The organism is Mesorhizobium sp. WSM4837 (assembly GCF_055811435.1).
This window is the reverse complement of the sequence record NZ_JBVVQE010000014.1, coordinates 1-54,598: the sequence shown is the minus strand read 5'-3', so window position 1 is coordinate 54,598 and position 54,598 is coordinate 1. Positions and strand designations below refer to the sequence as shown.

The following is a 54,598-nucleotide window of genomic DNA, read 5'->3' as shown; positions in this document are numbered from 1 at the left end:
TCGATATACCCGACGCGCTCGTCGGTCAGCGCCCAGGATCTGGCATGGGCATACATCGCCTTGGCGCGCTGCTCCTGCGCTTCGTTGGTTGCGACCAGCAGTTCGTCGGTGCGACGAATGTCGGCGTCGATGCCTTCAGCTTCCGCAACCGATATGACCTCGTTCACTGTGCCCGTCATTGCCGCCTGCATGGCGATGACTCCAGCGCGCGAGGTTGCCTCCTCATATTTTTCGCGCGACCATGAGAAGCCGCCGGACAGCCAGCCGCCATTGCGCCCCGAAGCACCGAAGCCGGCGAACTCCTTCTCGATGACGACAATATTGAGATGCGGGGCTGCCTGCTTCAGATAATAGGCGGTCCAAAGGCCGGTGTAGCCGGCCCCGACGATACAGACGTCGGCCACGATATCGCCCTGCAGCGGCGGCCGATAGCCGGGCACGCCGCCGATGTCGGCATACCAGAATGAAACGTCGCCGTTCTTCTTCACGTCCATTGTCGCGATTTTTCCCAGACAGGATTTTAGGTCAGCGTGAAATCGGCATTCTCGTCGTCGGCCAGCAGCTTCACGTCGTTGCCCGCGAATACGAGGTCGACCTCGTCGCCGATGGCGAAGGTTTCGGCCTCCAGCGTCGAGCGCACGATCGCCTTCGAGGTGTCGGCCAGCACGACCTCGTATTTGGAGCCAGATCCGAGATAGATGGCCTCGCCGATGCGCCCGGGCAGGGTGTTTCGATCTTGTCCGCCCTTTCCCCGCCTGGCGAGGCTCAGCTTCTCCGGCCGCAGCAGCATCACCGGCTTGGCGCCGTCGGCAAGGCGTGTGGCGGCGGCCACTTTCCGTCCGGCTACGTCGATGGCGGTCTCGTTGCCGGAGGTGGAGGCTGCACCACGCAGTATCGTCGAGTCGCCGACGAACTTTCCGACGAACAACGTCTCGGGCTCGTCGTAGAGTTGGCGACCGGTGCCGATCTGCTCGATGCGTCCCTGGTTGAACACGGCGATGCGGTCCGAGAGGACCAGGGCCTCCTCCTGATCGTGCGTGACGTAGACGAAGGTGGTGCCCAATTCCCTGTGGATCCGTTTGATCTCGAGCTGCAGCCATTCACGCAGCTTCTTGTCGAGTGCGCCGAGCGGCTCGTCCATCAAGAGCAGCGGCGGGTCGAATACGATGGCACGTGCCAGCGCGACGCGCTGCTGCTGTCCGCCGGAGAGCTCGCTGGGGAAGCGGTGGCCGAAATCGGCCATCCTCACCATGTCCAGCGCTTTGCGCACCCGGGCCGCGCGATCGGGATTGGCGATGCTGCGCAGGGTCAGCGGATATGCGACGTTCCTGCTCACCGTCATATGCGGGAACAGCGCGTAGTGCTGGAAGACGACGCCGATATTGCGTTTGTGCGCCGGTACGCCGATGACGCTTTTGCCGCCGACATCAAGCGAACCCGAGCTGACTTCGGTGAAGCCGGCGATGACGTTGAGCGTGGTCGTCTTGCCCGAACCGCTGGGTCCGAGCAGCGTCATGAACTCCCCCGGCTCGATGCGCAGCGAGACCTCGTCGAGGGCGATGAAGCTGCCATAGTGCTTGCTGACGGATTTGAGATCTATGGCTGCGCCGCGGGTCGATGGTGAGGCCATGTCAACGTTTTCCCTGTCTCGAACCGATCAACAGCCCCGCCCCGATCACTAGCGACGTCACGATGAAGAGCAGCGTGCCCACTGCCGCAACGGTGGGGTCGGCGTCCCGGGTAATGCTCGAGAATATCTGGACCGGCAGTGTCTTCAGATACGGGCTGGTGATGAACAGCGCGACGATGATCTCGTCGAATGAGGTCACGAACGCAAACAGCAGCCCCGACAGGATGCCCGGCGCGATCAGCGGCAAGGTCACCGTCCTGAACGTCGTCAGCCGGGTCGCGCCGAGGCTGGCCGCAGCAGTCTCCAGCCGTTTGTCGAAGACTTCCAGGCTGGCGGAGACGGCGATGATGACGAAAGGAACGGCGAGCATCGTGTGGGCCAGCACGAAGCCGGTCATGGTGCCGACCAACCGCGTATCGAGATAGACCGCGTAGATTCCGACGGCGAGCACCACCCCCGGCACGACCATTGGCGTGATCAGCAGCGCGCGCAGCACGCCGCTGACGCGACTTTTCATGCGATCGAGGCCGAATGCCGCCAGCGTGCCGATGACGGTGGCGAACAGCGCCGTGACGACGGCGACCTTGAGCGAGCCGACCAGGCTCGCCGACCATTCGGGGTTGGTGAAAAAGTTCTGGTACCACTGCCAGGAAAAGCCGGATGGCGGAAAGGCCAGCGACTTCTTGTCGTTGAACGACATCGGCACGACGACGATTGTCGGTGCGACCAGCCAGACCGCGACCAGCAGGCAGTACAGACCGAGCAGGATTCGACCGGGCTGTTTCATCAGCGTCTCGAGCCCATCTTGTGCGGTTGACGCGACAGCGGTGCTGCGAGCGCGAGCAGGACGAAGGTGGCGATCAACAGCACCACACCCATCGCACCGCCGCGGCCCCAGTTGAGCAGGCTGAGCACCTGGTTCTGGATCAGGGTCGAGAGCATGGTCGACCGCGGACCACCGAGCAGCGCCGGGGTGATGTAGAACCCGAGTGCAAGAATGAAGACAATGATGGCGCCCGCGTAGACGCCCGGAAGCGAGAGCGGCAGATAGACTTGGGCAAAGGCGCGCGCCGGGCTCGCGCCGAGGCTCCGTGCCGCCTGCATGAGCCGCAGGTCGATCGTCTTCATCACCGAATAGAGCGGCAGGATCATGAACGGCAACAGCACCTGAGCCATGCCGATCACCACGCCTGTCTGCGTGCGGATCAGCTTGACCGGGCTAAGGCCGACTGCCCTGATGACGGAGTTGATCACGCCGGAATCCTGCAGCAGGATGACCCATGCCAGAGTGCGCACGACGCCGCTCACCCAGAACGGCACCAGCACGCACAGAATGAGGACGAGCCGCATCCTGGGTCCGACCGCGGTCATCACATAGGCATAGGGATAGCCGGCGATGAGACATACCAGCGTCACCCAGGCGGAGATCGCGAAGGTCCGCTGAAGCACCGTCAGATTGACCGGTGTGCCGAAGAACCAGGCATAGTTCTGCCATCCCCATTGCGGCTCGGAAAAGCTGCGCAAGGTCACGATGGCGAGCGGCAGGCCCAGGCAGATGACGAGCAGCAGCAGCGCCGGCGCGACGAGCCAGAAAGCCTGTCCACGAAACCAGCGCCGCCGGCCGTCTGCCGTGACAGCCGGAACAGTGTCCCGGCTGTCGATTGCTCTCGTTGCCACGGCGGCGGACCTAATTGCCGGCCATCAACCCGTTCCACTTTTCGTTCGCCACCTCGAAGTTCTCCACCCAGAACTTGATGTTCTGCTGATAGCCAAGCTTCAGCTTGTCCGGCGTGTTGGTCATGAACGCCGCGGTGATCTCGTCCACTTCGGGCTTCGCGTCCTTGTGGATCGGGGTATACGAGGTGGTTTTTGCAAGCGTCTCCTGCGCGCTCTTGCCGAGATAGGCGTTGATCAGCGCATGCGCCGCGTCGGGGTCCTTGACGCCCATCGGAATGGTCATCTGATCCATCACCACCAGCCAGTCCTGCCACGCCGGCGTGTACTTCGCGCCGTTCTTCACCGCGGTCATGGCACGTCCGGTCCACATCGCGATCATGTCGGCTTCGCCGGATTCGGCGAGCTGCTGGGAATCGGCGCCGGTCTTCCAGAAGATCGTGTCCGGGCCGAGCGATTTCACCTTCTCGATAGCCTTGTCGATATCGGCAACGGTCATGTTTTCGACCGACCCGCCGGCGGCGAGCAGTGCCTGCTCGATCATGCCGCCGGACAGATCGCCGCTGCCCTCCAGGGCGCGCGAGCCCGGGAATTTCTCGATGTCGAAGAAATCCTTCCAGCTCTTGGGCGGGTTATCCTTGTACTTTTCGGTGTTGTACATCAGCACCACGCCATAGTTCATGGCCGGCACGCTGCATTCGCTGATCTGGCCCTCCGGAATGTTGGACGTATCGATCTTTGAGAAGTCCAGCTTCTGGAACAGCTTGCCGCAATAGACGTAGGGCGGGAAATCGCCGGTATCGACAACGTCCCAGGTGACATTGCCGGACTCGACCTGCGCCTGCAATTTCGAGATCTCGGTTGGCCCGTCGCTGAGCAGCGTCACGCCTGACTTGTCGACGAACTCTTTCAGCGCGGCGATCTGACCATCCTGATAAATGCCCCCATACGAGACGAAGGTGAGCGTCTTGCCCTTGAGCGAGCCCTCTGCTACCTCGCCCGCCACCGGCTTGCTCTGCGCAAGCGCTGCTGTGGTGATCATCAGCAGCCCGAGCGCGGCCACCTGTCCGATCTTGGTCTTCATGTTTTATCTCCCATTTATGTGCACCCGCATTAGTTCGGTCCGTCCAGCTGCGAGCCTTGTCCGGGCGTGTATCGATTGAGTTCCGCCGCGCCACTGGTCGGGGGCGCGATGATCCAGAGCACCTGCGCCGGCTTCTTGCCGACATTCTCTGTACGATGCGGCGTCGAGGTTGCGTATTCGATGCTGTCGCCTTCGTTCATGACGAAGCGCTCGTCTGCCAGCGTCAGCTCGACAGTGCCCTTCAGGACGACGAACATCTCGTGCTTGCCGCCATGCGTGTAAGCTTCGTCGCCGGTCGAGCCGCCGACGTCGAACTCCCCCGAATAAACCTCGAATTCATGGATCGGCCGACGCGACAGCAGCGTCTTTCGGCAACCGTGGCTGATCGGCAGCAGGGGGCGGTCGGCTCTGGTAAGCACCTTGTGGAACCCACCTTCAGTCTGCTCGAACAGCTCGTTGATGCCGAGATCCAGGGCTGCCGCGATCCGCATCAAGGTGCTGGCACTGGCGCCGCTCAGATTGCGCTCGAGCTGGCTGATGAAGCTCGCCGTCGTGCCGACCATGTCAGCCAGCTGGCGAAGCGAAATGCGTCGGGCCATGCGAATGGCCTTGATCCGGCCGCCGACATGCTTGGCCTTGCCGGCTTCCGTCGTCGCCAGCGCGGCTACCTCCGGGAATGTCGCAGGGTCGACTTTCACCGAGTGCCTCCTTCACTTAACACCCTATTAAGTGAAATGTCGGAACGCAAGCCGTTTGTCGAGGCACGGTCCTGGCCCGTCGGCGCGGCTGCGTACGCGGGCGCTGCTCATTTCGTGGGCGAGGCGAAAAAACGGCTGGCGGCGGTCGCGGCCATCGCATCGGCGAGGCCCATCTGCCATTGCGTGCGGCAATAGGCGCGGAAATCGAAGCAAGGCAGGCCCGGGCAGACCTCGAACTCGATGAGGTGGATGCTATCGTCGGCTTCGATCCGGAAATCGACGGAAAACACATCCCGCAGGCCAAGCCCGGCGATCAGGCTTTGCGCGATCCGTCGGATCCTTGCATCGGCTCGCGGCTGGCTGGCGGCAACCGGCAGCAGCACCGGCTCGGCATATGTTCCCGCCGCCCTGGCAGCCTCCCCAGTGTCGCCGTAGAGCGCCAGGCTGTCTTCCATTGTCTGGAAATCACTTCCCGACTCGACAAAGACGATGCCGAGCGCTTCGACGCCGGTGTCCGGCTTCAGACCGAGAAAACTGGCGCGCGCATTGCGCCCGGTGACGTAAGGCTGCACGACGACATCGTCGCGATAGGCAGCGAAGACGCGCCGGCTAAGCTCAAGCGCGTGGCCGAGATCTCTGCTGCGCGAATCCGGCCAGATGCCAATCTTGGCGCCGAGCCGGCTCGGCTTGACGAACCAGCCGGCTAGCGAAGCCGGTGGCTCGACCAGCCAGCGGCCGTCGCGTGCCAAACCGGATTGCGGCACCGGCAGGCCAAGTGCGCCGAGCACGGCGCCGGAGCGGAACTTGTCCTGGCAGAGCGCAAACAGCGCATCATCGGCGCCGAGCAGCTTCAGGCCGTTCAGCCTTGCCAGCGCCGGCGCCGCACCGCCACGGAAATAGGCGATGCCGTCGGTCAGCGTCCACACCAGCGTCGTCTTCGGATCCTCACCGGCAAGCAGATTTGCGGCATCGTCGAGCGCCACCGGGGCGAAGGACAGGCCGCGCGTCTGGCAGGCTGCGGCCAGCGCGTCGAACTCAGGGGCGATGTCGGTCGATTGCGCCAGATAGGAGGCGATTTCGGCGGCGCGCCCCGGCACGTGGCCATCGGCAACCAGCCGCTCGAAGCAGGCGTTTTCCGGCTCGTAGACTAGGATCAGCTTCGGCCTGCGGCTTGACATGGCATCAACGATTCCTGGCGATGAACGGGCCTGGCAGCGCGACTGCCTACCATCGCATCGCGGATGTATCAGGCTTTCGCGAAATCGACGTCAGCCTAGGCAAATCAGCACGCGCGGCTCGAAGCGGCCGTTGACCGGAATGTCGAGCAGAAACGTCATGCCGGCTTGCGGGTCCAGCAGGCGCTGTTTCTTATCCTTGCCCGACCAGGCGGAGGTGACCGCCAGCCGGTCGGCATTCCTGCCGACAAAGGCCGGGCAGGACGGCTGCGTCACCGGCATCGCGACCGAACGGATGAGCTTGCCGTCAGGTCCGTAGGCTTCAACGACGCTGCCGCCCCAGCACGCGTTCCACAGGACACCGTCGCGATCGAGCACCGAACCGTCGACATAGCCCTTGGCCTTGCGGTGATCGACGAAGATTTTTGGCTCGCCAGCCGGCAGGCCGGTCGCCGGATCGCAGCCGACGCGCATCAACAGGCCGGTGCTGGTATCGGTGTAATGGGCAACGGTTCCATCTTCGGAAAAACAGATCGAGTTCGACACCGTGATGTCTGAATAGAGCCGGCGCAATTCACCCCTGAAGAACCAGTAGATCGAGCCAGCGGCCTTTGCCTCGCCCTTGCCCATCGTGCCGACCCAAAAGGCGCCGCAGGGATGGACGCGCGAATCGTTCGAGCGCGTCGCCGGATTGTCGGCCTCGATGGCCGTATGCAGCGTCATTTTGCCGGTCGCCACGTCGCGGACATGCAGGCCGGTTTCGGTGGCGATCAACTGTCTTTTGTCGTCGACGACGGCGATCGCGCTGGCCATTTGGCCAAGCTCGTGGATTTTGACGGCACCGCCGGACAGGGGCTTTTCCAGAAGCTGGCCGTTGACGATGTCGAACCAGTAGAGCGTTTCGGTGGCGGGGTCATAGCTCGGGCCTTCGCCGAGCTGACAGACATGGTCGGAAAAAACCGAAACGATGGCTTCGCTCATGGCGCTGCTCCAAACGCTGCGTCCCAGGCCGCGACTGCGGCCTGGGCCCGCGTTGCCACCTCGTCGACGCTCATACCAGGCTTGAACAGGCTGGAGCCGAGGCCGAAGACGCTGACACCGGCCGCCTTGTAGCCGGCAAAGTCCTTCTCCGACACGCCGCCGACCGCGCCGACCAGCGTCTCAGCCGGCAAAACGGCGCGCATCGCCGCGATCCCGGCCGCGCCGAGCACGCTGGCCGGGAAGAATTTCAGCGCCGAGGCGCCGAGCCGGATGGCTTGGAAGGCTTCGGTCGGCGTGAATACGCCCGGCATCGTCACCATCCCGTAATTCATGGCGCGACCCATGACCTCCGTATCGATGTTGGGGCTGACCAGCAGCCGCCCGCCGGCCTTGTTCAGTCCGTCGACATCGGCTGCGGTCAACACAGTCCCCGCGCCGACCAATGCCGTCGCCGGCAGCGCCTCAACAATTCTCGCGATGGAGACAAACGGATCCGGCGAATTGAGCGGCACTTCGATCGCTTCGATGCCGGCCTCGAAGATCGCCCGGCCGACGGCCACCGCCTCGTCCGGCTTGAGGCCGCGCAGGATGGCGACAAGCCCGCGCTCGAGCTTCGGAAACGATGCGGTCTCGGTCATGCGGCAACTCCGCTTCCAGTAATCATGCCATTTTTGCGCGCCGCCTCGATGAGACCGGCACGCACCGCCTCGTCGGCATCGACGGCTCTCACCGCAAGCCCGGCAAGACCGAGCGCCTCAGTGTAGAGGGTGCCGAGCGCGCCGGATGCGACCAGCACGATCGACGCCGCGCCTTTTCGATAGCGGCGGCTGGCCGAGGCGATCTCGCCGCCGATCAGCAGGCCGGACAGGCAGGCAGCGGCATCGTCGGGTTTCAGGTTCTGCAAAAGGCCCGCAGCGCGGATCGAGAACAGCCTCGATGTGACATCGCCGCCCTCGGCCAGCGCGATCTCGCACCAGCGCTGGAAAAACGGGTTGCCTGGTGCAACCGGCTTGGGCTGCTCGCCCAGCGAATGGCGCAGGATCGAATGCGCCGCCAGCACCGAAAACAGCTCGCCGGTCGGCCAGGTGCCAAAACCGGCAACGGCGCCGTCCTCGACCAGCACCCATTTGGAGTGGGTGCCGGGCATGCAGACGAGATGGCGGCTTGTTGCCGGCAAACCGGCGCCGGCAAGCTGCGTTTCCTCGCCGCGCATGACGTCGGGCGCGTCGGCCTGGCGCTGGGCAAGGCCCGGCACAATGCGGATGTCGCGGCGCTGGCCGGGAACGCGCGCAGCACCGGCAAGGATGGCGCCGATCGGCGCCGGCACGCTGACATAGGGCGCCTCCAGCCAGCCCTGGCGCGAGCCGGCCATGCCGCAGATGATCACGGGCATCGTTTCCGGCGCGCCCATCGCCGCCAGATGTCCTTCGAGGATGGTCGAAAACCCGGCCGCCTGCGCGGTGATCAGCCCGTCGTCGCCGCGACGCTCGGCAAGGACGTTTCCGGCCTCATCGACCAGCCAGACCCTGAGACGGGTGGTGCCCCAGTCGACGGCGGCCACAGAAGGCACGTTGCTCGCTGAGTTCACAGGAAGCCCCCATCGACGATCAGCATCTGTGCGGTCAGCATGCGCGAAGCGTCCGACGCCAGGAACAGCACCGTGCCGACGATGTCTTCCGGCTGCATCACCTGCTTGATGCATTGCTTGGCCACGTGGGCGGCGAGCGCCTGTTCGGTGACCCAGAGCTGCTTCTGCCGCTCGGTGATCACCCAGCCGGGTGCGATCGCATTGACGCGAATGCCGTCGGCGCCGAGCTTGCCGGCAAGCCCCTTGGTCAGGCCGACGATCCCGGCCTTGGCGGCGGTATAGGCCGGCATGTCGGGGTGATTGATCAGGAACGACGTCGACGTGAAGTTGATGATCGAGCCGCCGCCGGCGCGCTTCATGCCCGGCGCCACCGCCTGTGCGGAGAAGAAATGCGGGCGCAGGTTGACCGCCTGGTTGTTGTCCCAGAACTCCACGGTGACGTCTTCCACCGCGTGGCGATCGTCAAGTGCTGCATTGTTGACCAGCACGGTGACGTCGCCATGCGCCTCTGCCGCCCTGGCGGCCGAAGCCCGCAGCGCCTCGACGTCGCGTATGTCGGTCTTGAGATAGAGGGGGCGGCGGCCGAGATCCTTTTCGATGCGGTCGGCCAGCGCCAGGCTCGGGCCGTCGGCGATGTCGATGAAGGCGACCTTTGCCCCCTGGCGGGCAAAACCCTCGGTCAGCGCCGCGCCAATTCCGGAGCCGCCGCCGGTAATCAGCACCGAAGCGCCCTCAAGGTCGGCAAAGCGCGCCGATGGCATCATTTTTTTCTCCCTGCGCATGACCCCGAAAATCGATTTCGATTTTCGGAAGGATCATGCGCAAATCAAAGTGCTACAGCGTCGTTTGCGCATCCAAAAGGACGCGCGGCGCCGTAGGCTCGGTCGGCGCGCATCCTAGCCAGACCGGTCGGGGGAGCAAGGGAGAAAACGCAAATTCGCGGGCTTGTGTCTGACAAGTCGCTCGTCAGATCGCCTTGAGCGCAAGGTGCCACGGAGCGAATTTCTGGGATAGCCGAGCGTGGCATCGAAACCAACCGGCCCGCCGAACAGGAATCGTTGCTGCCGGCGCAGCCGAACTGGGCAAGGCGCTCCGCCTGCGCCTCAGCTACGCCCAGCAGGCAATCCTCAAAATGTCGCGATTGGCAGATGACCGGGGAGGTTGTAAGGGCAAGCAGCCCATCCGATCCGCCGGAGATCCGCCATGCCTCTGAAAATCGCTGTCCAGATGGACCACATCTCCACCGTCTCGATTGCCGGCGACACGTCGTTTGCGCTGTCGCTGGAAGCGCAGCGGCGCGGCCACCAGCTGTTCCATTATACGCCCGACCGGCTGTCGCTGCGCGACGGCAAGGTGTTTGCCGGCGTCGAGGAAATGCAGGTCCGCGACGAGAAGGGCAGTCACTATTCGCTCGGCGAGAAAGTGCGCACCGACCTGTCGGAGATGGACGTCCTCCTGCTCAGGCAGGACCCGCCTTTCGACATGAACTACATCACCACGACGCATATGCTCGAGCGCATCCATCCCAGGACGCTGGTGGTCAACGACCCGGCCTGGGTGCGCAACAGCCCGGAAAAGATCTTCGTCACCGAGTTTCCCGACCTGATGCCGGAAACGCTGATCACCAAGGACAGCCAAGAGGTTGCCGCCTTCCGCAAGGAATTCGGCGACATCATCGTCAAGCCGCTCTACGGCAATGGCGGCGCCGGCATCTTCCACCTTCACGAGGCCGATCGCAACCTCGCCTCGCTGCTCGAAATGTTCGGCCAGATGTTCCGCGAGCCCTACATCGTTCAGCGTTATCTGAAGGAGGTGCGAGCCGGCGACAAGCGCATCATCCTGATCGACGGCGAGCCGGTCGGCGCCATCAACCGGGTGCCGGCCGAGACTGATTCACGCTCCAACATGCATGTCGGCGGCCGCGCCGAAAAAACGGAACTAACGGAGCGCGAACGCGAGATCTGCGCCCGCATCGGCCCGTCGCTGAAAGAGCGCGGTTTCATCCTCGTCGGCATCGACGTGATCGGCGACTACATGACCGAGATCAACGTGACGTCGCCGACCGGCGTGCGCGAGGTAAAACGCTTCGGCGGCGCCGATATCGCCAGCCTGTTCTGGGATGCGGTTGAGGACAAGCGCAAGTAGCACCCATGCTTGCCGGAACAGCGGTTTTCCGATCCGTAGCCGATGCGACGCCATCAAGGCACCACGTTCGATTGTTCCCGTAATGTTCTTGCCTTTGCCCAAAATCTGTGGTTGTCTCAGATGACGCCGTTCGCGGCATGATCGCATGGGCTTCGGGCGGGCCCATGTCCGGGGGCAGAAAAGATGGTTGCGCGGGTCCGTACGGTCGCTTTCCAGGGCATCGAGGCCGTGCCGGTCGACGTGCAGGTGATGATCGCGCCCGGCAAGGTCAACATGCACATCGTCGGCCTCGGCGACAAGGCGGTGGCCGAAAGCCGGGAGCGGGTGCAGGCGGCGCTGCACGCATCGGGCCTGTCGATGCCGTCGAAGAAGGTCACCGTCAATCTGGCGCCCGCCGATCTGCCCAAGGAAGGCAGCCATTACGATTTGCCGATCGCGCTTGGCCTGATGGCGGCGCTTGGCGCCATTCCAGGCGACATGCTGGCCGGCTATGTCGTGCTTGGCGAACTGTCGCTCGACGGCACCATCGCCGCGGTGGCCGGCGCGCTGCCGGCGGCGATCGGCGCCAATGCCGAAGGCAAGGGCCTGATCTGTCCTTTCGCCTGCGGTCCGGAAGCGGCGTGGGCCGGCAAGGATTTCGACATTCTGGCGCCGCGCAGCCTGATCGCCATCGCCAATCATTTTCGCGGCACGCAGGTGCTGTCGCGGCCGGAGGCCGGCATCCATGCCTCGGCGCGCGACCTGCCGGATCTTGCCGACATCAAGGGCCAGGAGACCGCCAAGCGGGCACTCGAAGTGGCGGCGGCCGGCGGCCATAACATGCTGATGATCGGTCCGCCAGGATCGGGAAAATCGATGCTGGCGCAGCGGCTGCCGTCGATCCTGCCGCCGCTGGCGCCGCGGGAATTGCTCGAAGTCTCGATGATCGCCTCGGTGGCAGGCGAGCTTGGCGAAGGCAAGCTGACCGACCGGCGGCCGTTCCGCGCGCCGCACCATTCGGCCTCGATGGCGGCGCTGGTCGGCGGCGGCCTGCGCGTGCGGCCGGGCGAGGCCTCGCTGGCCCATCACGGCGTGCTGTTCCTCGACGAGTTTCCCGAATTCTCGCCGCAGGCGCTAGATGCGCTGCGCCAGCCGCTGGAGACCGGCGACTGCATGATCGCCCGCGCCAATCATCGCGTCACCTATCCGGCGCGCATCCAACTGGTCGCGGCGATGAACCCGTGCCGCTGCGGCATGGCTGGCGAGCCGGGCTATCGCTGCCTGCGCGGCGATCGTTGCCGCACCGACTACCAAGCGCGCATTTCCGGCCCGCTGCTCGACCGCATCGATCTCCGGATCGAGGTGCCGGCGGTCTCGGCCAGCGATCTGATCCGACCGGACCGGGCGGAGAAGAGTGCCGATGTGGCGCTGCGCGTGGCCCGCGCCCGGACAACCCAGCGCGAACGTTTCGAGCGGCTCGGCGCGACCTCCGTCACCACTAACGCGCACTGCTCACCCTCTGTTATCGAGGAGATCGCGATGCCGGATGCATCAGGCCTGTCGCTGCTCAGGGATGCCAGCGAAAAGCTTGGCTTTTCAGCGCGGGCCTATCACCGGGTGCTGAAGGTGGCGCGGACGCTGGCCGATCTCGAGGCCAGCGAGACGGTCGGCCGCATCCATCTGGCCGAGGCGATTTCGTACCGCATGAGTTCGGAGCGAATGGCGCAGGCGGCGTGACGTTCCCCTCCCGCTTGAGGGAGGGTGACCGGCCCGGCCCGCAGGAGCTCGACAGTCTGACGCTACGCAGCCTGATCGCGATCGCCAGTCAATTCGGCGGCAGCTACTTAACCGGAATCATGAGATGTGCGTAGGGAGTGCCCGCCCACATCACATATGGCCTGGACGTGTCAGGCTTGGGGTCAGCCGGATAGCCCTGCATCATGTCCATTGCGTTGACGATCATCACGTGCGGTCCGGTCTCCACCCAATTGTTGCCTTCCTCGGGCTTCGTCGCATAAGGATCGGTGTTGCTGCCATCGGTGCCGCCTGCCAGCATATACATGAAGCCGACCTTGCCCTTGGGCGGTTCCTTTTTTCCAATCCACGCCATCGCCCATTCCATCGCGTTGGCATCTCCACACATTGGATCCGGGCCAGGTGTGGCCGGGTTGTCCGGCATGCACCAGAAGCCGTTTGTGCCCTCGCGCAGTGTGCGCATTGCACCCTTCTCATCCATAGCGTGGATCGCAGCGCCGCTTGCTACAGCGGGGGGTGCGGCGGATTCAGCGCTCTTGATCATCGCAGCGTCATCGGCGGCTGCGCCTTGCATCGCAACCAAACTGCCCGCCGCCACAAGGGCAGCGACCATCAGAAGCCGTTTCATGGCCGTTCTCCGGTTTTGAGTTGATCTTGTGCATGATGTCGGACGCACGGCCTCCCAGAGCCGTTTGTCGGTGATTAAATCGTAGCAGATCGCGTGCACCGGGACAACGACGTGTTCGTAATTGCTAATATCTGTCGGGTTATACTAAAACTCTGTACGCGCTATCGAGGGGCCTTCCTTCGCCTTCAGCTCGAGCCGCCGCGCGTGCAGCACCGGCTCGGTGTAGCCGTTGGGCTGGACCCGGCCCTTGAAGACGAGGTCGCAGGCGGCCAGGAAGGCAATCGACTTGTCGAAGTCAGGGGCCATCGGCCGGTAGAGCGGATCGCCTGCGTTCTGGCGGTCGACGACGCCGGCCATGCGCTTCATCGTCTCCATCACCTGGTCTGAGGTGCACACGCCGTGATGCAGCCAGTTGGCGATGTGCTGCGAGGAGATGCGCAGCGTCGCGCGGTCCTCCATCAGGCCTATGTCATTGATGTCAGGCACTTTCGAGCAGCCGACGCCCTGGTCGATCCAACGCACGACATAGCCCAGAATGCCTTGCGCGTTGTTGTCGAGCTCGTTCTGGACCTCCTCCGGCGACCAGTTCGGCCGCACCGCTACCGGCACCGACAAGATGTCGTCGAGCTTTGCCTTGGGGCGGCTCTTCAGCGCCGCCTGCACAGCGTCGACGTCGACCTTGTGGTAGTGGGTGGCGTGCAGCGTCGCCGCTGTCGGCGACGGCACCCAGGCGGTGTTGGCGCCGGCCCTGGGATGGGCGATCTTTTCCGCCAGCATCGCCGCCATCAGATCGGGCATCGCCCACATGCCCTTGCCGATCTGGGCGCGGCCGGCCAGCCCGCATTCCAGCCCGGTGTCGACGTTCCAGGCTTCGTAGGCGGCAATCCAGGCGGCCTGCTTCATGTCGCCCTTGCGGATCATCGGGCCGGCTTCCATCGAGGTGTGGATCTCGTCGCCGGTGCGGTCGAGGAAACCGGTGTTGATGAAGACGACGCGATCCTTGGCGGCGCGGATCGCCTCCTTGAGGTTGACGGTGGTGCGCCGCTCCTCGTCCATAATGCCCATCTTGATGGTGTTTTTCGCCATGCCGAGCAGCGCCTCGACACGGTCGAATATCTCGACGGCGAAGGCGACTTCCTCCGGCCCGTGCATCTTGGGCTTTACGACATACATCGAGCCCGCGCGGGAATTGGCGCGTCGTCCGTTCGGGCCGACATCGTGCAGCGCGATCAGCGCCGTCATCGCCGCATCCATTATGCCTTCCGGCACTTCGTTGCTGTCGCGAACTGTAATCGCCGGATTGGTCATGAGGTGGCCGACGTTGCGGATCAGCATCAGCGAGCGGCCAGGCAGGGACAGCGCGCCACCATCAGGCGCGGTGTACGACCGGTCGGGATTGAGTTTACGCGTAAACGTGCTGCCGGCCTTGGTGATCTCCTCGGCAAGGTCGCCCTTCATCAGGCCGAGCCAGTTGCGGTAGACCAAAACCTTGTCCTGCGCATCGACCGCCGCGACCGAATCCTCGCAGTCCTGGATGGTCGTCAGCGCCGATTCCAGCACGACATCGGCAATGCCGGCCGGATCGGTCTTGCCGATCTGGTTGCTGCGGTCGATCGATATTTCGACATGCAGGCCATTGCGGGTGAGCAGGACGGCTTCGGGATTATCGGCGTCGCCGCGATAGCCGGCAAACTGTTTGGGATCGGCGAGCGTGGTGGCGCCGGCGCCCTCGCCCAGCCGCAGCATGCCGTTGGCCACGGCAAGCCCGTTCACCCCTGCCCATTTGCCGGTCGTCAGCGGGACCGATTCGTCGAGAAAACCCTTCGCCCAGGCAATGACCTTGGCGCCGCGCACGGGATTGAATCTCCCGCCCTTCTCGGCGCCGTCGGTCTCGGGAATGGCATCGGTGCCGTAGAGCGCATCATAGAGCGAGCCCCAGCGCGCATTGGCGGCATTCAGCGCGTAACGCGCGTTCATCACCGGCACTACCAATTGCGGCCCTGCAACCACCGAGATCTCGGGGTCGACATTGTCCGTCGCGACGGAGAAGGCCGGCCCTTCCGGCGCGAGATAGCCGATTTCCCTCAGGAAACCCTTGTAGGCTTCCATGTCGCTGGGTGCGCCATTGTCGCGATACCAGTGGTCGATCTGGCCTTGCAGCGCGTCGCGCTTTGCGAGCAGAGCCCGGTTCTTCGGCGCCAAATCATCCACGATGGCGGAGAAACCGGTCCAGAAGGCGTCGGCTGCAATGCCGGTGCCCCGCAGCGCCTCGTTCACGACGAAATCATAAAGCTCGCGGGCAATCCGCAATCCGGCGATTTCGACGCGATCGGTCATCGGGGCTTCTCCAGACGAAAGGCTTTGGCCGGGCCTTTGACATGTCAAGGTGGCAGGGTCAATTCAGCTTAGGGTGAAGGTAGGCATTTTTCGCCGCCGGCCAAAGCTGCCAATCTCCCTCGAGGGGAGATGCCCGGCAGGCCCGAGTTCCTCGCCCCCGCAAAGCGGGGGAGAGGTGGCCGCGAAGCGGACGGAGAGGGGGCATTCGTAAGGCGCAGTCCCGCTCTCCGTCTCGGCTTCGCCGAGCCACCTCTCCCCCACTTCGTGGGGGCGAGGAACCCAAGCTGGAATGATGCCGCGATCGACAGCCCCTCTGTCCTGCCGGACATCTCCCCCACAAGGGGGAGATTACCCGCCCTACACCGCGATCCTTGGCCTGCCCGACGCCACCGCCACCACATGGGCCTCGATAAACATGCGCTGGCCCTCGACGGTCGAGACGCGGAATTCGCTGGCGATCTCGATTTCGGCGCTGTCGGTGCCGGCGTCCCTGGCCCGCCCGGCGGCAATGGTGCGGACCTCGTTTTCCGCTGCCGCGATCGCCGCCGCCTCGTCATTGAAGTCACGCACGCTTTCGCCTGAGGCGACGCGAAACAGCCCTTCCTGGGGCTGGCTGACGCGCGCCTCCGCCGAAACCCTGACCTGGCCGACGACGGCGCCGAGCGCATTGGCGACATCGGTATCTTCGGGCACCACGCAGTCATGGCCGACCAGCGGTGGCAGCCCGGCATAATGCAGCGGCGCCGAGGCGCCGAGGCCGATGACCGGGCGGTCGAGGGCGACGCTCAGCCGTGCGATGCCGGGATGGGAATCGACGGCGCGCTGGACCAGCGCGTGCGCCACGGTCGCCGCGCCGTCCAGCCCGTCCTCGGCAAAGGCGGTTTCGAGGACGACTTCCGCCGACAGCCGGGTCAGCGTGGTCAGCACCCGTTCCGAGATCGCCTCCGGTGAGGCGGCGATCGCCTGCCCGCGGCCGTCGCGCCTGCGGGCGAACAGCTCGGCACCGAGCCGAGCCGTGGCGGCATCCCAGTTGGCCTGCTTGCCCAGCACATGGGCGGCGTCCGACGGCGTAAAACCGGCGACATGCACCAGCCCGCGCGACACCAACCGGTTCAAGGTGGCGTTCTGGGCGTTTGATGTCAAAAGCCTGTCGACGGCGAGGGGCGTCGAGCCGATCAGTTCATAAAGCTTGGCCTCGGCGCCGGTCAGGCCGGCAGCCAGCCGCTCCGGCACGCCAGTCCTGACCGCCAGCCGGCCATCCATGCGGCTGGGGTTGGCCGCGCGGATTTGGCGTTCCAGTTCGACGGTCACCGCTTCGCCATGCATCATGCCGGCCAGCGCCAGCGGCACCAGGCGGCGCGGCCCGAGCAGGATTCTTGGGTTGAGCGCGCCATCCTCCAGCGCCACTTCGGAATCGCCGCCGAGCCCAAAGGTGCGCATGGCCACCGCCTCGACCATGGTGCGGAAACCGCCGACGGTGGCGCCTTCCGGGTCAAGCCTGGGACGGCCCTGGTCGAGCACGGCAACGTCGGTGGTGGTGCCGCCGATGTCGGAGACGACTGCATTGTCGAGGCCGGTCATGTGGCGAGCGCCGACAAGGCTGGCGGCCGGGCCTGAAAGAATCGTCTCGATCGGCCGCTGGCGGGCGAAGGCGGCCGAAACCAGCGCGCCGTCGCCGCGCACCACCATCAGCGGGGCGGCGATGCCGCGCGCGGCAAGAAAGCCCTCGGTCGCCGCCACCAGCCGGTCGATCATCGAGATCAGCCTCGCGTTGAGCAGCGTCGTCAGCGCCCGGCGCGGGCCGCCGAGCTTGGCCGAAAGCTCGTGGCTGGCGGTGACCGGCAGGCCTGTTATGTCGCGGATCAGGTTCCGCGCGCTTAGCTCATGCGCCGGGTTGCGGGTGGCGAAATAGGCGCAGACGGCAAAGCCGGACACCGAGGCGCCGAGTTCCGGCAGCGCTGCCTCCAGCCCGGACAGATCGAGTTTTGCCGCATTGCCGTGGACATCGTGGCCGCCGGGGCAGAACACGACAGGGTCGGTGCCGAGTGCGGCCTTCAGCCCGTCGCGGGCAAGGTCGCCCTCGGAAAAGCCGATCATCACCAGCGCGACGCGGCCGCCTTGGCCCTCGACCAGCGCGTTGGTGGCAAGCGTCGTCGACATCGACACCAGTTTTATTGCTGCCGGATCGGTGGCGGCTTTTTGCAGCACCGCATCGACCGCGCCCGAAATGCCGACCGCCAGATCGTGGCGTGTGGTCAGCGCCTTGGCCTTGGCCAGAACCTTTCCGTTAGCGCCACCGGCTTCCGACCACAGCACGGCATCGGTATAGGTGCCGCCGGTGTCGATGCCGAGGAACAGGGGGGAGGATTTGGCGGTCATTGGCGGATCCGGGATTTTGCTCCCCGCCCTTAGCCGATACGCGCCGGCGGATAAAGCCGCGAGCGCTGGGCCACGAAGCATGATCCCCCTCAGCTACGCGCGGACGGCTTCTCAATCGCCCATCTTCAGCGCCTGGATAAACGCCTCCTGCGGGATGTCGACCTTGCCGAACTGGCGCATCCGCTTCTTGCCCTCTTTCTGCTTGTCGAGCAGCTTGCGCTTGCGCGAGACGTCGCCGCCGTAGCATTTGGCGGTGACATCCTTGCGCAGCGCCGAGATCGTCTCGCGGGCGATGACCTTGCCGCCGATTGCCGCCTGGATCGGGATCTTGAACAGATGGTTCGGGATCAGTTCCTTCAGCTTCTCGCACATCAGCCGGCCGCGCTTTTCTGCCGCCGTGCGGTGGACCAGCATCGACAGCGCGTCGACCGGCTCCTCATTGACCAGGATCGACATCTTGACCAGGTCGCCTTCCTTGTAATCGGTAAGGTGATAGTCGAAGGAGGCGTAGCCCTTGGAGATCGACTTCAGCCGGTCGTAAAAGTCGAAGACGACCTCGTTGAGCGGCAGGTCATAGGTCAGCATGGCGCGCTTGCCGACATAGGACAGGTCGGCCTGGATGCCGCGCCGGTCCTGGCAGAGTTTTAGGATGCCGCCGAGATACTCGTCCGGCGTCAGGATGGTGGCGCGGATCCACGGCTCCTCGATGGCCGATATCTTGACCACGTCGGGCATGTCGGCGGGGTTGTGCAATTCCTTGGTCGTGCCGTCGTTCAACAGCAGCCGGTAGACGACCGACGGCGCCGTGGCGATGAGGTCGAGGTTGAACTCGCGCTCCAGCCGCTCCTGGATGATTTCCAGATGCAGCAGGCCGAGGAAGCCGCAGCGATAGCCGAAACCGAGCGCGGCGCTGGTTTCCATTTCAAAGGAGAAAGAAGCGTCGTTGAGGCGCAGCTTGCCGACTGCGGCGCGCAGATCCTCGAAATCGGCGGCGTCGACCGGGAACAGGCCGCAGAACACCACCGGCTGCGCCGGCTTGAAGCCGGGCAGGGCCTGTGCCGTCTGGCGCTTGTCCTCGGTGATGGTGTCGCCGACGCGGGTGTCGGCGACTTCCTTGATCGAGCCGGTGAAGAAGCCGAACTCGCCGGGGCCGAGCTCGTCTACATTGATGCGGGCCGGCGTGAAGACGCCGGTGCGCTCGACCAGGTACTTGGCGCCGGTGCCCATCATGCGAATGGTCTGGCCCTTCTTCAGCACGCCGTCGATGATGCGGACCAGCACGATGACGCCGAGATAGGCGTCGTACCAGCTGTCGACCAGCATCGCCTTCAGCGGGGCAGCAATGTCGCCCTCGCGCGGCGGCGGCAAATCGTTGACGATCGACTCCAGCACATCGGGAATCCCGAGGCCGGTCTTGGCCGAGATCAGCACGGCGTTGGAGGCATCGATGCCGATCACCTCCTCGACCTGCTCGCGGATGCGCTCGGGCTCGGCGGCCGGCAGGTCGACCTTGTTCAGCACCACGACGATCTCGTGGTTGTTGTCGATGGCCTGATAGACATTGGCCAATGTCTGCGCCTCGACGCCTTGCGAGGCATCGACGACCAGCAGCGAGCCCTCGCAGGCGGCCAGCGACCGCGACACTTCATAGGCGAAGTCGACATGGCCGGGCGTGTCGATCAGATTGAGGATATAATCCTCGCCATTGCTGGCGTGGTATTTCAGCCGCACCGTCTGCGCCTTGATGGTAATGCCGCGCTCGCGCTCGATATCCATCGAGTCCAGCACCTGCTCCTTCATGTCGCGCAGCTCCAGCCCGCCGGTCAGCTGGATCAGCCGGTCGGCAAGCGTGGATTTGCCATGGTCGATATGCGCGACGATGGAGAAATTGCGGATGTTCTTGATCGGCGTGGTCATGTCGGGCGCTTTAGCAGGGGCAGCTTGCCCGGGCAAGCGGCCGGGCGTGCGGCCGGGGCAATCGCTGAGGTTTGCGCTGCCGGACGGGGGGCGCAACACCGTTAAGCTTTGATCCATCAGATTAGAGCATAGTCCGCGCCCTGCGTGATAGGCCACGAGCTGTCACCGTATGGGGGCCAAGCAATGCTACAATCTGGACGTCATTTTCTCAATTCCGAGAGCGGCTCCCTCGCGCCGATACTCGCCATCATGCTTATCCCGATGTGTGCCGCTCTGGGCTTTTCAATCGACTACAACTCAGCCGTTGCGACCAGGGGATCGATGCAGAATGCGCTCGATGCCGCGACCCTGTCGATCACGACGCTGCCAACCAGCACGTCACTGGCGGACCGTCAGGTGAAACTGCAGGAGTCGTTTACGGCCAATAGCGGGCAAGGCATCGCCAAGCTCGACGGCTTCGTCGTCGCTGCCGACGGCACCGCCAGCATCAATGCTTCGGCCAGCTTTGCCATGCCGACGAACTTCATGCAGATCGCCCACGCCGACACGGTGCAGATCGGCGTCGCGTCGGCGGTGCGCAAGCGGCCGGCGCTGGTGCAGACCACGTTCAAGATCGACAAAGTGTCGGGCCATTGGGCCAAGACGATGAGACTCTACGGCACGAAATTCGGCGAGACGGCGGCCAACCCGCTGATGAAGATCACCTATGTCTACAACAACTTTGGTGATCCGAAAGGCTACGGCACGTCCACCGTGTACACGGTCAACGGAGCGACGGAAACGAAGGTCCAGGAACAAAAATGCACGACCAAGACGGTGCAGAATTTCAACAACCTGCCCACTGGAGCGATCACCCAGACGAGCGGCAACAAGAAATACCTGACCACCTGCACCAACACCATGTATCCCGCGAACGGCGCCGGCGCGGTGATCGACGTCAGCCTGATGGATGTGCTGTACCTGCAGATGGATGTGCCGTCGGCCCAAACACCCAAGCTCAAGTCGAACGACGCGAACACATCGAATCGGTTGTACATCGACGGCGTTGAAGTCGCGAACGGCAAACTGGTGGACATCTTCACCGCCGTGCCGTGCGGCCAACCCAGCCAGCAGGCCTGGGAAGATGGCGGCAATCCCGTACCGGCTCCGGTGTCCAACGCCGACTTCTTCTACACCGTGACCGGCAAATGCGATTTCAACCAGCGGCCTTCGCAAACAGTGCTTACGCAATAGGCCGGCGACCGCGGCGCGCCCAGAAGGGGCGCGGGTCCGCACAGCATCAGATTTCAACGCCGTCCGGCCGCCCCGGGCGGCGTTTTTGTGTGGGCAACGGTTCGAAATTCGAAGGCGTAGGGTGACGCCGTTTGGCTTCCCCCTTGTGGGAGGGGAAGGACCGATCACGAAGCGGTGATGGCTGTAACGAAGGCCCAGGCAGCGGCGAACAGCTGATGTGATCGCCATTCCGGCGCGCCACCAACCCTGGGAGACCATCATGACCAACCTCACCCGCCTGACCTTGCCGGCACTTGCCTTGGCGCTTTGCTCGACGGCGCTTTTTGCCGGCGGCGTTGCGCGCGCCGAAGATGCGATGAAGCCGGCCGATGCGATGGCGACTGACGCCATGAAGCCGGCGACCGACGCGATGAAGCCCGCGGATCCGATGGCGGCCGAAAAGATGAAGGACTGCATGGACAAGGCTGCCATGGAAACCGACGCGATGAAGAAGGACGAGGCGACCAAGACCTGCGACGCGATGGGGACGGCCAAGTAGGCCGCGTCCGGAACCGGGCGCGGCCGGTGCACGCGCCGCACAGCAATGTGAGACCGCGACGGACCTATCTGTCGTATAGTCTTAAACTCATGCAGGGAGATCAGAGATGACCGGCATTGAAAAAACCGCCGCGAAACGATTGATGAACGTGGCCAGGGGCGCGCTTGCGGCGCTGATGCTCGCGGCGGCCGGCGCCGCCTTGTGGCAGACGCCGGCAATCTCGGCCGAGGCGGCGGTGGTGATCCCGCCGCCGGCGGTGGACGAAAAACCCGCCGCCGGCGCGGCCAAGGCGGTCTTCGCCGGCGGCTGCTTCTGGGGCGTGCAAGGCGTGTTCCAGCACGTCAAGGGCGTGACCAGCGCCGTCTCCGGCTATGCCGGCGGCGACAAGGACACCGCCGTCTACGAGACGGTCGGCACCGGCCGGACCGGGCGTGCCGAGGCCGTCGAGATCATCTACGAGCCGTCCAAAGTCACTTACGGCCAGTTGCTGCAGGTGTATTTCTCGGTCGCGCACAACCCGACGCAGCTGAACTACCAGGGTCCGGACCGCGGCCCGCAATACCGTTCGACGATCTTTGCCGAAAGCGACGCGCAGAAGAAGATCGCCGAGAGCTATATCGCCCAGCTCGACAAGGCCAACGTGTTTCCGGAGCCGATCGTGACTACGCTGGAGACGGGGAAAAAATTCTATCCGGCCGAGGACTACCACCAGGACTTTTTGACGCTGAACCCGACCTATCCCTACATCGTCTACAACGACCTGCCCAAGGTCGAGAATTTGAAGACGCTGTTTCCAGACCGCTACAGCGACAAGCCGGTGCTGGTGCTGGCCGGCAACAAGAGCTGATCTTTGCCCGTGTGTACTTGGTGCGTCCTAATGGACGCATGTCGGCGTCAGGTGTGGTGAGGTACCAGGTCAGGCCGCGCCGAAAATGGTGGATTCCGAGAACCGGAACGGAGCGTACTTTCGGGTACGCGAGTAGCGCCGGTTGCAGGCCGGCTGAATATCAACACAGCTTATTGCACGCCCAGAAACTGCCGGAGCTCCGGCGTCCTGGGATTGGAAAAAACGTCCTCGGGGGCGCCGATCTCATGGACGCGGCCCTGATGCATGAAGACGACGCGCGAGCAGACGTCGCGGGCAAAGCGCATCTCGTGGGTGACCATCACCAGCGTCATGCCTTCCGCCGCCAATTCCTTGACGACGGCCAGCACCTCGGCGACGAGCTCGGGATCGAGCGCCGAGGTGATCTCGTCGCATAGCAGCGCGATGGGCTGCATGGCGAGCGCCCGGGCGATCGCCACGCGCTGCTGCTGGCCGCCGGACAATTCGTCCGGCAACGCATCGAACTTGTGGGCGAGACCGACGCGGTCGAGCATTTTTCGCGCGACCGCCTCGGCGTCCTTCTTCGGCGTCTTCTTCACCACCATCTGCGACAGCATGACATTGCCACCGGCGGTGAGATGCGGGAACAGGTTGAATTGCTGAAAAATCATGCCGACCTTCAGGCGCAGCGCCTTAAGATGCACCTCGTCGGGCAGGAACTGGGCGCCGGCGACGACGATCGAGCCTTCATCGATGGTCTCGAGCCCGTTGATGCAGCGCAGCAGCGTCGACTTGCCCGAACCGCTCTTGCCGATGATGGCGACGACCTCGCCCGCCGCGACGTCGATGGAAATCCCCTTCAGCACCTCGTTGTCGCCGAAGCGCTTCTTCACCTCAGTGATTGCGATGAGCGACATTGAGCTTCCTTTCCAGGAGCTGGCTGGATTTCGACAGCGGCCAGCACAAAGCAAAATAGATGAGCGCGACCAAGCCATAGACGGTGAACGGCTGGAACGTCGCGTTGGTGACGATCGAACCGGCCTTCGACAGTTCGACGAAGCCGATGATCGAGGTGAGCGCGGTGCCCTTCACCACCTGCACCGAGAAGCCGACGGTCGGCGGCACCGCCACTTTCAGTGCCTGCGGCAGGATGACGTAGCGCATCTGCTGGAGATAACCCATGCCGAGGCTGGCTGACGCCTCCCATTGGCCCTTGGCAATGCTCTGGACGCAGCCACGCCAGATTTCGGCGAGGAAGGCTGCGGTCCACAGGATGAGCGCGACACAGGCGGCAAGCCAGGCGGGAACGTCGATGCCAAACAGGCCAAGCCCGAAGAAAGCCAGAAAGAGCTGCATCAGCAGCGGCGTGCCCTGAAACAGCTGGATGCAGCCGCGTGACAGAAACTGCATCCCACGCCGGCCGCCGATGCGCAAGAAAAGCAGGGCCGCGCCGACGATGCCGCCACCGATGAAGGAGACCAGCGAGAGGACAACGGTCCAGCGGGCGGCCAGAAGCAGGTTGCGCAGGATGTCCCAGAAGCTGAACTCGGTCATGGCGCCTGTCTCATCGCGACGCCTTCCTCGGGAACAGCATCCCGCCCAGGCCGGCCAGCAGCTGGCGCAGCAGGATGGCGAGCGCCAGGTAGATCAAGGTGGAGACGATGTAGGTTTCGAAGGCCCTGAAATTGCGCGACTGGATAAAATTGGCGGCGAAGGTCAGGTCCTCAGCGGCAATCTGCGAAACGACGGCCGAACCCAGCATGACGATGACGATCTGCGACGACAGCGCAGGCCAGATGCGCTGCAGCGCCGGGACCAGAACCACGTGCCAGAAGGTCTGGAACGGGGTCATGGCGAGGCTGGCGCCGGCCTCGAACTGGCCGCGCGGCGTGGCCTGGATGCCGGCGCGGATGATCTCGCAGCTGTAAGCGCCGAGGTTGACGATCATGGCGAGGTTGGCGGCGGTCAGTTCCGACATCCTGATGCCAAGCGACGGCAGGCCGAAGAAGATGAAGAACAGCTGGATGAGGAAGGGCGTGTTGCGGATCAGCTCGACATAGGTCGCAACGACGGGTTTTAGCCATTTCGGCCCCAGCGCCCGCACCCAGGCGCAGGCAATGCCCAATGCCACGCCGAACACCGCGCCGATCAGGATAAGCTGCACGGTGATCCGGATGCCCTTGAGCAGCACCGGCAGAGATCCGATCAGCCAGCTGAAATCGAACTGATAGGTCATGGCTTGCTATCCGACCTCCCACACGCGGCGGGCGGCGATCACAGCTCAGCCGGCAGGTCCACCTTCAGCCATTTTTGCGAAATCGCGTTGAGGGCGCCATCGGACCTGGCGGCGGCGATGATCCCGTTGATCTTGGCCATCAACGCCGGCTGCTCCTTGTTCATGCCGATGTAGCAAGGCGAGTTCTTGATCAGGAACTTGAGCTCCGGCCGCTTGGGCGGGTTCTTTTCGAGGATGGCGGCGGCGACGACATTCCCGGTCGCGATCACCTCGACCTGGCCCGAAAGGAAAGCCGAAATAGTGCCGTTATTGTCCTCGTAGCGCTTGATCTCGACGCTCGCGGGCACAACCTTGGTCAGTTCGAGATCTTCGATCGCGCCGCGGGTGACGCCAACGGTCTTGCCGGCGAGGTCTTCCGCTTTTGCGACGGCGACGTCTGCCGGAGCGAACACGCCGTTGTAGAACGGAGCATAGGCTTCGGAAAAGTCGATGACCTTCTCGCGATCGGGATTCTTGCCGAGGCTGGAAATGACCAGGTCGACTTTGTTGGTCTGGAGATAGGGAATGCGGTTGGCGCTGGTGACCGGGACGATCTCGACCTTGGCGCCGAGCTTTTCGCCAATCAGATTGGCGATGTCGACGTCGTAGCCTTGCGGCGTCATGTCGGCGCCGACACTGCCGAAGGGCGGGAAATCCTGTGGAACGGCGATGCGGACGGTGCCGCGCGCCGCGATGTCGCTCAAGGCGTCGGCCCGCGCCTGCGGAGACGAAGCCATGGCCATTCCAACGGCGGCGGCGAAGGCCAGCATGCAGACATTGCGACGGTTCATTATCTTTCCCTTTGACTGGACAAAACCAATTGGTCGCCAAGGCAAAGCAACAGACATGCCAAACCATCGAAATCGCTGCGAATCGGACTTTCCCGGCGGGATTGGCAAGGTGGGATTGGCAAGGCAGTCTTCACGAGCCGCTGCCGCCCGAGCAATCGACTGCCTGAATATTGTGCAGTTCGGCGGTTTGCCAGTCAGTCGTAGGTCAGATCCGTCGCCTTGCCGCCGAAGACGCGGTAGGCATAAAACGAATAGAAAATGATGATCGGCAGCACCACCACCGTGCCGGCCAGGATGATGGCGAGGCTTTCCGGCGCGGACGCCGCCTGCCAGATGGTCAGCCTGTCGGGCACGACGAAGGGATAGAACGACCAGGCGAGGCCGGCAAAGCCCAGCGTGAAGATGGCGGCCAGCGTCAGGAACGGCGTCAGCGCATGGCGGTCGCCGGCCTTGGGCAGATGGAAGGTCTGCCGCCACAGCCATGCGAACAGCACCGCCGACAGGACCGGCAGCGGCGACAAATAGAGCATGGCCGGCCAGACGAACCATTTGTCGAAGATGCGCGGACTGGCGAGCGGCGTGGCCAGCGACACGGCGACCATGCCGAGCGCGGTCAGCACCAGCGCCCGGCGCAGCCATAGCACCGCCTTCTTCTGCAATTCGCCTTCCGTCTTGTAGATGACCCAGGCCGCGCCCATCGCCGCATAGGCGGCGGCAAGGCAGAGCGCCACCAGCCCGCCGAAGGCCATGCCGCCGGGGCCGACATCAAGGCCCAGCACATAGATCCCCAGCATGTAGCCCTGCGCCAGCGAAGCGATGACCGAGCCCAGGAAGAAGATGCGGTTCCAGCGATGCTTGTGACCGGCCGGCACCTTGGCCCGGAAATCGAAGGCAACGCCGCGCAGGATCAGGCCGACAAGGAGCAGGAAGACCGGAATGTAGAGCGCGGTGAGGATGGTGCCGTGCGCCAGCGGGAAGGCGACCAGCAGCAGGCCGACGGCCAGCACCAGCCAGGTCTCGTTGGCGTCCCAGAACGGGCCTATTGCGGCGATCATCGTGTCCTGCTCGGCGTCTCCGGCGGCTGCGAACAGGATGCCGATACCGAGATCAAAGCCGTCGAGGATGACGTAGATCAGGATGGCAAGGCCCATCAGGCCGGCGAAGATGAGGGGGAGCAATGTCGGCCAGTCGAGGGTCATCGCCGTTCTCCTATTTCGCCGCCGGCTGCGACAGCGGCGCGTCGAGAACGCCCGGCAGCGGCGAGGCATCGCCGTCCTTCGCCGCCTTCAGGGCCAGATAGACCAGCACGCCGAGATAGGCGATCAGAAGCAGCGCATAGAGGATGAGATAAAACGCGAGCGACAGCGCGACCTGGCTGCCGGCGACCGGGCCGACGGCATCGACAGTTTTCAGCACGCCGGTGACCAGCCACGGTTGGCGGCCGATCTCGGTGGTGTACCAGCCAGCCAGCGTCGCCAGCCAGCCGGACAGCGCCATCGGCACCATCACCAGCGCCAGCGGTCTCGGCAGGCTATGCCGGCGTTTGAGGAAAAAGGCGGCCGACCAGGAGACGACGAGCATCAGGACGCCGGTGCCGACCATGATGCGAAAAGCCCAGAACACCGGGAACACCGGCGGGTGGTTGCCGGCATAGTCGTTCAGCCCCGGCACGACGCCGCTGGCGCTGTGCCTGAGGATGAGGCTGGCGCCATCGGGGATGGTGATCTCGTATTTGTTCTCCCTTGCCGCCTCGTCGGGAAGCGCGAAAAGGACCAGCGGCACGTTGGGGCCGGTGTTCCAGTTGGCTTCCATGGCGGCGATCTTCTGCGGCTGATGCTCGAGCGTGTTGAGGCCATGCTGGTCGCCGGCGAAGATCTGGATGGGGATCAGGATCGCCGCGGTGAAGACACCGGTGCGCAAGGCTTTCCACATCGATTCCGAACGGTCGCCATAGAGATAGCGCAGCGCCGACAGGCCGGCGATCAGGAACGAAACCGTCAGGCCGGAGGCAAGCAGCATGTGGACGAGCCGGTAGGGCATGGACGGGTTAAAGACGATCGCCCACCAGTCGGTAGCGTGGGCTACGCCGTCGCGCATCTCGAAGCCGACCGGCGTCTGCATCCATGAATTGAGCGCGATGATCCAGAAGGCGGACAGGGTGGTGCCGCCGGCCACCAGCACGGTTGCCAGCGTGTGGATGCGGTTGGAGACGCGGCGGAAGCCGAACAGCATGATGCCGAGGAACGCCGCCTCGAGGAAGAAGGCGGTGAGTATCTCATAGGCGAGCAGCGGGCCGGCGATGTTGCCGACGGTCTCCATGTAGCCCGGCCAGTTGGTGCCGAACTGGAAGCTCATGGTGACGCCCGAAACCACGCCCATGGCAAAGGACAGCGCGAACACCTTCACCCAGGTGAAATAGGCGCGCATCCAGGCGGTATCACCGGTGGCGTTGTAGCGAAGCTTGAAGAACAGCAGCATCCAGCCAAGCGCGATGGTGATAGCCGGAAACAGGATATGGAACGAGATGTTAGCGCCGAACTGGATGCGCGAAAGGATGAGCGGGTCCATGGCGGGCTCCGGCTGCTGCTATGTCAGGGAAGATAGGCCGGATGCGCCAGGCGGTCAAAGCGGCGTGGCGTCACGCGAGGCGGAACGCCGCAGGACCGCGCAGCGGTGGATGCGCCGATGTCCAGAATGTCAGGAGTGCCATTGACTTCCGGCCGCGCGCACCGACATTCAGCGGACTAAAACCAACAGACCTCCTTTCAAGCAGCCGTTTTTCAACCATGCCATCGATCATTTCCATTTCCGAGGTCACCAAGACCTACGCCACCGGTTTCAAAGCGCTGAAGGAGATCAACCTCGATATCGAGCGCGGCGAGATTTTTGCGCTGCTCGGGCCGAACGGCGCCGGCAAGACGACGCTGATCTCGATCGTCTGCGGTATCGTCAACCGCTCGTCGGGCACGGTCAGCGTCGACGGCCACGACATCAGCCGGGATTATCGCGCCGCACGCAGCCTCATCGGGCTGGTGCCGCAGGAACTGACCATCGACGCGTTCGAGAGCGTGTGGGCGACGGTCAACTACAGCCGCGGCCTGTTCGGCAAGCCGGCCAACCACGGCTTCGTCGAGAAAGTGCTGCGCGACCTGTCGTTGTGGGACAAGAAGGACGCCAAGGCGATCACCCTGTCCGGCGGCATGAAGCGGCGGCTGATGATCGCCAAGGCGCTGTCGCACGAACCGAGGGTGCTGTTCCTCGACGAGCCGACAGCCGGCGTCGACGTCGAGCTGCGTCAGGACATGTGGGCGATGGTGCGCCGGCTGCGCGAGGATGGCGTCACCATCATCCTGACCACGCACTATATCGAGGAGGCCGAGGCGATGGCCGACCGCGTCGGCGTCATCAATCGCGGTGAGATCGTGCTGGTTGAGGACAAGGTGCAACTGATGCGCACACTCGGCCGCAAACGGCTGTTGCTGGAATTGCGCAGCCCGCTCGCCACCATACCCGAGAGATTGTCGCGCTACGCTTTGGAGCTTTCGCCGGACGGTGATCGACTGACTTACACCTATGACAACCAGAGCGAGCGGCCGGGCGTCGCCTCGCTGCTCCGCGACCTTGAGACGGCCGGCATCCAGTTCCGCGATATCGACACGCAAAACAGCTCGCTTGAGGAGATCTTCGTCAACCTGGTGAGGAAGGGCGCATGAACCCGCGAGCAGTCTGGGCGATCTACAAGATGGAGATGGCGCGCGCTTTTCGGACCGTGCTGCAGAGCATCGTCTCGCCGGTCATCTCGACATCGCTCTATTTCGTCGTCTTCGGCTCGGCCATCGGCTCGCGCATCACCGAGATCGACGGCATCAGCTACGGCGCCTTTATCGTGCCGGGGCTGATCATGCTGTCGCTGCTGACGCAGTCGATCTCCAACGCCTCCTTCGCCATCTATTTCCCGAAATTCGTCGGCTCGATCTACGAGCTGCTGTCGGCGCCGGTGTCCTATCTGGAGATCATCATCGCCTATGTCGGGGGTGCGGCGACCAAGTCGATCATACTCGGCCTGATCATCCTGGGGACCGCGTCGCTGTTCGTGCCGCTGACCATCGAGCATCCGTTCTGGATGCTCTCCTTCCTGGTGCTGACGTCGGTGACCTTCAGCCTGTTCGGGTTCATCATCGGCATCTGGGCGAAGAGCTTCGAGCAGCTGCAGCTGGTGCCGCTGCTGATCATCACGCCGCTTACCTTCCTTGGCGGCAGCTTCTATTCGATCGACATGCTGCCCGGCACCTGGCGCACGGTGACGCTGTTCAACCCTGTCCTTTATCTGGTCAGCGGCTTTCGCTGGAGTTTCTACGGCAAGTCCGACGTCTCGATCGGCATCAGCCTCGGCATGACCGTGGTTTTCCTGCTTATCTGCATAGCGATCGTCGCGTGGATTTTCAGGACCGGCTACCGGCTGCGGAACTGACTGAACGGCCTGCCCAGGCGACGCAGCGCCAGCATCCGAGCGATGTTCCCGACCCAAGACGACCAAATCTGGTGACGACGCTTGAAAGCGGCCGTGCGATGGCGGCGCTTGATTTCCATATAATGTTATATATCATGTTATCAATTGGCTGGCAGGTTGATTATGGAAGACGTCATAAGGTCCCTTGGCTTCCTGTGCCTGGGCAGCAGGCTGAAGCGTATTGGCGAGCAATTGCAGGCGGATACGCAGCGCCTGCTCGACTGCCTCGATGTGCCGGTTCAGTCGAGCCAATACCCGCTGCTGGCTGCGCTCGACAGGCTGGGCCCGCTGCCAGTCGGGGAACTGGCGCAATCCCTCGGGGTCGCGCAGCCAGGTGTAACGCGGAGCGTGTCGCTTCTGGCCGAATTGGGACTGGTCGAGGTCAGTCCATCGGATGATGACCAGCGGCGCAGGATTGTCTGCCTTACCCTGCACGGCCAGCGGCTGGCCGATATTGCAAAGCACGACGTCTGGCCGCGCATCGAGAATGCCGTCGCGGATCTGTGCGCGGATCTTTCTGGGCCGCTTCTTGATCAGCTGGCCGCCATCGAGGACGGCCTCGCCGCGGCGCCTCTCGACCGTCGTGTAAAGAAGCCGGAAGGTGCCGCGCAATGAAACACCTGCTTGACCGTCCCGTGTGGAGCGCGCTTCGGACGCGACACCACGCCTTCGCGCAAGGTGACGACCTCGCCATGCGGTATCGGCCCTCGATAGCTCCGTTCGCTGCCAGTGCCGCGGACGATGCGGAAAGCCTGCAGGCGCTCGGAAAACGTGTCTCCCCAGGCGAGAGTGCGATCCTGCTTCAGGTGGACGCCATTGCTCTGCCCGCGGAACTTTCGGCGACTTCGACCGCGCCCGGGGTTCAGATGATTGCCGAGCGGCCATTGCAGATGGTCTCCGACGAGCGCGTGTAACGTCTGACGCGGGACGATGCAGCTGAGATGCTCGCCTTGGCATTGGTGACCAAGCCCGGCCCATTCACGCTCGAAGCCTTGAGCCTCGGCGATTTTTGGGGTGTGAAGATCGAGGGCCGACTTGCGGCGATGGCCGGCGAACGCATGAAGCAACCCGGCTATACCGAACTTAGCGGGGTGTGCTCACATCCGGAATTTCGAGGCGGTAGCCTGGGCAGGCTGCTGTCGCTGTTCGTGGCAAACCGGATAGCGGCGCGCGGCGAAGTTCCCTATCTCCACGCCTATGCCAGCAACACCACGGCCATAGGATTATACGAGTCCATTGGCTTCAGGTTGAGAAGCATGATGGACGTGGCCGTGGTTCAGCGCGCCGAATGAGCCCATCAGGCGCATTCCCGCGCATCAGGAAAAGGAAGGATTTCGTATCGAAGAAATCCTTCCTTGGCGCTGCTAGCGCCTTGCGGCGATTCAGACCGCGATCTTGCCACCGCCCTGTTTGGTGATGGCGACGACCGACGGCCGCACCGGCATATCGGGCTTGAAGTCAGGCCAGCGGGTCGACGGGTCCTCGTAGTAAGAGGGACGGCCAAAAGCCTCCCAGTCTTCGCCGCCATCGGCCGGATGCTGAACCGCGACGAAGGCGGTCTGGTCGTCGGGCGTGAATAGCGGGCCGCACATTTCGGCGCCGATCGGCACGCGGAAGAACAGTTTCGAGGTCGCCCGCGCCTCGCCTTCGGTGTCGACCGCCCACAGGCCATCGGTGCGGCCGGTGGCCTTCGGGCCCTGGCCATCGGTCGAGACCCAAAGCCGGCCGGCCGAATCGATGGCGCAATTATCCGGCATGCCGAACCAGCCATTGGCGGTGGTTGCGGTCGAGAAGGTGGCGCCAACTTCGGCCACTGAGGGATCGCCGCATTTCAACAGCACTTCCCACTTGCCCTTGGCGGCAGTGAAATCGCCACCGTCCTCGACGATCTCGATGATATGGCCGAAGGCGTTTTCGGCGCGCGGATTGGCGGCGTCGACCTGGTCCGTCTTGCGCTTCGAATTGTTGGTCAGCATGACGTAGACCTTGCCAGTCGTCGGATTGGGCTGGATGTCCTCGGGGCGATCCATCTTGGTGGCACCGAGCAGATCGGCGGCACGGCGCGTCTCGATCAGCACGTCGGCCTGGCTGGCAAAGCCGTTCTCCGCCGTCAGCGGGCCCTGGCCGAAGACGATGGGCAGCCATTCGATCGACCCGTCCTCGGCGAATTTGGCGACGTAGAGCGTGCCGTCGTCGAGGAGATCCATGTTGGCGGCGCGGTCCTCGGCGTTGAACTTGCCGGCCGTGACGAATTTATAGACATAGTCGAAGCGTTCGTCGTCGCCGAGATAGAAAACGACACGGCCATCCTTGGCGACGATCGATTCAGCGCCCTCATGCTTGAAGCGGCCCATGGCAGTGCGCTTCCTCGGCACCGAGGTCGGATCGTTGACGTCGACCTCAACAATCCAGCCGAAGCGATTCGGCTCGTTCGGCTCCTTGCCGATGTCGAAGCGATCGTAATGCGCAACCCATTCATAGGCGCCTTCGGGAATACCCAGGCGCTTGTAGTTGGTGGCTTCCTTGTGGCCTTCCGGCAGCTCGCCCGAGAAATAGCCGTGTATGTTTTCCTCGGCCATGACGTAGGTGCCCCAGGGCGTGACGCCGCCGGCACAATTGTTGACAGTGCCGATGACCTTCGTGCCGGTCGGATCGGCACTGGTCTTGACGCGGTCGTGGCCGGCGACGGGGCCGGACAGTGCCATCTCGGTGTTGGCGGTGATGCGGCGGTTGAGCTTGCCGTCGCGCACCACCTGCCATTTGCCTGATGCCTTGCGGATCTCGACGATGGTGCCGCCATGCGCGGCCATCTCGACGTCGACCTGTTCCTTGCTCAGCGGCGCCTGCTTGGCCTCCCCATCGACGATGGTGACAAGGCCCGGGAACATCAGATGCGGATTGGTGTATTCGTGGTTGACCACCAGCAGGCCATGCTCGGCCGAGCCGTCGATCGGGATATAGCCGACATAGTCGTTATTGTAGCCAAACTGTCTTTCCTGGGCCTGCGCCGACTGTTTTGTCGGATCGAATTCCGGCGAATCGGCAAACAGCGGATCGCCCCAGCGCAACAGCACGTCGGCGTCGTAGCCGGCAGCGACATGGTGCTTGTCGTCGACGCCTGCCTCGACCTCGTCGAAACTGAAGACCGAGCCGCCGCCGGCGCGGGCATCGTCGGCGAGGATCAGCGCGAGCGGGCTGACGGTGGCGGCGATGGCGGTTGCCGCGAGCGATCCCTGCAGAAAACCACGGCGCGAGAATCGCGCGGCGATGATTTCGCCCATCGTCTGGTTGTCAGTGGGATTGGTTCCTGGCCCATCGTTTTCCTCGAGCAGGCTGGTGCGGAAATGGGCGTCGGGGCGATGTTCAGTCATGGGGGCGTGCCTCTGGCTCTTTGGGATGGCTGGAGCGTGTTGCTTGACTGACCGCGTATCGCCAGCAGATCACAGTTTGATGACGTTGCCGACCAATTTCCAGCCCGATTTCATGTCTTTGATCAGGCCGCTTGACCGCGACCGACGCTTCCGAAACAAGATCTGCGGCAGGCGCGCAAGCACGGCGTCGGGAGGAACAAAAAAGTGAGTTTCTGGGGACTGGGGCAGCTCGGCATTTCGACAGTGATCTTCCTGCTGGCGGCGACGGCGGCCAAGCAATGGGGTCTGGCGCCGAGCCTCGGCAAGATTCTTCTGACTCTGGCGCTCTATTCAGCGGGCAATCTGATCATGCTGAGGCTGATCCGTGAATTCGGCATGTCGGTGTCGTTCAGCCTGTCGGCGGTGATCCAACTGGTGTCGGTGAACGTGGTGGCACTGGTGTTCTTCGGCGAGCGCGTCAATTCGTTGCAGGCGACCGGCATCGTGCTCGCCGTCGCAGCGGTGGCGCTGATCACGCTCGGACCCTATCTGCAAAAACTGTAGTTGCGCATGACCCCGAAAATCGGAAACGATTTTCGCTGGGGATCATGCGCCAAATCAAAGTGCTACAGCGTCCTGTGCGCGTCCAAAAGGACGCGCGGCGCTGTAGGACGATTGGGTCGATGAAGAATACTGCAAGCAAGCTGCTCAACTGGATCGAATTCCCGGTGCTTTTGTCCGGTCTGGTCATCGCCGGCGGGCTGTGGGGGTTCGAGGAACTGATGGAGGTGGCGCGGGACACCACGCCGCACGCCTTCGACACGGAAATCATGCTCGCCTTCCGTGAAGCGGGCCAGCCCGACAATCCGATCGGACCGCCATGGCTGGAAGGGGCGATGCGCGACATTACCAGCCTCGGCAGCGCCATCGTGCTCGGGCTGATCACAGTGGCGGTGATCGTCTATCTGCTACTGATCCACAAGCCGGGAGCAGCGTTTCTGGTCTTCGTCGCGGTGGCGGGCGGGCAGGCCCTGTCGAGCACGCTGAAGCTCGGAATCGATCGGCCGCGTCCCGACCTGGTCTCGCATCTCGCCGACGTGGCGACGCTTTCGTTTCCAAGCGGCCATGCGATGCTGTCGGCGGTGACATATTTGACGCTGGGCAGCATGGCGTCGCGTTTCCTGCCTGGGCGAACGACCAAGATCTATGTGCTGGCACTTGCCGTGCTGACAGCACTGCTCGTCGGCATCAGCCGCGTCTATCTCGGCGTTCATTGGCCATCGGACGTGCTGGCCGGCTGGTGCGCCGGCTTCGCCTGGGCGATGCTGTGCTGGCTGGTCGCATGGGCGTTCCAGCGATGGCGCGGGCAGACCGCCGGCGCCTGAACCGCCCGTTCCGAACGACGCTGCGCCAATTCTCCTCTAAGTTGCGGCGGCTGGGGCGTGCTGGCCCAGCGGGCGCGCAGGCTCGCCAAGATGCAAACGGCCTGGTGTGCACATGTCTGACATGTGCATGATGATGCTTGATCCATCACAATGATGGTATTATACATGGAATGCAGACTCAGACGGGGGTTTTTAGCCGATGATCACTGCCGCGCAGATGCGCGCCGCAAGGGCTCTGGCCGGCATCGATCAGAAGACGCTCGCCGAGCGCGCCGGGGTTTCGCTTCCAACCATTCAGCGCATGGAAGCGAGCGACGGCGTGGTCAGGGGCGTGGTCGATACGCTGATGAAGGTCATCCAGGCCCTCGACCGGGCCGGCGTGGAGCTGATCGGCGAGAACCAGGCCAGCGAGCGCGGCGGCAGGGGGGTGCGCCTCAAGCCGGTCGTGCCGCAGAACCCGCCAGGCTGAGCCGAAATAGAGTCGCGACGGCGACCGCCGACAGTCCTGCCGACGATCCCGCCGCCTGCTTGGTTTTATGCGTGGCCGCTGTGCACTTTTTGGCGGCATGCATCAGGAGCGGAAGGCAGTCCATGCATCGAACCCAGCGGGCAATTCATCAACCGGCGCAGCCGACATTTTCCGAACTGTTCACGCCGAAGCTGGCGACGGTGCTGCGCGAAGGCTACACATCAGAGCACTTCAAGGCCGATGCCATCGCCGGACTGACCGTGGCCATCGTGGCGCTGCCGCTGTCGATGGCGATCGCGATCGCATCGGGCGTGTCTCCGGAGCGCGGGCTCTACACTTCCATCATTGGCGGTTTCCTCGTCTCGGCTCTGGGCGGCAGCCGTTTCCAGATCGGCGGGCCGGCGGGCGCCTTTATCGTGCTGATGGCGGCAACCGTGGCACGGGTCGGCGTCGACGGGTTGCTGCTGGCGACGATGATGGCCGGCGTCTTGCTGCTCGTCATCGGCTACCTCAGGCTTGGCACCTACATCAAATTCATTCCTTATCCGGTGACCGTCGGCTTCACCGCCGGCATCGCCATCATCATCTTCTCCGGCCAGATCGTCGAGCTGTTCGGGCTAAAACTCGCCGGCAAAGAACCTGGACCGCTGGTGCCGAAGCTGATGGCGATCGGCGAGGCGGCCGGCACGATCAATCTCGCCGCCACCTTCGTCGCTCTGCTGACCATCGTCGCCATTGCCCTGATGAAACGGTGGCGGCCGAAATGGCCCGCCATGCTGATCGCCATCGGTCTGGCGTCGCTTGTCGTGGCGCTGTTTTCTCTGCCTGCCGAAACGATCGGCACGCGCTTCGGCGGTATCCCGCGCAGCCTGCAAATGCCGGCCTTTCCGCCGATCAGCTTCGGCAGGATGATCGACGTCCTGCCGGACGCCCTAGCCTTTGCGCTGCTCGGCGCGATCGAATCGCTGCTGTCGGCGGTGGTCGCCGACGGCATGACAGGAAGGCGGCACCGCTCCAACTGCGAACTCGTGGCGCAAGGCTTCGCCAACATCGCGTCCGCCCTGTTCGGCGGCATCTGCACCACCGGCACCCTAGCCCGCACCGCGACCAATGTGCGAGCCGGCGCGCATGGACCGGTCTCGGGCATGATCCACTCGGCCCTCCTGCTTGCCCTGATGCTGGTGGCGGCGCCGCTGGCCAGCTACATCCCGCTTGCAGCCCTTGCCGGCGTGCTGGCGGTGGTGTGCTGGAACATGTTCGAGAAGCAGGCCTTTGCCACGCTGCTGCGTGCCTCGCGCGGCGACGCGCTGGTGCTGGTGGCGACTTTCCTGATCGTCATCTTCCGTGATCTCACCGAAGGCATCGTCGTCGGCTTCGCGCTGGGCTCGATCCTGTTCATCGACCGCATGGCCAAGAGCATTGCGGTTGAGCCGGATCAGGGACTGGTGCAGGACGATGTCGCCGACAGAACCGGCGCCGCCAGCGCATACGATTCCAGCGAGGCCAGCGATGCCGACACCGTCGTCTACCGGATTTCCGGCGCCTTCTTCTTCGGCGCCGCCTCGACCGTCGCCACGGTGCTGGACCGCATCGCCGACCAGCGCAAGAACTTCATCCTCGACTGCTCGGCCGTGCCATTCTTCGATTCAACGGCGGCCAACGTCATCGAGAGCGCTGCCCACAAGGCGAGGCGCGCCGGCGTGCGCTTCATCATATCAGGCGCTTCGCCGCAGACACGCCGCATGCTGATCAACCACGGCGTCAAACGGCCGCTGGTGACATACGCCGCCTCGATCAGGGACGCGCGAGCGCAGTTGAAGAATGCCGCGCCGGGAGAGGTCTAACCCTCTCCTCATCGTCAGCGATGTCGGACGGACGCAAGCACCGCGTCAGGCAGCGGCGCCGGGCGCGCTGGCGTCTTCGTGCGGCGCGGCGGCCAGATCGGTGCGCGCCTTGCGCGCGAGTTTTTTTGTCGAGCGCCTGGGCCTGTCGCCGAACAGATCGGCTGCCGCCGCAAGACAGGTCTTTTTCAGGCTTTTCTCCGAGCGCTTCAACAGCTTGCTCAGCAGTCGCGTTTCCTGGGGAGAGCCGAGCGGCCGGTCGTGGGCCTCGAGAAGCGTGCGCAAGACGAACACATCATGCAGTTCGCCCAGCTTTTCGCCAAGTTCGTCGACCGCCTTGCGCCGTGCCTTGATCGGCGTCGGCCACAGCCTTCCAAGCAGCGACAGATGCATGCCGTGAGTCTTTGCCGCCTTGCGCAGATCATGGAAATCGTCGGCATCACCGCGGGAGCCCGCCTTGTCCAGCGCCTTTCTGGCGCGATGCAGAGTGATGCGGGCGCCTTCGGCAAGCACATCGGCGGCCTGTTCGGGCTGGTCGGGCAAGACCAGAGTATCGATGCGGCTGATGCCATCCTCGGAAGCGGCAGTCGCGGCAGCTATCGCGGCGCCGAGGCCAACTCCACCATGCAATTGGTGCTGGCGCGCCACCAGCGTGTCGCGAACGGCATCGAGACCGCCGCCGGCGCTTTGCTCGGGAAAGTTTTTTGCCAGCCGGTCGATGGTTTCAACCAGCGCGGTCGCCTCGCGCGGGCCGGCAAGCAGGGCAGCCACCTCTCGGTAGCATTGGTTCTCGGTACTGCAAAATGTTTCGTCTCCGGGACGGACCAGGCGCAGCAAGGCACGCACCTTCTTCAGCCGCCTGCGGCATTTGTGCAGCGCCTGCTCCGGCCTGTCATGCGCCGCGTCCAGATGGACGAGCGCCTTGCCGATCTCCTCAGCGAGGATGCGCCTGACCTCGCCGGTCAACGGCAGGCGCGGATCGATGCGATAGCTCATGCGGCGATCTCCGGAATCCCCTCGAGGGCGAGCGACGCGTTGTAGAACCTGTGCTCGCCGGTGACTTCGCGGCCGAGCCAATCTGGCAGCATTTCGCCCTGCACGTCCTGCGGCGTCTCAAGCTCGGCGACCACCAGACCGCTGAGCATCCCGCCGAAGACATCGACTTCATAGAGATGGCCGCGATGCCTAACATGGTGGCGTGTCTTCTCGATGACACGACCGATTGCGAAGGCCAGCATCTCTTCCGCATCCGCCAGAAGGATCGGATATTCGAATTCGTCGCGTTCGCGGGCCTTGCTGCCGAATTTGAGCGTCAGCTTTGCCGAGGCGCCGTCGCTGATACGCACGCGGACCGAGCGGTCGGGCGCGGCAACGAGATAGAACTGGCGAATGCGGATGTCCGCTTCGATCAGATCCCGCCAGCCATCGCCGGAGACCAGGAACTTGCGCTCGATTTCCTTGACCATGGCTCCACACTAAAGCGCGTGCGGCTGGAGATGGCAAGGTGGAGATAGGCTAGTATTGACTTTAATCATTCGATTGATTAAATGCTTGGTATGAGCAAGCCGACAAACGCCAAAATTCCGCGACGCGAGGCATCCCCCGCCGACATGACGCGCGCGGCTCTTGTTCGCGCAGCGCTAAAACTGTTCGGACGCCAGGGTTTCGACGGCACCTCGACGCGCGAGATCGCGGCTGAGGCCAGGGCCAACATCGGCTCGATCGCCTATCATTTCGGCGGCAAGGAAGGGCTTCGCAACGCTGCGGCCGACTATATCGTCGACACCATCCAGACCATTGCCGGCCAGGCGATCGGCAATCTGCAGGAGCCAAGCGAATCAGAAACGGGCGAACCAGAAACGGGCGACCCCGAAGCGGCGCGGGCACAACTGTTCACCGCGCTGGAGCGAATGGTGGCTTTCATCGTGGCACGGCCGGAGGCCGGCGAGATCGTGCAGTTCGTCCTGCGTGAGCTGTCGCATCCGACGGCGGCACTCGACCGCATCTATGACGGCGTGTTCGAGCCGACGCATCGCCGGCTCTGCCTGATCTGGGAGCAGGCGACGGGCGAGGCGGCCGAAAGCGAGGCTACCCGACTCACCGTGTTCACGCTGATCGGCCAGGTCGTCTATTTCCGCATCGGCCGCGAGGCGGTGATGCGCCGCATGGGCTGGCGCGCGATCGGCGACGCCGAGGCCACCAAGATCGCGGCGGCAGTGACGGATAATCTCGGCGCGATTTTGGCTCGGCGTCACTTAACCGACCGGAAGGATCGTAGATCATGAGTTTCCTCTGCTCTGTGCCGCTCGCCGCCCTGCTTTTCAGCACCTGCGCACCGGCGGCGCCGCTCGCCGTCGGCTATGTCGAGGGCGACTATGTGCTGCTCGCGCCGATCGAGGTGGCGCAGGTCGAGACGATTTCGGTCAAGCGCGGCGATCGCGTCGCGCCGGGCACGCCAGTGGTGACGCTGGAAAGCGCCGACGCAAAAATAGCCGTCGCGCAAGCCGAGGCGGCCCTTGCCCAGGCCCAGGCGCAACTTGCCGACCTGCAGGTCGGCAAGCGGCCGGAAGAGATTGAGGTGCTCAAGGCGCAGGTCGACATGGCCAAGGCGCAAGCCGCCGACGCCAAACGCAGATACACCCGCGCCAGCGATTTGTTCAAACGCGGCACTGGCACCCAGGCCGATCATGATACGGCTTCGGCGTCGCTGGAAATTGCCAACGCGCAGCTCGGCCAGGCGGAAGCCAATCTCGCTGTCGGAGGCCTGCCGGCGCGGCCCGAGACGATCAAGGCCGCCGACAATCAGGTCAGGCAGGCGCAATCGGCGCTGGAGCAGGCGCGCTGGCGGCTGTCGAAGCGTGTGCTGGCGGCGCCTTCGCCCGGCCGCATCAACGATGTGATCCGCTATCCCGGCGACACCGCCGGGCCGACCGCGCCGGGCATTTCGATTCTGCCGGACGGCGCGGTGAAGCTCAGCGTCTATGTGCCGGAAAGCGCGTTCTCGTCGGTGGAAGTCGGCACGCTGCTCAACGTCCATTGCGACGGCTGCGGGCCGGACGTGAAGGCTCGCGTCAGCTACGTGTCGCCGGACCCGGAATTCACGCCGCCGGTGATCTACTCGCTCGAGACCCGGCAGAAGCTGGTCTATCTGGTCGAGGCGCGGCCGGAGGGCGACGCCGGCGTGCTGCAACCGGGGCAGATCGTCGATGTCGAACTGGCGGATATCGGCAAATGAACGTCATCGACGTCCACGGCCTGGTCAAGCGTTTTGGTGACAAGACCGTCGTCGACCATGTGACGATGACGGTGGCCGAGGGCGAGATCGTCGGCTTCCTCGGCCCCAACGGCTCGGGCAAGACGACGACCATCCGCATCATGTGCGGCCTGCTGACGCCGGATGAGGGCGAAGGCACGGTGCTCGGCTTCGACATCCGCACCGACAGTCTGAGGATCAAGCGCGAAGTCGGCTATATGACGCAGAAATTCTCGTTCTACGAGGATTTGACCATCGCCGAAAATCTGGAATTCGTGGCGCGGCTCTATGGATTGAATCCGCTCAACGAGCATGTCGCCAGCACGCTGGAGGACCTTGGCCTCACTTCGCGCAAGGACCAGTTGGCCGGCACGCTGTCCGGTGGCTGGAAGCAGCGGCTGGCACTGGCCGCCTGCATCATGCACAAGCCCAGATTGCTGCTGCTCGACGAGCCGACGGCGGGCGTCGATCCGAAGGCGCGGCGTGAATTCTGGGACGAGATCCATCGGCTGGCCAGCGGCGGGCTGACCGTGCTGGTCTCCACGCATTACATGGATGAGGCAGAGCGCTGCCATCGCATCGGCTACATCTCCTACGGCAGGATGCTGGCCACCGGCACGGTCGACGAGGTGGTCAGGAATGCCGGGCTGACGACCTTCGTCGTGCAGGGTCCGCGGCTCGACCAGGTCGCTGCCGCACTCAGCGGCCGGTCCGGTGTCGACCAGGTGGCGCCGTTTGGCGCGACGCTGCATGTCGTCGGTTCCGACAAGACGGCGCTCGAGGCCGCCCTCGCCGATGTCGAGAAAGACCACAAGGGCGTCACGGTGACGTCGGGCGAGACCAGCCTGGAGGATGTGTTCATCCAGTTCATGTCCGGCTCGAAGGACAATATGGGATGAAAAACGGGATAAACAGCGTCTTTTCCTTCGCCAGACTCGGCGCGCTGCTGATCAAGGAGTTCATCCAGATGCGGCGCGACCGCATCACCTTCGCCATGATGCTGGGCGTGCCGCTGATGCAGCTGGTGCTGTTTGGCTATGCCATCAACAACGATCCGAAGAGCCTGCCGGCAGCCCTGGTGGCGATGAGCAGCGATCCTTACACGCGAGCCATGGTTTCGGCGCTGCAGACCACCGGCTACTACCGCTTCGACCATGTCGCGCAAAATGCCGCCGAGGCGGAATTCCTGATGGCGCGTGGCGACGTCGCCTTCGTCGTCACCATTCCCGCCGACTTTGCCCGGCGAGTCGAGCGCGGCGACCAGCCGCAAATCCTGATCGAGGCTGATGCGACCGACCCGGCAGTCGCCAGCGGGGCCATTTCGACGCTCGGCACCGTTGCCAACCAGGCGTTGCTCAGGGCGCGCGGCATGCAGGAGACGGCCGCCGAAGCCGCCCGAGGCCAGCTCGAAGTGGTGGTGCACCGACGCTACAATCCGGAAGGCATCTCGCAATACAACATCGTCCCCGGCCTGCTCGGCGTCATCCTGCAGATGACGATGGTGATGATGACCTCGATCGCGCTGACGCGCGAGACCGAGCGCGGCACGATGGAAAACCTTCTGGCGATGCCGTCCAGCCCGCTCGAAATCATGCTCGGCAAGGTGCTGCCCTATCTGGTGGTCGGCGCCGTGCAAGTGGCGGTGGTGCTGGCGGCGGCCAAGCTGCTGTTTGGGGTTCCCTTCACCGGGTCGTTGTCGCTGCTGCTTGCGGCGGTTCTGGTCTTCGTGCTGGCGCTGGTGCTGCTCGGCTACACCATCTCGACGATGGCGCGCACGCAGATGCAGGCACTGCAGCTCACCTTCTTCTTCTTCCTGCCGTCGATCCTGTTGTCGGGCTTCATGTTCCCCTATCGCGGCATGCCTGGCTGGGCGCAGATCTTCGGCGAGATCCTGCCGCTGACGCATTTCCTGCGCATCATCCGCGCGGTGATGCTGAAGGGCGCCGACCTGCCGGCGGTCGCGACCGAAATCGGCTGGCTGGTCGTGTTCGTGGCGCTGTTTGCCGGCGTGGCGCTGGTGCGGTTCCGCCGGACGCTGGATTAGGATCCAACTCAATAGCTCACGCAATGGTCGAGATGTCACCTTGGATGCATGACCATTCGGATCGAGATTTTATGCCGGTCTGGCCTGATCCGGGACCGGCGGCAATTCAGGCGCATCCAGTCCTTTGAAGGGATCGCGCCAGGCGTCGATCTCTTCAAGCTGGCGATACCAACGACTGACCGAAGGATAATCGTCGAGCGGCAATCTGGCGACATCGTTGAAAGGCAGAAACGTCGCCATTCGAAAGTCGGCATAGGAGACCGAGTTTTCGACCAGCCAGTCTCGCTCGGAAAGCGCGGCCTCAAGTGTTGCAGCGGCCGTGCGAAAGTCTCTCAGCCCCTCCTCAACCCGGTGCTGATCGATCGGGCCAATCCCATAGCGCTGCTTGGTGCCGCGTTCGAAATGCACGACGTCGCAAGCTCTTGCGAAGCTCTCTTTACCCCAACTGAGCCATCGGATCATCTCGGGTTCGTCGTCGCCGGTGCGCCAGAGATCCGAATGCGCGTCGCGTGAAAGCCGGCAGGCTATGGCGTCAGCCTCCCAGAGGCTGTTTCCCGAGCCTACGAGTATCGGCAATGAAAGATTGGGATTCAGCGGGCGATATCGCTCAGCCTGCCCGGGAGCGAAGGGCGATGCGAACTCGAAGTCGAGCTTTGCGTCGAGATAACGTGCCACGGCGACCGCGAGGCGAGGATTGGGATTGCGGCTGAAGAGCAGTTTCATTTCGTGTCAGCCTTTTTTGAATGGTGCCGGTTCGGTCGCCACCTAAGCCGCCGCCATGATCTCCGCATAGGTGCCGAAATCGACATTGCCGCCGGACAGCACCACGGCGACGCATTTGCCTGATAGCTCGATCTCGCCCGATGATAGCGCGGCCAGCCCGACGCAGCCGCCGGGCTCGACCACCAGCTTGAGATGGGCCATGGCGTCGCGCATCGCCTGTGCCGCCGCTCTGTCGGACACGGCAATGCCGCCGGCGAGATTCCTGCGGTTGATCTCGAAGGTGATCGCGCCCGGCTCGGCGGTGAGGAGCGCGTCGCAGATCGAAGTGTGGCCGGGTTCGATCGAAACCCGAGCACCTCTGGCCAGTGAACGACAGGTGTCGTCGAAATGCTCGGGTTCCACCGCCCAGACGGCGGTGCCCGGCGAGGCGTCCTTGACCGCGATGGAGATGCCGCTGCTCAGGCCGCCGCCGCCGCAGGGGATGACGACCGCGTCGAGGCTCACCCCGAGTGCTTTCGCCTGCGCCATCAGTTCGAGGCCGATCGTTCCCTGGCCGGCGATGATGGCCGGGTCGTCGAAAGGCGGCACCAGGACCATGCCCCGTTCCATGTACGGGCGAACCACCGCCATGCGATCGTCGCGAAACCGGTCGAACGGAACCACTTCGGCGCCCATTTTCCTGACATTGCCGACCTTCATTGCCGGCGCATCGGTGGGCATGGCGATAACCGCCTTGACGCCGAACATCGCCGCCGACGCGGCGACGCCTTGCGCGTGGTTGCCCGACGAGAAGGCGACGACGCCGCGGCTGCGCTGCTCATCGCTCAGCGACGACAGTTTGTTGTAGGCGCCGCGGAACTTGAACGAGCCGGTACGCTGCAGCGTCTCCGGCTTGAACAGGATCCTGGCGCCGAAACGTTTGTTCAGTTCCGGCGATTCGATCAGCGGCGTTTCGACGATCAGGCCGGACAATCGCGTTGCTGCGCGGTGGATATCGGCGATGCCGGGAGAGGTGGTCATGGTGAGGTCCTGCAGAATGAGACCGCCCCATGGTGCACGGAAAATCAGGCCGCGCACCACTGGAAAAATGTGACCGAGACAATTCGTGGATTGCGAGCAGAGAGTGGCGCTCCTCGCCGACCGCGCCTCACCCCAAAAGCGTCCGTTGCCGTTTGTCGCCGCCCATCTTGCGCCAGGTGTTGAACCGATGGGTGGCGGCGGCAAAGGATATCTTCATCTGCTGGGCAACCGAATAGCGCGACTTGCCCTCGTCGAACAGGCGGTAGCAGCATTCGACGCCCTCCTCGGTCAGCTTGCCGTCGGGTGCCTTGTTGTGCGGATTGGCGGGGTCGAATTTCTCGACCTGCTGTTCGACCAGGCCTTTCAGGCGCTGCAGATCGGCCTCTATGCTGGCGATCAGGTCGAGAACGGGTTTCGGGTCAAATGCATGGGTGGGCTGTTTTGCCGGCATCCGGGTTCCTTTCGCTTGGCTTAAGCCCACTATATAGGTGAACATTCGCCAATAATGAAGGGCGCTGGCGGAGGATTCCCGCAACCATAAATTTGAACCTCCGGCTACAAGCGATTGACCAACGGTGCACCAAACTCTAGTTTAGAATAATTCTAAACTAGGGCGGATTTCTCATGCTTTCCCGTGTTTTCGGTTTTGGTCGCCGTCCCTTCGAGTCGCTCTCGGAGCAAGAGATCCTGGCGCTCGCCATCTCTTCCGAAGAGGATGACGGGCGTATCTACCGCGCCTATGCCGACGGGCTGGCGGATAGGTTTCCGCATTCGGCCAAAGTGTTCGAGGAAATGGCGGAGGAGGAGGATGGCCATCGCGACTCGCTGATCGAGCTTCACCGCGAGCGTTTTGGCGAGCGCATTCCGCTGATCCGGCGCGAGCACGTAAAGGGCTATTACGAGCGCAAGCCCGACTGGCTGGTCCGGCCGCTCGGCATCGAACATGTGCGCCAACAGGCCGAGTCTATGGAGCGTCAGGCCTACCTGTTCTATGTCGAAGCGGCGAAACGCACCAGCGACGCCTCGACGCGAAAGCTGCTCGACAATCTGGCGGTGGCCGAACAGGGCCACGAGACGCTGGCGCAGCGGCTGGAGCAAAAGCATGTGTCGGGCGCGGTGAAAGCCGAGGAAGCAGCGGCCGAGCAGCGCCAGTTCATCCTGACCTATGTGCAGCCGGGACTGGCCGGGCTGATGGACGGATCGGTGTCGACGCTGGCGCCGATCTTCGCCGCCGCGTTCGCCACGCACGACACGTTCCAGACCTTCCTCGTCGGGCTTGCCGCCTCAATCGGCGCCGGCATCTCGATGGGCTTCACCGAGGTCGCCTCCGACGACGGCAAGCTGTCGGGCCGCGGCTCGCCGGTGAAACGCGGCATCACCACAGGCGTGATGACGGCGCTGGGTGGCCTCGGTCACGCGTTGCCCTACCTCATTCCGTATTTCTGGACCGCGACAATTCTCGCGGTCGTGGTGGTGTTCTTCGAACTGTGGGCGATCGCCTTTGTGCAGAACCGTTATATGCAGACGCCGTTCTGGCGCGCCACCTTCCAGGTGGTGCTGGGCGGCGCGCTGGTGTTTGCGGCTGGAGTGCTGATCGGGAATGCCTAGCAGCCCTCTTGCCTTCTCCCCTTGTGCGGGCCGAAGGGCGGGCGAGGCCCGTGACTCGCCCCGGGCGGTGGATCGGCGCGCAGCGCCGAGACGGAAGAGGGGTGTTGGACGGAGTACTGTCGGTGCCAAGCTGGAACACCCCTCATCCGTCGCCTTCGGCGACACCTTCTCCCACAAGGGGAGAAGGAAGAGCCGCCCCACTCACCCGTTCGCCGCCCGGCTGTCCTCAGGCGCCTCGGCCCGTTCGGTCAGGCCATAGTCGCGCACGACGTGGGCGATGCGCAGACGGTAGTCGGCAAAGATGCCGCCACGGCCGGCCCTCTGCGCCTGCCTATGTTCCTCCGTGTTGCGCCAGGCTATCACCGCTTCCTCGTCACGCCAGAACGACAGCGACAGGATGCGGCTCGGGTCGACAAGGCTCTGGAAGCGCTCGATCGACAGAAAACCGTCGATGCCGTCGAGCAGCGGGCGCAGGTCGGCGGCGAGGCCGAGATAAGCGTCGCGCTTGCCCGCTGCCGGCTCGACCTCGAAGATGACGGCGATCACAGTTTCACCAGAGGGGCATGCGGCCCGGATGCGAGTTTCAAAAAAGTCCGATGCTCTTTCAGGATGAATTTTTCACGCCGGGCGAACTCGTAATTGGCCTTGCCGACCGGGTCGGCAGCGAGCCTGATACGGTAGGCTTCGTAAGCCGCCAGGCTGTCGATGTTATAGGCGGCATAGGCTGTCGTGGCCGAGCCCTCATGCGGCGCGAAATAGCCGATCAGATCGGCGCCGCAGCGCGGGATCGCCTGGCCCCAGTTGCGGGCATACTCCTCGAACGCCGCCTTGCCGAACGGGTCGATCTCGTAGCGGATGAAGCAGGTGATGGTCATCTTTTGTCTCCTTGCTGAATCTGATTTGTTGCGGCGACAGTTCGAGCGGTGTCGAAACCTTCTTTGGTTCTATGTGCTAGGCAATTTTCCATGCTGATCACGCTTGCCAGAAGGATTTCGCGCATTCGCGGCGAACGTCTTGTGGCGTCAGGCCAAGATCGCGCAAAAGATGCTCGTCAATCTCGGCGAGGTCGAGGCGTTGCAGATGGCGGTCATACCACCGCGCCAGCAGCCGCAGATGCGCCCGGCGCAAGATCATGAACGGAGACGGCCGCCGGCCGAAGCGGCTGACAGGCACGGTGTGGAAAGCGGTTCTTGCGGTCATCGTCATCTCCTTGATCTCAGCGCAGGATAGTGGTTATCTGACGCCCATGCTTCGATGAAGGACGAACTATGCGTGAAGGACCAGATATAGCCCGCATCGCCAGCCTGGTCGGCGATCCGGCGCGGGCAAACATGCTGACCGCACTGATGGGTGGCACGGCGCTGACAGCGAGCGAACTGGCGCTCGAGGCCGGCGTGTCGCTGCCGACCGCCAGCTCGCATCTGTCGAAACTGATGGAAGGCGGGCTGCTGACGCTGGCGAGCCAGGGGCGGCATCGCTACTACGGGCTCGCCGGGCCGCAGGTGGCTGGCATGATCGAGGCGATCACCGGCGTCGCCGCCGCGGTCGGACCGCAGCGGGTGCGGCCGGGTCCGCGCGATGCGGCGATGCGCGTGGCGCGGGTCTGCTACGACCATCTCGCCGGCGAGCAGGCCGTGGCGATGCTGGACCGTCTAGTCGCTCGACAAGTGCTCCTGCGCGACGACAAGGAGATCCGGCTCGGGCCGTCGGCCGCCTCGCATTTTGCCGCGATCGGCATCGATGTCGAGAGCAAGGCGCGACGACCGGTGTGCCGGGCTTGCCTCGACTGGAGCGTGCGGCGCTCGCATCTGGCCGGCACGCTGGGCGCTGCCATCCTCGATAAGATCCTTCTGGAAAAATGGGCGCGGCGCGAGAAGGACAGCCGCGCGGTAATCTTCTCGCCGATGGGCAAGCAGGCCTTCGAGAGGGTGTTTCTCGCTTGATTGTCAGCCGCGCTTGAGTGGCTTGCCCTGCTTGAAAAAATCCGCCCAGGGATCGGCTTTCGCCAACTGTTTCAGCGTCGTCTTGTCGCCGATCGGAAATGCGTTCGGCGCCAACCCGGCCTCAACCTCGGCCCAAATCGCCGGCATCGATGCCGTGGCGCCCTTCTTGGCGCGCGACGAATAGGGGGCCACCGTGGTCGAGCCGCGGCCGTTGCGCAGATAGTCGACGAAGATCTTGCCGGTGCGCGCCTTCTTCGACAGCGTCGCTGTATACCGATCAGGGGCGGCCTGCTCGAGGGCACGGGCGAAATCATCGGCGAAGTCCTTCACCTCATCCCAATCCGCCGACGGTGTCAGCGGCACGACGACATGGTAGCCCTTGCCGCCCGAGGTCTTGACGAAATTCGGCAATGACAGTGCATCGAGCCGGCCGTGAATTTCGAGCGCCGCCGCGCGCACCGCTTTCACGTCGACGCCTTCGTCGGGATCGAGATCGAAGATGATCTGGTCCGGCTTGTCCAGTTCGTCGATGGTGCAGCCCCAGATATGGATCTCGACCACGCCGAGCTGGACCAAGGCAGCCACACCGTCGAAATCGCGGATGAACAGGATCTCCTCGCCGTCGGTCGGATCCTTCATCTTGGCGATCTTGTCATGCATGCCCGCGGAGGCATGCTTCTGAAAGAAGCGTTGGCCACTGACGCCGTCCGGTGCCCGCACCAGGCTGAGCGGCCGATTGACGACGAATTGTTGCATGCGCGGCCAGACCAAAGCGTAATGATCGAGCAGGCCCTGCTTCGATATCTTCTCCTGCGGCCACAGAAGCTTGTCCGGGTGAGAAAGTTTTATGACGGTGTCTGCCGCCTCCGTGGATTTGACAGCGGCGGATGTCTCGCCCTTGCCGCTGGCAGGCTTTGCCTTGCTGTCGGCCCTGCCAGCGGGTGCTTTCGGCTTTTCCTGCACGACTTCCTCCGCCGGTTTGTCCTCGCGCAATCCCTGGAACGAGCGTGGCGCACTGTACGGTCGAAGCCCAGGTACGGAAAGTGAGGCAAAGCCGGTTGTCCGGCGTTGCCTCGATCGAGCTTCTACTCGGCGGCCTGAAGGTTGACCTTGGCTTCCGCAATCTCGGTGAGCTTGCGGTCGGTCGCCTGCTCTTCCTTGATGTTGTTGGCCAGGACATTGGCGCAGTCGGTGCGGCCAAGCTGCTTGGCCCAGGAGATCAACGTGCCGTAGCGGGTTATCTCGTAGTGCTCGACCGCCTGAGCGGATGCGATCAGGGCGGCGTCGAGAACGCCCTTGTCGTCGATGTCGCCGCTGACTTCATCGGCTTCCTCGAGAATGCCGTCGATGGCCGGACAGTTGACCGTCTTGGCCTTCACGCCATGCAGTTCGAACACCTTCTCGACGCGCTCGATATGACCCTTGGTCTGGCCGAGATGCTTTTCAAGGCCGGCTTTCAGCTGCGGGTCGGTCGCCTTGTCGATCATCTTCGGCAGCGACTTCTCGATCTGTTTCTCGGCGTAATAGATGTCGCGCAGCGTGTGGACGAAGAGGTCGTCCAGCGTCTTGATGTCTTTCGAAAAGAAACCCATGGCTTTGCCTTTCCATTATTCTTGCTGTGTGGGGATTCCGGCGGCGGTTCCGCTCGGAAGCCGCTGGGCCGGGGTTAGTCCCGGCTCTCAGCGTCAACGTGCTTCTATCGGACGGGTTCCTGGCTTTCCCGAGTAATCAGGGAAATTTGCGCAAGCACGGAAATTTCGCGGCACCTGCCAAAGTTGAAACACAAGCGCGTCGGAGCGACATCCAAACGAAACATATGTGATGCAAAAGTCACACTAGCCGGAATGCCGACGAACTGCATGGAAAGACCCCGAATCAGCCGCATTCCAGCCACGAACCAAGGCCTTTTTGACCAAAGATTAACATCGTGTTCACCGAGTATTCACGCCTCGACGCTATGATCCCACGCAATTCGGAAGGGACATCCGAAATCGGGACAGGGACAGGGAAAATGAACTTCTTGACGCACCTCATCGGCTACGCTGCTGCCATCCGCGAATTCGTCGCGCCGACCTACCGGCCGGAGCGCTATTACATGCGCGGCCCAGGCCCCGCTTGCGCACGCCGCGGCCACACGCTCGGCATCAGCGCGCACTGATGACGACCATGGAAAGCCGTCACGATAGCCGGATCTGCAGGCCGGCCGCCGATCATCGTGCGACCACCTATCGCACGGAACGTCATGGGCTCGCCGACAGGCGGCGTGCGACAACGCCAAGGGTCTGAGTTTCCAGAATTTTGAGAATCTGGGGCTACGAGATTCTGGGGCTTAGATCTCGCCGCCGGCAAGCTAAGTGCCGTTTGACACCAGGCAGCCGGGACTCGCGTGACCGCCCAGTAGCTGCAAGATCCCTTCCGCCAAGTTGCCTCCGAAAAGCTAGAGCGGAATTGCGGTCGTCTCCTTGGCGGTTCGAATCACAAACATGGTGTAATACCGCGCCACATTCGTCCGATCTCGGAACAGCCGCTCGCACAATGTGTCGAACTCGTCCACATCCATCAGACGCAGCATAAGGACAGCGTCGGTCGAGCCGCTCACGCTGTAGGCCTGGACCACCACTGGTTCCATGGCGGCAAGCTCGAGGAAGCGGCGCATGTGCTGCTCGCCGTGGCGCTCCAGTTCGACCGTGACGATAGCCTTCATCCCCCTGCCGGCCTTGGCCGGATCAAGAAGCGCGACAACGCGGTCGATGACACCGACTGACTTGAGCCGCCGTATGCGGCGCAAGCAGCTGGAGGGTGAAAGCCCGACCTCCGCCGCCAGGTCGGCATTGGTTCGCGAAGCGTCTTCTTGCAAAAGCTTGAGAAGCTTCCTGTCGATCCGGTCCATTGCGGTCCTCCGTCGTCGTCTACCGGTCTGCAATTTTATTGCACAAGTCCGCAAATTTTGACCACAAATGCGAACCGTCTCACGGTAGACATTTGGCGTCAATCACGGAGACAATCGCCATGGCAGTGCAGACCGCCCTCTATCGAAAGACGCTGGAAACGCTTGAAATCTATTGGGAATTGGTTCGGATTATCGTTCCGGTCACGATAGCCACACAGATCCTGCAGGATCTTGGTGTCATCCGGGCGATCTCTCCGTTCTTCGCGCCTCTCATGACGCTGGTTGGACTGCCGCCCGAGCTCGCTCTTGCCTGGCTAACGGGGTTGCTGGTGGGAATTTGGGGCGCGGTGGTGACCGTGTTCACTCTGGCCCCGGTTTCGACGTTGAGCACTGCCGACATGACCGTTCTTTCAACCCTTTTGCTATTTGCGCATGCCATTCCGATTGAACAACGCATCATTCAGAAGGTTGGGCCAAGCTTCGTGGTCACTGCAGCACTTCGCATTGGCGGCGGACTGATCCTTGCCATGCTCCTGCACCAGATATTCGCAGCAACCGGATGGCTATCCGAGCCGCTGAAGCCGGCGTGGATACCAATGGTCGAAGGCACTGATTGGAGCAGTTTTTTTCCAGGCATGCTCAAAACCCTGGCAACCATGCTCGTCATCCTCCTCGCACTAAGCTGGCTGATCGAGCTACTCAAGATGTCGGGCATCCTGGGTTGGCTGAACAACGGGCTTTCACCGCTGTTTCGCCTTGCCGGCATCCAGTCACAAGCGGTGCCGTTCACTGCGGTCGGTCTGTTTCTTGGAATTTCCTATGGCGCGGGACTGCTGATCCGCGAGGCGCGCACGACCAGCGTAGACCCGCGCCAGATCTTCCTCTCTTGCGTGTTCATGGGCTTTGCCCACAGTCTTATAGAGGACACGCTGGTTGTCATCGCTCTGGGTGCAGACTTCACCAGTGTGTTTTTCGTTCGCCTGATCTTTGCCGTGCTCGCAACCGCGTTGATCGCCCGGGCAATCAGGTCGGCTTCCGACATTCTGTTTTTCAAAGCCTTCTTCCGCAAGGAAGAAAGTCGGCTCGCTCAGTCGGAATCCGGTTTTGGCGGCTAACGATGGAGCGTCTTTGGTCTGCTTATGTGGCTGTGCCCGGAACTCGACATCCGACAACGCCCTAGAGGACGAGGTCCCGCACCCGCTTGCCGACCGTCCGCTACCGCGGCTGGTACTAACCTTCGCACAGCTCCAGCACCGTCGTGTCGCCTGCCGCCTTGCCCAGTTCGCGGCAGCCCTGAACCGTGCACAGCGTCCAGCCTTCACCGGTCGCGCCGGAGGCCGCGAGCACAAGGCGCCGCTGCGGCGCCATCTTGGGTTTATAGACCCACCAACCGTCCCGCAGCACCGAGCCTTCCGGCGGTTCCATGCCGGCGCCCGAGCCCTTGATCCGTGCCTCGGCGATCTCCAAGCCGGAAGGCGTCACCTTCCAGTCCTCCTGCCAATGCGTCTTTTCCACCGAATGCGTCCAGGCGAGCGTGAAGGCGGCGACAGTGAGCGTCACCGTCTTGCCGGCTGCGAGGATACAGAGGCTCATGCGGTGCCGGTGGCCTGCCGCGCCCGCCAGCAGTGCCAGCCGATCCAGGCGACAGAGAGTGCCCACCCGGCTTCGTCGGTGACAGGCAGTGCGGCAACCAGCAGCACGCCGGCGGCGAAGGCGACGAGACGTTCCCACCAGGCCATGCGCCGGGCCAGGAACCCGACGGCGGCTGCGCCCCACAGGGCAATGCCCATGCAGGCCTTGGCGACGATATAGGCGACCTCGACGGGATAACCGAACTGGGCGGCGATCGGACCGGGGTCCTGCAGCATCAGCGCCGGGGTGTAGACCGCCATGAACGGCACGACGAAGCCGGCGACGGCAAGCTTGGTGGCCTGGATGCCGATCTTGAGGCCGCTCTCCTTGGCCATCGGCGCGGCGGCGAAGGCGGCCAGCGCCACCGGCGGAGTGAGGTCGGCCATAATGCCGAAATAGAAGACGAACATGTGGCTGACCACCAGCGGCACGCCGAGTGACAGCAGTGCCGGCCCGGCCAGCGACGAGGTGATGATGTAGTTGGGGATCGTCGGTATGCCCATGCCGAGCACCAGGCAGGTGAGCATGGTCAGCACCAGCGACAGGAACAGATTGTTCTCGCCGATGGAGATGATCCAGCCGATGAAGGTGGAGGCGATGCCGGTGAGCGTCAAGGTGCCGATGACGACGCCGACGATGGCGCAGGCGATGCCGACCGGCAGCGCGTTCTTTGCTCCCTCGGCTAGCGAATCTATGCATATCTGCAGCGTCTCGCGTCCGCCCCTGAAGGTGACGCAGGCGATGACGAGCCCGGCGATGACAAAACTGAGGATGTTGACGCCGAACCTCATGAAGGAGGCGGCGGCAAGCCCCAGCGCCAGCCAAAAGACGATGCGGAAGGCAAGCGGCCCGATCAAAGCCGCCAGCGGCGTGCCGAGGATGAGCACGATGGTCAGCGCCAGCCCCATGGTGCCGGCGAAGATCGGCGTATAGCCGGCAAACAGCAGATAAATGAGCGCGGCCAGCGGCAGCACCAGCGGCCAATGTCTTCTCACCGCGTGCCACGGATTGGGCAGGTCCGCCTTGGCCATGCCCTGCAGGCCGGCCTTGCCGGCTTCCAGGTACACCTGCCAGAAGCAGGCACCGAAATAGAGCAGCGCCGGGATGATCGCTGCCTTGACCACCTCGGCATAGGGGATGTTCAGCGTCTCGGCCATGATGAAGGCGACCGCGCCCATCACCGGCGGCATGATCTGGCCGCCCATCGACGAGGTCGCCTCGACCGCACCGGCGAAAGCCGAACGGAAGCCGAAGCGCTTCATCAGCGGGATGGTGAACTGGCCGCTGGCCACCACATTGGCGACGCCGGAGCCGGAAATGGTGCCCATCAGCGCCGACGACAGGACGCAGACCTGGGCCGGGCCGCCGCGCCACGTGCCGACCAGGCCAAGCGCGAAATCGTTGAACAGCGCGATCATGCCAGCGCGTTCGAGAAAGGCGGCGAAGACGACAAAGATGAAGATATAGGCGGCCGAGACGTAGACCGGCGTGCCGTATATGCCTTCGGTGCCAAAGGCGAAGGTGTCGATGAGCTGTGCGAAATCATAGCCGCGATGGATGAAGGGCGGCGGCAGGTGATTGCCGAAGGAAGCGTAGGCGAAAAAGATCAAGGCGATCAGGGCAAGCGGCAGCCCCATCAGCCGCCGCGCGGCCTCGAAGACCAGCACAACCAGCACCGTGCCGACGATCAGGTCCGGTGTGTTGAGGAAGCCGGAGCGCCGGATGAGATCGGCATAGAACACCCAATTGTAGAGGCCGGTGCCAAAGCCGAGCAGGCCGAGCGTCCAGAATGCTGCTTTCGCCGGTGTGCTTGTGGCGCGCAGATTGGCGATCAGGCCAAAGCCGAGCAGCAGCAAGAAGCCGACATGCATGGCGCGCACCACCTGGCTCGGCAGGCTGCCATAGGCGGCGATGTAGATCTGGAAGACGGAGAAGACGATGGCGATGAGAAAGGCGGCCTTGCCGGCGAAGCCGTCGCCGAAACCCGGCGGCAGCCCTTCGAGCGGGGCTTCGGCGGTGGGGGAAAGAACGGTCGGCGTTTCGGGATGGGCGTCGGTCATTGGCGGGTTCCTGGCGGGGCGCAATCCCTCCCCTTGAGGGGAGGGTGGACAGCCGCCGAAGGCGGATGGACGGGTGGGGTCGTTGCGGCAGTGCGCGGCCTGAACCGCCCCCCCCCCGCGCGCCGGGGGGGGCCCCCCCCCCCCCCCCCCGGCGGGGGGGGGGCGGGGGCCGGCCGCCGGGAGTTGGTGATGCTCAGAGACCCCCCGCCGGGAGCTGCCCCCCCCCGCGGGCCAGCG

55 protein-coding genes and 2 pseudogenes (1 of these 57 cut by a window edge) are annotated in these 54,598 nt (G+C 63.7%); 21 read left to right on the top strand and 36 right to left on the bottom strand.

Going from position 1 to position 54,598, the window contains the following annotated elements; genetic code table 11:
* The 11 genes from AC0L3D_RS10705 to AC0L3D_RS10655 all read right to left on the bottom strand — a co-directional run.
* Positions 1-494, bottom strand: partial view of an NAD(P)/FAD-dependent oxidoreductase gene (locus AC0L3D_RS10705; protein WP_128169332.1) — the 5' portion only. Its footprint begins 892 nt before the window's first position; 494 of the gene's 1,386 nt are visible here — the first part of the coding sequence; its start codon is at positions 492-494; the stop codon falls past the left edge of the window.
* Positions 495-520: 26 nt separating this feature from the next.
* Entirely contained in the window at positions 521-1,630 is a 1,110-nt protein-coding gene (locus AC0L3D_RS10700; protein ID WP_473644220.1) for an ABC transporter ATP-binding protein, read from the bottom strand.
* Between the two features lies 1 nt (position 1,631).
* Positions 1,632-2,417: an ABC transporter permease gene (locus tag AC0L3D_RS10695; protein ID WP_473644218.1), complete on the bottom strand. Its 786-nt coding sequence runs from the start codon at positions 2,415-2,417 to the stop codon at positions 1,632-1,634.
* Positions 2,417-3,307 (bottom strand): ABC transporter permease, encoded by an 891-nt coding sequence (locus AC0L3D_RS10690; protein WP_287344246.1) that lies wholly within the window; start codon positions 3,305-3,307, stop codon positions 2,417-2,419. Before AC0L3D_RS10690 ends, AC0L3D_RS10695 begins: the two co-directional genes overlap by 1 nt.
* Positions 3,308-3,317: 10 nt before the next feature.
* Positions 3,318-4,388, bottom strand: coding sequence for an extracellular solute-binding protein (locus AC0L3D_RS10685; protein WP_287068076.1), 1,071 nt, complete (start codon positions 4,386-4,388; stop codon positions 3,318-3,320).
* Between the two features lie 29 nt (positions 4,389-4,417).
* Positions 4,418-5,086, bottom strand: coding sequence for a helix-turn-helix domain-containing protein (locus tag AC0L3D_RS10680; protein ID WP_473644215.1), 669 nt, complete (start codon positions 5,084-5,086; stop codon positions 4,418-4,420).
* A 107-nt stretch (positions 5,087-5,193) separates the two neighbouring features.
* Positions 5,194-6,264, bottom strand: a complete 1,071-nt coding sequence (locus AC0L3D_RS10675) for a D-alanine--D-alanine ligase family protein (RefSeq protein WP_473644214.1) — start codon at positions 6,262-6,264, stop codon at positions 5,194-5,196.
* Between the two features lie 90 nt (positions 6,265-6,354).
* Complete coding sequence (locus tag AC0L3D_RS10670) at positions 6,355-7,242, bottom strand: SMP-30/gluconolactonase/LRE family protein (protein ID WP_473644212.1); 888 nt, start codon at positions 7,240-7,242, stop codon at positions 6,355-6,357.
* Positions 7,239-7,880, bottom strand: a complete 642-nt coding sequence (locus AC0L3D_RS10665) for a 2-dehydro-3-deoxy-6-phosphogalactonate aldolase (RefSeq protein ID WP_473644210.1) — start codon at positions 7,878-7,880, stop codon at positions 7,239-7,241. Before AC0L3D_RS10665 ends, AC0L3D_RS10670 begins: the two co-directional genes overlap by 4 nt.
* Positions 7,877-8,830, bottom strand: a complete 954-nt coding sequence (locus AC0L3D_RS10660) for a 2-dehydro-3-deoxygalactonokinase (protein WP_473644208.1) — start codon at positions 8,828-8,830, stop codon at positions 7,877-7,879. Before AC0L3D_RS10660 ends, AC0L3D_RS10665 begins: the two co-directional genes overlap by 4 nt.
* The gene (locus AC0L3D_RS10655; protein WP_473534742.1) at positions 8,827-9,594 is read right to left on the bottom strand and encodes an SDR family NAD(P)-dependent oxidoreductase; all 768 of its coding nucleotides are present in this window, start codon (positions 9,592-9,594) and stop codon (positions 8,827-8,829) included. The genes AC0L3D_RS10660 and AC0L3D_RS10655 overlap by 4 nt, the downstream gene beginning before the upstream one ends.
* A 439-nt stretch (positions 9,595-10,033) precedes the next feature.
* Between AC0L3D_RS10655 and gshB the strand changes: the two genes are divergently transcribed.
* Positions 10,034-10,975: a glutathione synthase gene (gene gshB, locus AC0L3D_RS10650; RefSeq protein WP_473644206.1), complete on the top strand. Its 942-nt coding sequence runs from the start codon at positions 10,034-10,036 to the stop codon at positions 10,973-10,975.
* Between the two features lie 183 nt (positions 10,976-11,158).
* A complete protein-coding gene (locus tag AC0L3D_RS10645) occupies positions 11,159-12,691 on the top strand; it encodes a YifB family Mg chelatase-like AAA ATPase (protein ID WP_023801437.1) in 1,533 nt (510 codons plus the stop codon).
* A 103-nt stretch (positions 12,692-12,794) separates the two neighbouring features.
* Here the strand turns inward: AC0L3D_RS10645 and AC0L3D_RS10640 are convergent, their stop codons facing one another.
* The 4 genes from AC0L3D_RS10640 to lepA all read right to left on the bottom strand — a co-directional run bounded on the left by AC0L3D_RS10640 (position 12,795) and on the right by lepA (position 19,970).
* Positions 12,795-13,337, bottom strand: coding sequence for a hypothetical protein (locus tag AC0L3D_RS10640; protein ID WP_473644204.1), 543 nt, complete (start codon positions 13,335-13,337; stop codon positions 12,795-12,797).
* A 144-nt stretch (positions 13,338-13,481) separates the two neighbouring features.
* A complete protein-coding gene (locus AC0L3D_RS10635; protein ID WP_473644202.1) occupies positions 13,482-15,674 on the bottom strand; it encodes a malate synthase G in 2,193 nt (730 codons plus the stop codon).
* Positions 15,675-16,031: 357 nt separating this feature from the next.
* Positions 16,032-18,053: a hydantoinase/oxoprolinase N-terminal domain-containing protein gene (locus AC0L3D_RS10630; protein ID WP_473644200.1), complete on the bottom strand. Its 2,022-nt coding sequence runs from the start codon at positions 18,051-18,053 to the stop codon at positions 16,032-16,034.
* Positions 18,054-18,164: 111 nt separating this feature from the next.
* On the bottom strand, positions 18,165-19,970 hold the full coding sequence (lepA, locus tag AC0L3D_RS10625) for a translation elongation factor 4 (protein ID WP_473644198.1): 1,806 nt from the start codon (positions 19,968-19,970) through the stop codon (positions 18,165-18,167).
* 183 nt (positions 19,971-20,153) lie between these two features.
* Between lepA and AC0L3D_RS10620 the strand changes: the two genes are divergently transcribed.
* The 3 genes from AC0L3D_RS10620 (at position 20,154) to msrA (ending at position 22,588) form a co-directional block, all read left to right on the top strand.
* A complete protein-coding gene (locus AC0L3D_RS10620) occupies positions 20,154-21,203 on the top strand; it encodes a TadE/TadG family type IV pilus assembly protein (protein WP_473644306.1) in 1,050 nt (349 codons plus the stop codon).
* 259 nt (positions 21,204-21,462) lie between these two features.
* Positions 21,463-21,741, top strand: a complete 279-nt coding sequence (locus AC0L3D_RS10615) for a hypothetical protein (protein WP_473644196.1) — start codon at positions 21,463-21,465, stop codon at positions 21,739-21,741.
* A 106-nt stretch (positions 21,742-21,847) separates the two neighbouring features.
* Positions 21,848-22,588, top strand: a complete 741-nt coding sequence (msrA, locus tag AC0L3D_RS10610; RefSeq protein WP_473644195.1) for a peptide-methionine (S)-S-oxide reductase MsrA — start codon at positions 21,848-21,850, stop codon at positions 22,586-22,588.
* Between the two features lie 170 nt (positions 22,589-22,758).
* Here msrA and AC0L3D_RS10605 read toward each other — a convergent pair whose 3' ends face one another.
* From AC0L3D_RS10605 to AC0L3D_RS10575, 7 genes are all read right to left on the bottom strand, one after another.
* A complete protein-coding gene (locus tag AC0L3D_RS10605; RefSeq protein WP_128173919.1) occupies positions 22,759-23,484 on the bottom strand; it encodes an amino acid ABC transporter ATP-binding protein in 726 nt (241 codons plus the stop codon).
* The gene (locus AC0L3D_RS10600) at positions 23,462-24,121 is read right to left on the bottom strand and encodes an amino acid ABC transporter permease (RefSeq protein ID WP_473644193.1); all 660 of its coding nucleotides are present in this window, start codon (positions 24,119-24,121) and stop codon (positions 23,462-23,464) included. The genes AC0L3D_RS10605 and AC0L3D_RS10600 overlap by 23 nt, the downstream gene beginning before the upstream one ends.
* Positions 24,122-24,131: 10 nt before the next feature.
* Positions 24,132-24,803, bottom strand: a complete 672-nt coding sequence (locus AC0L3D_RS10595) for an amino acid ABC transporter permease (protein WP_128169315.1) — start codon at positions 24,801-24,803, stop codon at positions 24,132-24,134.
* A 38-nt stretch (positions 24,804-24,841) separates the two neighbouring features.
* On the bottom strand, positions 24,842-25,612 hold the full coding sequence (locus AC0L3D_RS10590) for a transporter substrate-binding domain-containing protein (RefSeq protein WP_128169341.1): 771 nt from the start codon (positions 25,610-25,612) through the stop codon (positions 24,842-24,844).
* A 215-nt stretch (positions 25,613-25,827) separates the two neighbouring features.
* Positions 25,828-26,832 carry a cytochrome d ubiquinol oxidase subunit II gene (locus AC0L3D_RS10585; RefSeq protein ID WP_128173921.1) on the bottom strand — a complete coding sequence of 335 codons (1,005 nt, stop codon included), beginning with the start codon at positions 26,830-26,832 and terminating at the stop codon, positions 25,828-25,830.
* A 10-nt stretch (positions 26,833-26,842) separates the two neighbouring features.
* The gene (locus AC0L3D_RS10580; protein WP_473644190.1) at positions 26,843-28,201 is read right to left on the bottom strand and encodes a cytochrome ubiquinol oxidase subunit I; all 1,359 of its coding nucleotides are present in this window, start codon (positions 28,199-28,201) and stop codon (positions 26,843-26,845) included.
* A 70-nt stretch (positions 28,202-28,271) separates the two neighbouring features.
* Complete coding sequence (locus AC0L3D_RS10575) at positions 28,272-28,433, bottom strand: hypothetical protein (RefSeq protein ID WP_473644189.1); 162 nt, start codon at positions 28,431-28,433, stop codon at positions 28,272-28,274.
* On the opposite strand from AC0L3D_RS10575, the gene AC0L3D_RS10570 reads away from it, so the two are divergent.
* The 4 genes and pseudogenes from AC0L3D_RS10570 to AC0L3D_RS10555 all read left to right on the top strand — a co-directional run bounded on the left by AC0L3D_RS10570 (position 28,420) and on the right by AC0L3D_RS10555 (position 31,435).
* Entirely contained in the window at positions 28,420-29,346 is a 927-nt protein-coding gene (locus AC0L3D_RS10570; RefSeq protein ID WP_473644187.1) for an ABC transporter ATP-binding protein, read from the top strand. The two genes, AC0L3D_RS10575 and AC0L3D_RS10570, sit on opposite strands and share 14 nt — an antisense overlap.
* A complete protein-coding gene (locus AC0L3D_RS10565) occupies positions 29,343-30,104 on the top strand; it encodes an ABC transporter permease (protein ID WP_128245696.1) in 762 nt (253 codons plus the stop codon). The genes AC0L3D_RS10570 and AC0L3D_RS10565 overlap by 4 nt, the downstream gene beginning before the upstream one ends.
* A gap of 162 nt (positions 30,105-30,266) precedes the next feature.
* Positions 30,267-30,758, top strand: a complete 492-nt coding sequence (locus AC0L3D_RS10560) for a MarR family winged helix-turn-helix transcriptional regulator (protein ID WP_473534732.1) — start codon at positions 30,267-30,269, stop codon at positions 30,756-30,758.
* Positions 30,755-31,435: pseudogene (locus AC0L3D_RS10555) on the top strand (GNAT family N-acetyltransferase). The gene AC0L3D_RS10560 and the pseudogene AC0L3D_RS10555 overlap by 4 nt, the downstream one beginning before the upstream one ends.
* A 90-nt stretch (positions 31,436-31,525) precedes the next feature.
* Here the strand turns inward: AC0L3D_RS10555 and AC0L3D_RS10550 are convergent.
* The gene (locus tag AC0L3D_RS10550) at positions 31,526-33,514 is read right to left on the bottom strand and encodes a PhoX family protein (RefSeq protein WP_473644185.1); all 1,989 of its coding nucleotides are present in this window, start codon (positions 33,512-33,514) and stop codon (positions 31,526-31,528) included.
* A gap of 204 nt (positions 33,515-33,718) precedes the next feature.
* Here AC0L3D_RS10550 and AC0L3D_RS10545 point away from each other — a divergent pair, with 204 nt between their 5' ends.
* The 4 genes from AC0L3D_RS10545 (at position 33,719) to AC0L3D_RS10530 (ending at position 37,191) form a co-directional block, all read left to right on the top strand.
* A complete protein-coding gene (locus tag AC0L3D_RS10545) occupies positions 33,719-34,057 on the top strand; it encodes a hypothetical protein (protein ID WP_023801413.1) in 339 nt (112 codons plus the stop codon).
* Between the two features lie 119 nt (positions 34,058-34,176).
* Positions 34,177-34,878, top strand: coding sequence for a phosphatase PAP2 family protein (locus AC0L3D_RS10540; protein WP_023801412.1), 702 nt, complete (start codon positions 34,177-34,179; stop codon positions 34,876-34,878).
* Positions 34,879-35,077: 199 nt separating this feature from the next.
* Positions 35,078-35,347, top strand: a complete 270-nt coding sequence (locus AC0L3D_RS10535; RefSeq protein ID WP_023801411.1) for a helix-turn-helix domain-containing protein — start codon at positions 35,078-35,080, stop codon at positions 35,345-35,347.
* Positions 35,348-35,469: 122 nt separating this feature from the next.
* A complete protein-coding gene (locus AC0L3D_RS10530) occupies positions 35,470-37,191 on the top strand; it encodes a SulP family inorganic anion transporter (protein ID WP_473644183.1) in 1,722 nt (573 codons plus the stop codon).
* Between the two features lie 45 nt (positions 37,192-37,236).
* Here the strand turns inward: AC0L3D_RS10530 and AC0L3D_RS10525 are convergent, their stop codons facing one another.
* Together AC0L3D_RS10525 and AC0L3D_RS10520 are read right to left on the bottom strand one after the other, a co-directional pair.
* Positions 37,237-38,184 (bottom strand): CHAD domain-containing protein, encoded by a 948-nt coding sequence (locus AC0L3D_RS10525; protein WP_473644181.1) that lies wholly within the window; start codon positions 38,182-38,184, stop codon positions 37,237-37,239.
* Positions 38,181-38,654: a CYTH domain-containing protein gene (locus AC0L3D_RS10520; protein ID WP_023801408.1), complete on the bottom strand. Its 474-nt coding sequence runs from the start codon at positions 38,652-38,654 to the stop codon at positions 38,181-38,183. The genes AC0L3D_RS10525 and AC0L3D_RS10520 overlap by 4 nt, the downstream gene beginning before the upstream one ends.
* Positions 38,655-38,744: 90 nt before the next feature.
* Here AC0L3D_RS10520 and AC0L3D_RS10515 point away from each other — a divergent pair, with 90 nt between their 5' ends.
* The 4 genes from AC0L3D_RS10515 to AC0L3D_RS10500 are packed head-to-tail and all read left to right on the top strand — an operon-like array spanning position 38,745 to position 42,485.
* A complete protein-coding gene (locus AC0L3D_RS10515) occupies positions 38,745-39,473 on the top strand; it encodes a CerR family C-terminal domain-containing protein (protein ID WP_473644179.1) in 729 nt (242 codons plus the stop codon).
* Positions 39,470-40,423: an HlyD family secretion protein gene (locus AC0L3D_RS10510; protein ID WP_473644177.1), complete on the top strand. Its 954-nt coding sequence runs from the start codon at positions 39,470-39,472 to the stop codon at positions 40,421-40,423. The genes AC0L3D_RS10515 and AC0L3D_RS10510 overlap by 4 nt, the downstream gene beginning before the upstream one ends.
* The gene (locus AC0L3D_RS10505) at positions 40,420-41,340 is read left to right on the top strand and encodes an ABC transporter ATP-binding protein (RefSeq protein WP_473644175.1); all 921 of its coding nucleotides are present in this window, start codon (positions 40,420-40,422) and stop codon (positions 41,338-41,340) included. Before AC0L3D_RS10510 ends, AC0L3D_RS10505 begins: the two co-directional genes overlap by 4 nt.
* An 8-nt stretch (positions 41,341-41,348) precedes the next feature.
* Positions 41,349-42,485 carry an ABC transporter permease gene (locus AC0L3D_RS10500; protein ID WP_023801404.1) on the top strand — a complete coding sequence of 379 codons (1,137 nt, stop codon included), beginning with the start codon at positions 41,349-41,351 and terminating at the stop codon, positions 42,483-42,485.
* 69 nt (positions 42,486-42,554) lie between these two features.
* On the opposite strand, the gene AC0L3D_RS10495 is transcribed toward AC0L3D_RS10500, so the two are convergent.
* From AC0L3D_RS10495 to AC0L3D_RS10485, 3 genes are all read right to left on the bottom strand, one after another.
* On the bottom strand, positions 42,555-43,208 hold the full coding sequence (locus AC0L3D_RS10495) for a glutathione S-transferase family protein (protein WP_023801403.1): 654 nt from the start codon (positions 43,206-43,208) through the stop codon (positions 42,555-42,557).
* A 42-nt stretch (positions 43,209-43,250) separates the two neighbouring features.
* Positions 43,251-44,228, bottom strand: a complete 978-nt coding sequence (locus AC0L3D_RS10490; protein ID WP_287066681.1) for a threonine/serine dehydratase — start codon at positions 44,226-44,228, stop codon at positions 43,251-43,253.
* Positions 44,229-44,355: 127 nt separating this feature from the next.
* On the bottom strand, positions 44,356-44,679 hold the full coding sequence (locus AC0L3D_RS10485) for a hypothetical protein (protein ID WP_473644172.1): 324 nt from the start codon (positions 44,677-44,679) through the stop codon (positions 44,356-44,358).
* 173 nt (positions 44,680-44,852) lie between these two features.
* On the opposite strand from AC0L3D_RS10485, the gene mbfA reads away from it, so the two are divergent.
* A complete protein-coding gene (gene mbfA / locus AC0L3D_RS10480; protein WP_287237768.1) occupies positions 44,853-45,836 on the top strand; it encodes an iron exporter MbfA in 984 nt (327 codons plus the stop codon).
* A gap of 201 nt (positions 45,837-46,037) precedes the next feature.
* On the opposite strand, the gene AC0L3D_RS10475 is transcribed toward mbfA, so the two are convergent.
* The 3 genes from AC0L3D_RS10475 to AC0L3D_RS10465 form a co-directional block, all read right to left on the bottom strand.
* The gene (locus AC0L3D_RS10475) at positions 46,038-46,382 is read right to left on the bottom strand and encodes an antibiotic biosynthesis monooxygenase family protein (protein ID WP_473644170.1); all 345 of its coding nucleotides are present in this window, start codon (positions 46,380-46,382) and stop codon (positions 46,038-46,040) included.
* Positions 46,379-46,711, bottom strand: a complete 333-nt coding sequence (locus AC0L3D_RS10470) for an NIPSNAP family protein (RefSeq protein ID WP_473644168.1) — start codon at positions 46,709-46,711, stop codon at positions 46,379-46,381. The genes AC0L3D_RS10475 and AC0L3D_RS10470 overlap by 4 nt, the downstream gene beginning before the upstream one ends.
* A 97-nt stretch (positions 46,712-46,808) precedes the next feature.
* The gene (locus tag AC0L3D_RS10465) at positions 46,809-47,036 is read right to left on the bottom strand and encodes a DUF1127 domain-containing protein (RefSeq protein WP_473644166.1); all 228 of its coding nucleotides are present in this window, start codon (positions 47,034-47,036) and stop codon (positions 46,809-46,811) included.
* 68 nt (positions 47,037-47,104) lie between these two features.
* Here AC0L3D_RS10465 and AC0L3D_RS10460 point away from each other — a divergent pair, with 68 nt between their 5' ends.
* The gene (locus AC0L3D_RS10460) at positions 47,105-47,779 is read left to right on the top strand and encodes an ArsR/SmtB family transcription factor (protein ID WP_023801396.1); all 675 of its coding nucleotides are present in this window, start codon (positions 47,105-47,107) and stop codon (positions 47,777-47,779) included.
* 3 nt (positions 47,780-47,782) lie between these two features.
* On the opposite strand, the pseudogene ligD reads toward AC0L3D_RS10460, so the two are convergent.
* Both ligD and AC0L3D_RS10450 read right to left on the bottom strand, forming a co-directional pair.
* Positions 47,783-48,804 (bottom strand): annotated as a pseudogene (gene ligD, locus AC0L3D_RS10455) (DNA ligase D); the annotation flags it as partial.
* Between the two features lie 60 nt (positions 48,805-48,864).
* Positions 48,865-49,371, bottom strand: a complete 507-nt coding sequence (locus tag AC0L3D_RS10450) for a YciE/YciF ferroxidase family protein (RefSeq protein ID WP_473644165.1) — start codon at positions 49,369-49,371, stop codon at positions 48,865-48,867.
* 419 nt (positions 49,372-49,790) lie between these two features.
* Here AC0L3D_RS10450 and AC0L3D_RS10445 point away from each other — a divergent pair, with 419 nt between their 5' ends.
* Positions 49,791-49,937, top strand: coding sequence for a hypothetical protein (locus AC0L3D_RS10445; RefSeq protein ID WP_023801394.1), 147 nt, complete (start codon positions 49,791-49,793; stop codon positions 49,935-49,937).
* A gap of 279 nt (positions 49,938-50,216) precedes the next feature.
* Here AC0L3D_RS10445 and AC0L3D_RS10440 read toward each other — a convergent pair whose 3' ends face one another.
* On the bottom strand, positions 50,217-50,669 hold the full coding sequence (locus AC0L3D_RS10440) for an Lrp/AsnC family transcriptional regulator (protein ID WP_473644163.1): 453 nt from the start codon (positions 50,667-50,669) through the stop codon (positions 50,217-50,219).
* Between the two features lie 119 nt (positions 50,670-50,788).
* Here AC0L3D_RS10440 and AC0L3D_RS10435 point away from each other — a divergent pair, with 119 nt between their 5' ends.
* Positions 50,789-51,784 carry a nucleoside recognition domain-containing protein gene (locus tag AC0L3D_RS10435; protein WP_473644161.1) on the top strand — a complete coding sequence of 332 codons (996 nt, stop codon included), beginning with the start codon at positions 50,789-50,791 and terminating at the stop codon, positions 51,782-51,784.
* Positions 51,785-51,899: 115 nt separating this feature from the next.
* Here the strand turns inward: AC0L3D_RS10435 and AC0L3D_RS10430 are convergent, their stop codons facing one another.
* Positions 51,900-52,262 carry a DUF1850 domain-containing protein gene (locus tag AC0L3D_RS10430; RefSeq protein WP_031255764.1) on the bottom strand — a complete coding sequence of 121 codons (363 nt, stop codon included), beginning with the start codon at positions 52,260-52,262 and terminating at the stop codon, positions 51,900-51,902.
* Complete coding sequence (locus AC0L3D_RS10425; RefSeq protein WP_473644160.1) at positions 52,259-54,361, bottom strand: TRAP transporter permease; 2,103 nt, start codon at positions 54,359-54,361, stop codon at positions 52,259-52,261. The genes AC0L3D_RS10430 and AC0L3D_RS10425 overlap by 4 nt, the downstream gene beginning before the upstream one ends.
* Between the last annotated feature and the right edge of the window lie 237 nt (positions 54,362-54,598).

What these genes read in the sequence shown, in the direction of transcription:
- AC0L3D_RS10600 (WP_473644193.1), bottom strand. Translation starts at nt 24,121, where the DNA reads ATGACCGAGTTCAGCTTCTGGGACATCCTGCGCAACCTGCTTCTGGCC.
- AC0L3D_RS10630 (WP_473644200.1), bottom strand. Translation starts at nt 18,053, where the DNA reads ATGACCGCCAAATCCTCCCCCCTGTTCCTCGGCATCGACACCGGCGGC.
- AC0L3D_RS10645 (WP_023801437.1), top strand. Translation starts at nt 11,159, where the DNA reads ATGGTTGCGCGGGTCCGTACGGTCGCTTTCCAGGGCATCGAGGCCGTG.
- AC0L3D_RS10425 (WP_473644160.1), bottom strand. Translation starts at nt 54,361, where the DNA reads ATGACCGACGCCCATCCCGAAACGCCGACCGTTCTTTCCCCCACCGCC.
- AC0L3D_RS10580 (WP_473644190.1), bottom strand. Translation starts at nt 28,201, where the DNA reads ATGGACCCGCTCATCCTTTCGCGCATCCAGTTCGGCGCTAACATCTCG.
- AC0L3D_RS10450 (WP_473644165.1), bottom strand. Translation starts at nt 49,371, where the DNA reads ATGGGTTTCTTTTCGAAAGACATCAAGACGCTGGACGACCTCTTCGTC.
- AC0L3D_RS10520 (WP_023801408.1), bottom strand. Translation starts at nt 38,654, where the DNA reads ATGGTCAAGGAAATCGAGCGCAAGTTCCTGGTCTCCGGCGATGGCTGG.
- msrA (WP_473644195.1), top strand. Translation starts at nt 21,848, where the DNA reads ATGACCGGCATTGAAAAAACCGCCGCGAAACGATTGATGAACGTGGCC.
- AC0L3D_RS10465 (WP_473644166.1), bottom strand. Translation starts at nt 47,036, where the DNA reads ATGACCGCAAGAACCGCTTTCCACACCGTGCCTGTCAGCCGCTTCGGC.
- AC0L3D_RS10585 (WP_128173921.1), bottom strand. Translation starts at nt 26,832, where the DNA reads ATGACCCTCGACTGGCCGACATTGCTCCCCCTCATCTTCGCCGGCCTG.
- AC0L3D_RS10575 (WP_473644189.1), bottom strand. Translation starts at nt 28,433, where the DNA reads ATGATCGATGGCATGGTTGAAAAACGGCTGCTTGAAAGGAGGTCTGTT.
- AC0L3D_RS10685 (WP_287068076.1), bottom strand. Translation starts at nt 4,388, where the DNA reads ATGAAGACCAAGATCGGACAGGTGGCCGCGCTCGGGCTGCTGATGATC.
- AC0L3D_RS10675 (WP_473644214.1), bottom strand. Translation starts at nt 6,264, where the DNA reads ATGTCAAGCCGCAGGCCGAAGCTGATCCTAGTCTACGAGCCGGAAAAC.
- AC0L3D_RS10615 (WP_473644196.1), top strand. Translation starts at nt 21,463, where the DNA reads ATGACCAACCTCACCCGCCTGACCTTGCCGGCACTTGCCTTGGCGCTT.
- AC0L3D_RS10505 (WP_473644175.1), top strand. Translation starts at nt 40,420, where the DNA reads ATGAACGTCATCGACGTCCACGGCCTGGTCAAGCGTTTTGGTGACAAG.
- AC0L3D_RS10635 (WP_473644202.1), bottom strand. Translation starts at nt 15,674, where the DNA reads ATGACCGATCGCGTCGAAATCGCCGGATTGCGGATTGCCCGCGAGCTT.
- lepA (WP_473644198.1), bottom strand. Translation starts at nt 19,970, where the DNA reads ATGACCACGCCGATCAAGAACATCCGCAATTTCTCCATCGTCGCGCAT.
- AC0L3D_RS10695 (WP_473644218.1), bottom strand. Translation starts at nt 2,417, where the DNA reads ATGAAACAGCCCGGTCGAATCCTGCTCGGTCTGTACTGCCTGCTGGTC.
- AC0L3D_RS10430 (WP_031255764.1), bottom strand. Translation starts at nt 52,262, where the DNA reads ATGAGCCTCTGTATCCTCGCAGCCGGCAAGACGGTGACGCTCACTGTC.
- AC0L3D_RS10700 (WP_473644220.1), bottom strand. Translation starts at nt 1,630, where the DNA reads ATGGCCTCACCATCGACCCGCGGCGCAGCCATAGATCTCAAATCCGTC.
- AC0L3D_RS10435 (WP_473644161.1), top strand. Translation starts at nt 50,789, where the DNA reads ATGGCAGTGCAGACCGCCCTCTATCGAAAGACGCTGGAAACGCTTGAA.
- AC0L3D_RS10470 (WP_473644168.1), bottom strand. Translation starts at nt 46,711, where the DNA reads ATGACCATCACCTGCTTCATCCGCTACGAGATCGACCCGTTCGGCAAG.
- AC0L3D_RS10560 (WP_473534732.1), top strand. Translation starts at nt 30,267, where the DNA reads ATGGAAGACGTCATAAGGTCCCTTGGCTTCCTGTGCCTGGGCAGCAGG.
- AC0L3D_RS10570 (WP_473644187.1), top strand. Translation starts at nt 28,420, where the DNA reads ATGCCATCGATCATTTCCATTTCCGAGGTCACCAAGACCTACGCCACC.
- AC0L3D_RS10495 (WP_023801403.1), bottom strand. Translation starts at nt 43,208, where the DNA reads ATGAAACTGCTCTTCAGCCGCAATCCCAATCCTCGCCTCGCGGTCGCC.
- AC0L3D_RS10460 (WP_023801396.1), top strand. Translation starts at nt 47,105, where the DNA reads ATGCGTGAAGGACCAGATATAGCCCGCATCGCCAGCCTGGTCGGCGAT.
- AC0L3D_RS10550 (WP_473644185.1), bottom strand. Translation starts at nt 33,514, where the DNA reads ATGACTGAACATCGCCCCGACGCCCATTTCCGCACCAGCCTGCTCGAG.
- AC0L3D_RS10530 (WP_473644183.1), top strand. Translation starts at nt 35,470, where the DNA reads ATGCATCGAACCCAGCGGGCAATTCATCAACCGGCGCAGCCGACATTT.
- AC0L3D_RS10565 (WP_128245696.1), top strand. Translation starts at nt 29,343, where the DNA reads ATGAACCCGCGAGCAGTCTGGGCGATCTACAAGATGGAGATGGCGCGC.
- AC0L3D_RS10655 (WP_473534742.1), bottom strand. Translation starts at nt 9,594, where the DNA reads ATGATGCCATCGGCGCGCTTTGCCGACCTTGAGGGCGCTTCGGTGCTG.
- AC0L3D_RS10670 (WP_473644212.1), bottom strand. Translation starts at nt 7,242, where the DNA reads ATGAGCGAAGCCATCGTTTCGGTTTTTTCCGACCATGTCTGTCAGCTC.
- AC0L3D_RS10440 (WP_473644163.1), bottom strand. Translation starts at nt 50,669, where the DNA reads ATGGACCGGATCGACAGGAAGCTTCTCAAGCTTTTGCAAGAAGACGCT.
- AC0L3D_RS10510 (WP_473644177.1), top strand. Translation starts at nt 39,470, where the DNA reads ATGAGTTTCCTCTGCTCTGTGCCGCTCGCCGCCCTGCTTTTCAGCACC.
- AC0L3D_RS10540 (WP_023801412.1), top strand. Translation starts at nt 34,177, where the DNA reads ATGAAGAATACTGCAAGCAAGCTGCTCAACTGGATCGAATTCCCGGTG.
- mbfA (WP_287237768.1), top strand. Translation starts at nt 44,853, where the DNA reads ATGCTTTCCCGTGTTTTCGGTTTTGGTCGCCGTCCCTTCGAGTCGCTC.
- AC0L3D_RS10590 (WP_128169341.1), bottom strand. Translation starts at nt 25,612, where the DNA reads ATGCTGGCCTTCGCCGCCGCCGTTGGAATGGCCATGGCTTCGTCTCCG.
- AC0L3D_RS10485 (WP_473644172.1), bottom strand. Translation starts at nt 44,679, where the DNA reads ATGCCGGCAAAACAGCCCACCCATGCATTTGACCCGAAACCCGTTCTC.
- AC0L3D_RS10515 (WP_473644179.1), top strand. Translation starts at nt 38,745, where the DNA reads ATGAGCAAGCCGACAAACGCCAAAATTCCGCGACGCGAGGCATCCCCC.
- AC0L3D_RS10490 (WP_287066681.1), bottom strand. Translation starts at nt 44,228, where the DNA reads ATGACCACCTCTCCCGGCATCGCCGATATCCACCGCGCAGCAACGCGA.
- gshB (WP_473644206.1), top strand. Translation starts at nt 10,034, where the DNA reads ATGCCTCTGAAAATCGCTGTCCAGATGGACCACATCTCCACCGTCTCG.
- AC0L3D_RS10535 (WP_023801411.1), top strand. Translation starts at nt 35,078, where the DNA reads ATGATCACTGCCGCGCAGATGCGCGCCGCAAGGGCTCTGGCCGGCATC.
- AC0L3D_RS10525 (WP_473644181.1), bottom strand. Translation starts at nt 38,184, where the DNA reads ATGAGCTATCGCATCGATCCGCGCCTGCCGTTGACCGGCGAGGTCAGG.
- AC0L3D_RS10665 (WP_473644210.1), bottom strand. Translation starts at nt 7,880, where the DNA reads ATGACCGAGACCGCATCGTTTCCGAAGCTCGAGCGCGGGCTTGTCGCC.
- AC0L3D_RS10640 (WP_473644204.1), bottom strand. Translation starts at nt 13,337, where the DNA reads ATGAAACGGCTTCTGATGGTCGCTGCCCTTGTGGCGGCGGGCAGTTTG.
- AC0L3D_RS10605 (WP_128173919.1), bottom strand. Translation starts at nt 23,484, where the DNA reads ATGTCGCTCATCGCAATCACTGAGGTGAAGAAGCGCTTCGGCGACAAC.
- AC0L3D_RS10445 (WP_023801394.1), top strand. Translation starts at nt 49,791, where the DNA reads ATGAACTTCTTGACGCACCTCATCGGCTACGCTGCTGCCATCCGCGAA.
- AC0L3D_RS10595 (WP_128169315.1), bottom strand. Translation starts at nt 24,803, where the DNA reads ATGACCTATCAGTTCGATTTCAGCTGGCTGATCGGATCTCTGCCGGTG.
- AC0L3D_RS10620 (WP_473644306.1), top strand. Translation starts at nt 20,154, where the DNA reads ATGCTACAATCTGGACGTCATTTTCTCAATTCCGAGAGCGGCTCCCTC.